At 41.9% G+C, this 57,671-nt stretch carries 53 protein-coding genes (2 of these 53 cut by a window edge); 37 read left to right on the top strand and 16 right to left on the bottom strand.

The features are described from left to right. From I6E83_RS08235 to I6E83_RS08260, 6 genes are all read right to left on the bottom strand, one after another. Positions 1 to 374 carry the 5' portion of a VIT family protein gene (locus I6E83_RS08235; RefSeq protein WP_197101058.1) on the bottom strand. It extends 325 nt beyond the left edge of the window, so only the first 374 of its 699 coding nucleotides appear in the window; its start codon is at positions 372 to 374; the stop codon falls past the left edge of the window. A gap of 194 nt (positions 375 to 568) precedes the next feature. Further along, the gene (ampC, locus tag I6E83_RS08240) at positions 569 to 1,732 is read right to left on the bottom strand and encodes a class C beta-lactamase (protein ID WP_320158387.1); all 1,164 of its coding nucleotides are present in this window, start codon (positions 1,730 to 1,732) and stop codon (positions 569 to 571) included. A 54-nt stretch (positions 1,733 to 1,786) separates the two neighbouring features. Then, positions 1,787 to 2,449 carry a DUF4377 domain-containing protein gene (locus tag I6E83_RS08245; RefSeq protein ID WP_197101060.1) on the bottom strand — a complete coding sequence of 221 codons (663 nt, stop codon included), beginning with the start codon at positions 2,447 to 2,449 and terminating at the stop codon, positions 1,787 to 1,789. A gap of 187 nt (positions 2,450 to 2,636) precedes the next feature. Then, complete coding sequence (locus I6E83_RS08250; protein ID WP_197101061.1) at positions 2,637 to 3,137, bottom strand: META domain-containing protein; 501 nt, start codon at positions 3,135 to 3,137, stop codon at positions 2,637 to 2,639. A gap of 343 nt (positions 3,138 to 3,480) precedes the next feature. Further along, the gene (locus tag I6E83_RS08255; RefSeq protein ID WP_197101063.1) at positions 3,481 to 4,608 is read right to left on the bottom strand and encodes a zinc-binding dehydrogenase; all 1,128 of its coding nucleotides are present in this window, start codon (positions 4,606 to 4,608) and stop codon (positions 3,481 to 3,483) included. A 142-nt stretch (positions 4,609 to 4,750) separates the two neighbouring features. Then, positions 4,751 to 5,428 (bottom strand): glutathione S-transferase family protein, encoded by a 678-nt coding sequence (locus I6E83_RS08260; protein ID WP_197101065.1) that lies wholly within the window; start codon positions 5,426 to 5,428, stop codon positions 4,751 to 4,753. A 184-nt stretch (positions 5,429 to 5,612) separates the two neighbouring features. Between I6E83_RS08260 and I6E83_RS08265 the strand changes: the two genes are divergently transcribed. Both I6E83_RS08265 and I6E83_RS08270 read left to right on the top strand, forming a co-directional pair. Next, the gene (locus I6E83_RS08265; protein ID WP_197101067.1) at positions 5,613 to 6,527 is read left to right on the top strand and encodes a LysR family transcriptional regulator; all 915 of its coding nucleotides are present in this window, start codon (positions 5,613 to 5,615) and stop codon (positions 6,525 to 6,527) included. Positions 6,528 to 6,685: 158 nt separating this feature from the next. Further along, complete coding sequence (locus I6E83_RS08270; RefSeq protein WP_197101069.1) at positions 6,686 to 8,188, top strand: caspase family protein; 1,503 nt, start codon at positions 6,686 to 6,688, stop codon at positions 8,186 to 8,188. Positions 8,189 to 8,556: 368 nt separating this feature from the next. Here the strand turns inward: I6E83_RS08270 and I6E83_RS08275 are convergent, their stop codons facing one another. Then, positions 8,557 to 9,426, bottom strand: coding sequence for a DMT family transporter (locus I6E83_RS08275; protein ID WP_197101071.1), 870 nt, complete (start codon positions 9,424 to 9,426; stop codon positions 8,557 to 8,559). 139 nt (positions 9,427 to 9,565) lie between these two features. Here I6E83_RS08275 and I6E83_RS08280 point away from each other — a divergent pair, with 139 nt between their 5' ends. Together I6E83_RS08280 and I6E83_RS08285 are read left to right on the top strand one after the other, a co-directional pair. Beyond that, positions 9,566 to 10,477, top strand: coding sequence for a LysR family transcriptional regulator (locus tag I6E83_RS08280; RefSeq protein WP_197101073.1), 912 nt, complete (start codon positions 9,566 to 9,568; stop codon positions 10,475 to 10,477). Continuing rightward, entirely contained in the window at positions 10,474 to 11,220 is a 747-nt protein-coding gene (locus I6E83_RS08285; RefSeq protein WP_197101075.1) for a carbon-nitrogen hydrolase family protein, read from the top strand. The genes I6E83_RS08280 and I6E83_RS08285 overlap by 4 nt, the downstream gene beginning before the upstream one ends. A 14-nt stretch (positions 11,221 to 11,234) precedes the next feature. On the opposite strand, the gene I6E83_RS08290 is transcribed toward I6E83_RS08285, so the two are convergent. Further along, positions 11,235 to 11,675 (bottom strand): PACE efflux transporter, encoded by a 441-nt coding sequence (locus tag I6E83_RS08290; RefSeq protein ID WP_197101077.1) that lies wholly within the window; start codon positions 11,673 to 11,675, stop codon positions 11,235 to 11,237. Positions 11,676 to 11,765: 90 nt separating this feature from the next. Here I6E83_RS08290 and I6E83_RS08295 point away from each other — a divergent pair, with 90 nt between their 5' ends. From I6E83_RS08295 to I6E83_RS08340, 10 genes are all read left to right on the top strand, one after another. Beyond that, positions 11,766 to 12,644, top strand: coding sequence for a LysR family transcriptional regulator (locus I6E83_RS08295; RefSeq protein ID WP_197101079.1), 879 nt, complete (start codon positions 11,766 to 11,768; stop codon positions 12,642 to 12,644). A 296-nt stretch (positions 12,645 to 12,940) separates the two neighbouring features. Next, the gene (locus tag I6E83_RS08300) at positions 12,941 to 13,732 is read left to right on the top strand and encodes a putative hydro-lyase (RefSeq protein WP_197101081.1); all 792 of its coding nucleotides are present in this window, start codon (positions 12,941 to 12,943) and stop codon (positions 13,730 to 13,732) included. A gap of 159 nt (positions 13,733 to 13,891) precedes the next feature. Then, the gene (accB, locus tag I6E83_RS08305) at positions 13,892 to 14,398 is read left to right on the top strand and encodes an acetyl-CoA carboxylase biotin carboxyl carrier protein (protein ID WP_197101083.1); all 507 of its coding nucleotides are present in this window, start codon (positions 13,892 to 13,894) and stop codon (positions 14,396 to 14,398) included. A 79-nt stretch (positions 14,399 to 14,477) separates the two neighbouring features. Continuing rightward, on the top strand, positions 14,478 to 15,824 hold the full coding sequence (accC, locus tag I6E83_RS08310; protein ID WP_197101085.1) for an acetyl-CoA carboxylase biotin carboxylase subunit: 1,347 nt from the start codon (positions 14,478 to 14,480) through the stop codon (positions 15,822 to 15,824). A 204-nt stretch (positions 15,825 to 16,028) separates the two neighbouring features. Then, positions 16,029 to 16,682 carry a 5-oxoprolinase subunit PxpB gene (pxpB, locus tag I6E83_RS08315; protein WP_197101088.1) on the top strand — a complete coding sequence of 218 codons (654 nt, stop codon included), beginning with the start codon at positions 16,029 to 16,031 and terminating at the stop codon, positions 16,680 to 16,682. 52 nt (positions 16,683 to 16,734) lie between these two features. Beyond that, positions 16,735 to 17,658 (top strand): biotin-dependent carboxyltransferase family protein, encoded by a 924-nt coding sequence (locus tag I6E83_RS08320; RefSeq protein WP_197101090.1) that lies wholly within the window; start codon positions 16,735 to 16,737, stop codon positions 17,656 to 17,658. Then, positions 17,648 to 18,385: a 5-oxoprolinase subunit PxpA gene (gene pxpA, locus I6E83_RS08325; protein WP_197101092.1), complete on the top strand. Its 738-nt coding sequence runs from the start codon at positions 17,648 to 17,650 to the stop codon at positions 18,383 to 18,385. Before I6E83_RS08320 ends, pxpA begins: the two co-directional genes overlap by 11 nt. Positions 18,386 to 18,611: 226 nt before the next feature. After that, complete coding sequence (locus I6E83_RS08330) at positions 18,612 to 19,799, top strand: NRAMP family divalent metal transporter (protein WP_110923445.1); 1,188 nt, start codon at positions 18,612 to 18,614, stop codon at positions 19,797 to 19,799. 23 nt (positions 19,800 to 19,822) lie between these two features. Next, complete coding sequence (locus I6E83_RS08335) at positions 19,823 to 20,245, top strand: acetyl-CoA carboxylase biotin carboxyl carrier protein (RefSeq protein WP_197101094.1); 423 nt, start codon at positions 19,823 to 19,825, stop codon at positions 20,243 to 20,245. Between the two features lie 338 nt (positions 20,246 to 20,583). Beyond that, positions 20,584 to 21,522: a HEPN domain-containing protein gene (locus I6E83_RS08340; protein WP_197101095.1), complete on the top strand. Its 939-nt coding sequence runs from the start codon at positions 20,584 to 20,586 to the stop codon at positions 21,520 to 21,522. A gap of 298 nt (positions 21,523 to 21,820) precedes the next feature. Here I6E83_RS08340 and cueR read toward each other — a convergent pair whose 3' ends face one another. Together cueR and I6E83_RS08350 are read right to left on the bottom strand one after the other, a co-directional pair. Continuing rightward, on the bottom strand, positions 21,821 to 22,213 hold the full coding sequence (gene cueR, locus I6E83_RS08345) for a Cu(I)-responsive transcriptional regulator (RefSeq protein ID WP_197101096.1): 393 nt from the start codon (positions 22,211 to 22,213) through the stop codon (positions 21,821 to 21,823). Positions 22,214 to 22,307: 94 nt separating this feature from the next. Beyond that, positions 22,308 to 24,785: a heavy metal translocating P-type ATPase gene (locus I6E83_RS08350; RefSeq protein WP_197101097.1), complete on the bottom strand. Its 2,478-nt coding sequence runs from the start codon at positions 24,783 to 24,785 to the stop codon at positions 22,308 to 22,310. A gap of 359 nt (positions 24,786 to 25,144) precedes the next feature. Here I6E83_RS08350 and I6E83_RS08355 point away from each other — a divergent pair, with 359 nt between their 5' ends. The 4 genes from I6E83_RS08355 to I6E83_RS08370 all read left to right on the top strand — a co-directional run bounded on the left by I6E83_RS08355 (position 25,145) and on the right by I6E83_RS08370 (position 27,473). Beyond that, the gene (locus tag I6E83_RS08355; RefSeq protein ID WP_197101098.1) at positions 25,145 to 25,456 is read left to right on the top strand and encodes a mobilization protein MobS; all 312 of its coding nucleotides are present in this window, start codon (positions 25,145 to 25,147) and stop codon (positions 25,454 to 25,456) included. 432 nt (positions 25,457 to 25,888) lie between these two features. After that, positions 25,889 to 26,251, top strand: coding sequence for a hypothetical protein (locus I6E83_RS08360; protein ID WP_110923362.1), 363 nt, complete (start codon positions 25,889 to 25,891; stop codon positions 26,249 to 26,251). A 195-nt stretch (positions 26,252 to 26,446) separates the two neighbouring features. Beyond that, complete coding sequence (locus I6E83_RS08365) at positions 26,447 to 26,887, top strand: hypothetical protein (RefSeq protein WP_194618466.1); 441 nt, start codon at positions 26,447 to 26,449, stop codon at positions 26,885 to 26,887. 214 nt (positions 26,888 to 27,101) lie between these two features. Further along, the gene (locus I6E83_RS08370; RefSeq protein ID WP_197101099.1) at positions 27,102 to 27,473 is read left to right on the top strand and encodes a hypothetical protein; all 372 of its coding nucleotides are present in this window, start codon (positions 27,102 to 27,104) and stop codon (positions 27,471 to 27,473) included. A 92-nt stretch (positions 27,474 to 27,565) separates the two neighbouring features. On the opposite strand, the gene I6E83_RS08375 is transcribed toward I6E83_RS08370, so the two are convergent. Then, positions 27,566 to 28,687, bottom strand: a complete 1,122-nt coding sequence (locus tag I6E83_RS08375) for a Fic family protein (RefSeq protein WP_197101100.1) — start codon at positions 28,685 to 28,687, stop codon at positions 27,566 to 27,568. Positions 28,688 to 29,091: 404 nt separating this feature from the next. Here I6E83_RS08375 and I6E83_RS08380 point away from each other — a divergent pair, with 404 nt between their 5' ends. The 11 genes from I6E83_RS08380 (at position 29,092) to I6E83_RS08430 (ending at position 46,086) form a co-directional block, all read left to right on the top strand. Continuing rightward, complete coding sequence (locus I6E83_RS08380) at positions 29,092 to 29,805, top strand: DUF6977 family protein (RefSeq protein ID WP_110923452.1); 714 nt, start codon at positions 29,092 to 29,094, stop codon at positions 29,803 to 29,805. A 374-nt stretch (positions 29,806 to 30,179) separates the two neighbouring features. Continuing rightward, positions 30,180 to 31,529 carry a diaminobutyrate--2-oxoglutarate transaminase family protein gene (locus tag I6E83_RS08385; RefSeq protein WP_110923453.1) on the top strand — a complete coding sequence of 450 codons (1,350 nt, stop codon included), beginning with the start codon at positions 30,180 to 30,182 and terminating at the stop codon, positions 31,527 to 31,529. A gap of 128 nt (positions 31,530 to 31,657) precedes the next feature. Continuing rightward, positions 31,658 to 33,163, top strand: coding sequence for a pyridoxal phosphate-dependent decarboxylase family protein (locus tag I6E83_RS08390; RefSeq protein ID WP_197101101.1), 1,506 nt, complete (start codon positions 31,658 to 31,660; stop codon positions 33,161 to 33,163). Position 33,164: 1 nt separating this feature from the next. Continuing rightward, on the top strand, positions 33,165 to 34,994 hold the full coding sequence (locus I6E83_RS08395; RefSeq protein WP_197101103.1) for an IucA/IucC family protein: 1,830 nt from the start codon (positions 33,165 to 33,167) through the stop codon (positions 34,992 to 34,994). Between the two features lie 103 nt (positions 34,995 to 35,097). Further along, a complete protein-coding gene (locus tag I6E83_RS08400; RefSeq protein ID WP_197101105.1) occupies positions 35,098 to 36,495 on the top strand; it encodes a lysine N(6)-hydroxylase/L-ornithine N(5)-oxygenase family protein in 1,398 nt (465 codons plus the stop codon). Positions 36,496 to 36,565: 70 nt separating this feature from the next. Next, positions 36,566 to 37,168 carry a GNAT family N-acetyltransferase gene (locus I6E83_RS08405; RefSeq protein WP_110923456.1) on the top strand — a complete coding sequence of 201 codons (603 nt, stop codon included), beginning with the start codon at positions 36,566 to 36,568 and terminating at the stop codon, positions 37,166 to 37,168. After that, complete coding sequence (locus I6E83_RS08410; protein ID WP_110923457.1) at positions 37,168 to 38,652, top strand: MFS transporter; 1,485 nt, start codon at positions 37,168 to 37,170, stop codon at positions 38,650 to 38,652. Before I6E83_RS08405 ends, I6E83_RS08410 begins: the two co-directional genes overlap by 1 nt. A 120-nt stretch (positions 38,653 to 38,772) precedes the next feature. Further along, positions 38,773 to 40,737 (top strand): IucA/IucC family protein, encoded by a 1,965-nt coding sequence (locus I6E83_RS08415; RefSeq protein ID WP_197101107.1) that lies wholly within the window; start codon positions 38,773 to 38,775, stop codon positions 40,735 to 40,737. Positions 40,738 to 40,741: 4 nt separating this feature from the next. After that, entirely contained in the window at positions 40,742 to 42,823 is a 2,082-nt protein-coding gene (locus tag I6E83_RS08420) for an IucA/IucC family protein (protein ID WP_197101109.1), read from the top strand. A 105-nt stretch (positions 42,824 to 42,928) separates the two neighbouring features. Next, positions 42,929 to 43,573 (top strand): RraA family protein, encoded by a 645-nt coding sequence (locus I6E83_RS08425; RefSeq protein ID WP_197101111.1) that lies wholly within the window; start codon positions 42,929 to 42,931, stop codon positions 43,571 to 43,573. Between the two features lie 191 nt (positions 43,574 to 43,764). After that, positions 43,765 to 46,086 carry a TonB-dependent receptor gene (locus tag I6E83_RS08430; protein WP_197101113.1) on the top strand — a complete coding sequence of 774 codons (2,322 nt, stop codon included), beginning with the start codon at positions 43,765 to 43,767 and terminating at the stop codon, positions 46,084 to 46,086. A 108-nt stretch (positions 46,087 to 46,194) separates the two neighbouring features. Here the strand turns inward: I6E83_RS08430 and I6E83_RS08435 are convergent, their stop codons facing one another. After that, the gene (locus I6E83_RS08435) at positions 46,195 to 47,469 is read right to left on the bottom strand and encodes a tyrosine-type recombinase/integrase (RefSeq protein WP_197101115.1); all 1,275 of its coding nucleotides are present in this window, start codon (positions 47,467 to 47,469) and stop codon (positions 46,195 to 46,197) included. Between the two features lie 712 nt (positions 47,470 to 48,181). Here I6E83_RS08435 and I6E83_RS08440 point away from each other — a divergent pair. Next, positions 48,182 to 48,415 carry a DUF2798 domain-containing protein gene (locus I6E83_RS08440; RefSeq protein WP_197101117.1) on the top strand — a complete coding sequence of 78 codons (234 nt, stop codon included), beginning with the start codon at positions 48,182 to 48,184 and terminating at the stop codon, positions 48,413 to 48,415. A 53-nt stretch (positions 48,416 to 48,468) separates the two neighbouring features. Here I6E83_RS08440 and I6E83_RS08445 read toward each other — a convergent pair whose 3' ends face one another. Continuing rightward, positions 48,469 to 49,374 carry a LysR family transcriptional regulator gene (locus I6E83_RS08445; RefSeq protein ID WP_197101119.1) on the bottom strand — a complete coding sequence of 302 codons (906 nt, stop codon included), beginning with the start codon at positions 49,372 to 49,374 and terminating at the stop codon, positions 48,469 to 48,471. A gap of 89 nt (positions 49,375 to 49,463) precedes the next feature. Between I6E83_RS08445 and I6E83_RS08450 the strand changes: the two genes are divergently transcribed. Beyond that, the gene (locus tag I6E83_RS08450) at positions 49,464 to 50,066 is read left to right on the top strand and encodes a short chain dehydrogenase (protein ID WP_197101121.1); all 603 of its coding nucleotides are present in this window, start codon (positions 49,464 to 49,466) and stop codon (positions 50,064 to 50,066) included. 414 nt (positions 50,067 to 50,480) lie between these two features. Next, complete coding sequence (locus I6E83_RS08455; RefSeq protein ID WP_197101123.1) at positions 50,481 to 51,116, top strand: hypothetical protein; 636 nt, start codon at positions 50,481 to 50,483, stop codon at positions 51,114 to 51,116. Positions 51,117 to 51,138: 22 nt separating this feature from the next. Here the strand turns inward: I6E83_RS08455 and I6E83_RS08460 are convergent, their stop codons facing one another. Beyond that, on the bottom strand, positions 51,139 to 52,602 hold the full coding sequence (locus I6E83_RS08460) for a PLP-dependent aminotransferase family protein (protein ID WP_197101124.1): 1,464 nt from the start codon (positions 52,600 to 52,602) through the stop codon (positions 51,139 to 51,141). Positions 52,603 to 52,755: 153 nt separating this feature from the next. Between I6E83_RS08460 and I6E83_RS08465 the strand changes: the two genes are divergently transcribed. From I6E83_RS08465 to I6E83_RS08480, 5 genes are all read left to right on the top strand, one after another. Beyond that, a complete protein-coding gene (locus I6E83_RS08465; RefSeq protein ID WP_197101126.1) occupies positions 52,756 to 53,532 on the top strand; it encodes an aldolase in 777 nt (258 codons plus the stop codon). Positions 53,533 to 53,542: 10 nt separating this feature from the next. Then, complete coding sequence (locus I6E83_RS08470) at positions 53,543 to 54,427, top strand: dihydrodipicolinate synthase family protein (RefSeq protein WP_197101128.1); 885 nt, start codon at positions 53,543 to 53,545, stop codon at positions 54,425 to 54,427. Positions 54,428 to 54,582: 155 nt separating this feature from the next. Then, entirely contained in the window at positions 54,583 to 54,825 is a 243-nt protein-coding gene (locus I6E83_RS14835) for a hypothetical protein (RefSeq protein WP_265091213.1), read from the top strand. Further along, entirely contained in the window at positions 54,801 to 55,280 is a 480-nt protein-coding gene (locus I6E83_RS08475) for a glutamine amidotransferase-related protein (protein ID WP_265091214.1), read from the top strand. Before I6E83_RS14835 ends, I6E83_RS08475 begins: the two co-directional genes overlap by 25 nt. A gap of 291 nt (positions 55,281 to 55,571) precedes the next feature. Then, on the top strand, positions 55,572 to 56,216 hold the full coding sequence (locus tag I6E83_RS08480; RefSeq protein ID WP_197101130.1) for a hypothetical protein: 645 nt from the start codon (positions 55,572 to 55,574) through the stop codon (positions 56,214 to 56,216). 158 nt (positions 56,217 to 56,374) lie between these two features. Here the strand turns inward: I6E83_RS08480 and rhuM are convergent, their stop codons facing one another. Together rhuM and I6E83_RS08490 are read right to left on the bottom strand one after the other, a co-directional pair. Beyond that, on the bottom strand, positions 56,375 to 57,367 hold the full coding sequence (gene rhuM / locus I6E83_RS08485) for a virulence protein RhuM/Fic/DOC family protein (protein ID WP_197101132.1): 993 nt from the start codon (positions 57,365 to 57,367) through the stop codon (positions 56,375 to 56,377). A gap of 68 nt (positions 57,368 to 57,435) precedes the next feature. Then, positions 57,436 to 57,671, bottom strand: partial view of a zinc-dependent peptidase gene (locus I6E83_RS08490; RefSeq protein WP_197101133.1) — the 3' end only. It continues 508 nt past the right edge of the window; 236 of the gene's 744 nt are visible here — the last part of the coding sequence; the start codon falls outside the window, past its right edge; the stop codon is at positions 57,436 to 57,438.

Below are 57,671 nucleotides of genomic sequence, written 5' to 3' on the forward strand. Positions count from 1 at the left end.
TGTTCCGTTAAAGCTACCGCGACTTGATGAGCCAACGTGTGATCAAGTCCGCGCATCTCATAAATTTTCGTTAATTCAAAGAGCTCGCGATCAGCATTATGTGTCAGCTCATATTGCTCCTTGGTCAAATCAGCCTTTTCGGTATCTGCTTGCGAAGATACCGAAATATACTCGCCAGCCGCCATTGATAATGCACCTGCTGTCAATGCTGCCAGTCCGGTCAATAGCATGGTTTGGCTACTAGGATTTGCCGCTGCCACGCCGACCAGTAAACTGGCAGTTGAAATCAACCCATCATTCGCACCTAATACGGCTGCTCTTAACCAATGATTGCGGTTACTAAGATGAGGCTCGTCATGAATAGAGTGATGCATAGATACCCTTAGAGAGTCGTTAAACACTTGAGACTTAATTATCTACTATTACTCAGTTTTTTATACAGTAAGATTTCCTTAGCTTGATGACTAAATATATAAATGTGCTAATTAATGACAAGCTCTAGCTACTCATAACGCGAGCTTTCATCTCATCCAATCATTTTGTGGCTCATATTAAATGAATGAAAAAATCAGTGAGTCATTGCACTTTCCAAAATCGTATAGGCTGCTTTGACTCTATCCGCATTAGGATAGTTTTTATTCGCTAAAATGACGATGCCTGATTTTTTGGAAGGGATATAAGCGATATACCCACCAAACCCATTGGTAGCACCTGTCTTATTGACCCATACGTTGTTTAAAACGGGTGTAGGGTACTTGTCTGTGGTAATGGTCTGGGGGTTCAGTACTACGTCCATCGAATTGCCTTCAAGCAAGGTATCCAGTGAAGTAGGGAATGGATACATCTCCCACGCTAATCCTTGTGTAAAGGTGCTCACCTGATAGTAACCCTTTCTATTATTCTTCAATGATTGCTGAATCTCTTTATCAAGAGATACTAATCCCATATTCGCAGCCATATATCGAGTCATATCTGCACTGGTTGATTTGATCCCGTAGGCTTCTGCGTCTAACATACCGGGATTGACTCTGATGGCATCGCCAGCAGCATTATAACCAAACGCATAATCAGCCATTCTATCACTAGGCACATTGACAAAAGTATTTGGCATGTTGAGTGCTGGTAGGATTTTACCTTCCATTAGCTGTGTGTAGTCAGAGCCCATACTTAGGGCGGATATGTAGCCAAACAGCCCGATACTGGCATTCGAGTATAGACGTTTTGAGTTGACAGGGAATACAGGCTGCCAAGACTTATAATAGCGGAACAATGCCGGATTGTCGGTGACATCATCAGGTACTTGAAGCGGTAGACCACCTGCCGAATAGGTGGCTAGATTAATCAGTTTGGTATCACCAATAGCGCTGTTTTTTAGATAAGGGATATATTTATCAGCGGTATCTTCTAATGATAGTGTGCCATTCAGCTCAGAATAACTGGCTAGAGTAGCGGCAAATGTCTTGCTGATAGAGCCTAATTCAAAAATCGTGTTTTCTGAGACAGGTATGCGGGCTTGTTTGTCCGCTAGGCCATAATTATAGAGATAAGACTTGCCATCGATAATAATGCCAAAGGACATGCCGGGGATGTCATGCTTTTCCATTAATAATTTGGCTTGCTTATCAACCTCAATTTTCAAAGTCTCATTATTGCCCGCTGCTTGTGCTGCTCCAGACATTAATGAGGCTGCAACTAAAATGGTAAGTCCGACTCGATTTAAGGTGTTTTGCACTGATTTTTTCATTATGTGGTTGTTTGTCCGCTTTGGTGATTTATGTTTTACCAATTAAGGCTTGGTTCTTTTTTTCTCAAGTACTTGTATCAGGGTGCTCTGAATTGACGATGCATCAGCAGGTGGTCTGTCAATGGCCGTATTCTTGATAAGCAAGGTATACTCATAGTTAGGTTCGTAGTCAAATCCTTCTATGCCGCTATATCTATACTCCCAATCCGCCTGACTATCGGCGGTGATTCCAGCAGGCTTCGTCAACCAGCAAGACTGCGGAGCAACGCCCACACAATCTACTTGATGGTCAGCGATAATGATTTTGCGTAATACGTATGGCATCGCACGTACAGTAAGCTGGTGCTCGTCATCTAGTTGTGACTGCTCGCCCATTACCTCTACATAGTCACCTATGACCAGCTTTTGCATTTGATAGGTATTCTGCTGATCAAAATCAGACTTGCTAATGGATGCTATATAAGAATTACCATCTTGAGCCACTATGGTGACTTTTTGCTGCGTTCGGTCTTGTGAGGTAATGCCAGTCACTTGACCAATTATCGCCTGAGCGCTGCTTGGTTTTATCGTATTCATAAATGAGTTGCCGTCTGTGATTTGACTGACACTCGTTTTATTGCTCAAGTCTGTCTGATTATAACTGCTACACGCCGCTAAAGACGAGGCGGTAACTAATGCCAATGTGCATATTTTGATAAACGACATAACATATCCTTATTAATAGTGATTTAAGTATTTACTTATTTTTAATGTTTTAAAGAGCAGATTAAAGCGATTTTTTATATCTAGCTATTGCTAGCCAAGTGATCTTTTCATTTATATAAATAATGCCTCGCTGTTTAATAGTGAGGCATTATTTGTCATTCTAAGAAAAAAGCTGAGTACCCTATAATTACGGTGTGTTTGTTTTAGGCACAGCTTTAAAGTGAGAGACTTGGTTGTCATTAGCGATAATCAATACAGGCATGTTATCGCCATTTTTACCAAAACTGTATTTGCCTTCGACCGTTACAGCGGCAGCACTATCAAATTTGGCTAATGGTTCAGGGCAAGCCATCATTGTACTTCTTATCAAGGTTAGCTGCACCTCACCATCTACCACACTATATCCAGCACCTATATTGTTACAAGTATTCATAAGACTAACAAGATTGCTGCCTTCAGCAGCCATAAAGTTAAGCGTTAATGGTTTCGATGGATTAAAGAATAGCTCGTTGACGATATCTCCATTGTTGTTTTTCGCCTCAATCAAACGCCAGTTGTTCGCTTCTAATACTTCTTCGGTTATTGGTTGTGCGGCTGGCTTGGTAACGCTAGTCGTCGTTTGGCAGCCAGTAGCGAAAGCACTCATAACCAGTGTAGATGCCATCATTATCTTGGTTGTATTTTTCATAGTCATCTCTATAGAAATAAATAATAAGAGTATTTTTGAAATACTAGCCTCAAAAAATAGACTAAAACGTTTAATGGTTTTTAATAAAAAATCAGCCTGTCTTAATTTTTTATTATCACAAAGAAGTTATATAACCACAAGGACGACTGAGAATGCAAACATATAAAACTAACGTCCACTAATAACCTAGTACGGTAATAGTCATATAGAAGAAATAGTAGTATAGCGATGATAAAACACAAAAAAAGCAGATACTGATAATAGCATCTGCTTTTTTCTACATTAAAAATCAGTCTGTTAAACAGTCGCTATATTTTTAAGATATAACAACTTTTAGACATTATTAAGCTTGAGGTGTGATTAAGTATTTCTCACCTGTTGCTTGTTTGCCATAAGCAGCGATTGACTGTAAGTGCAACACTTCTGCCAATGACACTTCATGCGTATAGCTGCTTGCAAACGTGGTGGTGATTTCTTCTGCTACACGTTGGCGCATTTTTACGACTGTTTTGGTGCCCAGTTTGCCTAGCGCATTGAACAGTAGGAAACCATTTACACCCCAAGAAAAACCAAAGTTACGGTTCAGGGTGATAGGGCCACGGTTTAGTGCGCCATAGATGTACGCTTGCTTGAATGTGTTAGAGCCATAAACGCTGTATTCTTCTACATCAACATTGATAGCCGCTTCCATACAGTTAAGAATATCACTGCTTAACTGACCGCCGCCGATTGGATCAAATGAAATGGTAGCACCTGTTTCAGTAATGGCAGCTGTTAAATCAGCAATAAACGTATCGCTGCTTGAGTTGACCACATATTTTGCGCCCATATCGCGCAATAGCTTTTCTTGCGTATCTTTACGAACGATATTCACTAAATCAACACCGTCTGCCATACAGATACGGTTTAGCATTTGACCCAAGCTAGATGCCGCTGCGGCATGTACGATGGCTTTGTGGCCTTCAGCGCGCATGGTTTCGACCATGGCTAAGGCTGTCAGTGGGTTCACAAAAGAAGATGCGCCTTCTTTAGCTGTAGTGCCTTCTTTTAGCTCTAAGCAGCTCTGTACATTGGCGCGAAGATACTGACGGTACGTACCACCACCGATCACAGCAACGGTTTTCCCCATCAATGCTTGTGCCGCATCTGATGATCCTGCGGCGACTACGGTACCTGCGCCTTCATTACCGACTGGCGTGTTTTTACCCACACGAGTTTTGACAGATGGCATGAATTTAGCTGGCACGTCAGCCGTAATGACTGGGTTTTCGTCTGTGCCTGATTGCGCGGCAGTCGACATGTCAGCGACGCTAAATAGAACGGCTAAATCAGATGGGTTCAACGGTGCGGCTTCAATACGAACGACAACTTCGTCGGCACCCGGTTGTGGCATATCAATTTCTTGCAAAGCCAAGGTTAGTTTATTGTCTTCGCTAATGGTTGAGGTCAGTTGGATATTTTTATCAGTCATAAGGTTTGCTCCTGCAAATAGTTATTTTTTTGGCCAATCACGTGATGGCATTGGCCCTATTTTTTGGTCGTTTAGTTGTGAGTAAGAATAACGATTGTTTTATCGTTAAATGCTTTTTAGAATTGAACGGGTCAGCATCGAACTAGCCAGCATTTGCGGCTTTAATTTGGGCAGTCACATGCTGCATGAACTCAGGCATATTCGCTTGGCTATCTGCCTGAACGCTTTGTGCAATGTCGGTTTTACTCATGGCCTTGTTCCATTCTTTCATGCCTTCCACTTCTGCCAGTACATCCCACTCAAGCTGAGTAGATCCAAAAGCGTTGACAATGGTGTTGACGTGATGCACATAGATGTCGGCCATGGTGAATTGTTCGCCTGCAATCCAAGGAGAAAATTTACATAGGCGATTCATGGCAATAATACCGCGGCCCAATACTTGACGTACTTCATCTTTGATTGCGTTAGGTGCTTGAGTACCAGAAAACACATAAGGAATCAGTCGGCGGCATGGTAGCTCAAAGTAAAGCTCTGCTATTTTCATAATCTGACGTACAGCCGCGCGTTCTGCTGCATTGGTAGGGTATAGCGGCTTTTCAGGATAGGTTTCTTCAAGGAAATCACAAATCACGCTAGATTCCGACAGATTAAAACCGTCAGGCATGGTGATTGCAGGGACTTTACCCACTGGACTAACGGTTAGTAGATCATCACTACCAGCGTATAAAAGGTCCTCTTGGAACGGAATACCCTTATATAAAAGAGCGTGTTTTACGATGTTGTAATAGTTGCTTGCAGCAAAGCCGTGCAAAGTAATCATAAGTCATTCTTCCATTGTTGACGTAAAGGTTATTTTTAATCGTGTTTTCATTGCGACGTTTAAGTTAACCACATTATTACTGGTTTTAATGTGGTTATATATAAGGAATAACGTGAATCACTATTGCTATTAAGACAATAATAAGGCGAGAATACTCAAATATTCATTTAAATGGAGAGGTCAATTGGATCAATTACGTGCGATACGGTATTTCAGCAAAGTCGTAGAAACAGGCAGTTTCACTAAAGCAGCAAGTGCGTTTAATGTGCCGCCATCCTCATTATCTAGACGGGTATCTGATTTAGAAAAAATTTTGGGTGCGACATTACTAAAGCGCTCGACCCGAATCGTTAAACTGACCGAAGTAGGGCAAGTTTATTACAATGATATGCAGCACATATTGAACCAGTTAGAACAAAGTAAAGAAACGGTTCGTAGTTATCAGACCACGCCAATGGGGCGCTTACGCATCAGCTCGATGGTGGGTTTTGGTGAAAGAATACTACTGCCATTATTAGATGAACTTGGCAAGTTATACCCAGAGATTATATTGGATGTCAGTCTCAGCGATGAGCTATCAGCACTAGGTCGTGATGATGTCGACATTGCGATTCGCGGTGGTTACGCACCCAATGAGCGCGTGATTGCCATTAGGCTAATGGACAATAATTTTATTCCAGTTGCGTCTCCTAGCTACTTAGAGATGCACGGTACACCCAATCATGTGATGGCATTAAAAGAGCATAAAGGCCTGTATTTCAAGGCACCAAATGGTCCAACCCCTTGGTTATGCTATGTCGATGATCAGTGGCATGATGTCTCGGGCCCAGCAGTTGCGATCTCAAATAACGGGCCATGGCTTGCCAAAAAGGCTTGCGATGGTGAAGGTGTTTTAATGTCTACCCACTGGGCATTGTCATCACATCTTGAGTCAGGCGCGCTACAGGAGATTCAGTTTGAGCATCCGTTAGCGATTACGCAACATGCTGATATGGCTGTGTATTTGCTGTATCAAAAGCAGCGCTATCTTGTACCAAAAGTGAAAGCCGCCGTCGATTTCTTGGTTGAGAGGATAAAAGTTGCTAAAGTGAAAATGTAGTGGCCCATTCGTTTAAGACATCTGATAAGATATAGTTATGAGCCCAAATTTATTTGATGACAAATAAATTTGGTTTTTTTATACAAAACCATGAAAGCCAATGCAAACAGTGTGGTAGTCAGTATATAAAAACTTACAAATGGAGTTTAGTGATATTTATGGGCAAAAAAATTGCATTACTACTTGGCGTCTCTGTTTACGAAAATGAGAATGACTTACTCCCTTGTGAGAAAGACCTTCAACTAATGACATCTATAATCTCAGGTTCAGACAAGTATGATGATTTCTTAATTTTAGATGGAAGTCCGAAATCTGTAATTGCTAAAGATAAAATATCAGCATTTATTAGAAAATACCAAGATCAAGAAGTTGATGAGATTTTTATATATTACACAGGTCATGGTACTCGTCATGGAGACGATTTTCTTTATTTGTTTTCTGATTTCGACAGTTCTAAAATAGAACAAACCGCATTGAGAAATAGTGAGTTTGACTCAATGTTAAAGTCATTACAACCTAAGCTGACTGTAAAGGTTGTAGATGCATGTCAGGCGGGAACTGAATATATAAAATCAAAAAATGATCTTGAAGTTATTTTTGAAAAATCTTCAGAGGATAGTTTTAATAAGACATACTTTTTCTTTTCATCTTCCAACTCTGAATCCTCTACTGCGTTGCAAGACTATAGCGTCTTCACTAAAAGCTTCGCGTTAGCCCTATTAGATTTTGAAGGGCAAGATATAAGATATCGAGACGTAATGGCTTACATTTCAGATGATCAAAGTGTTAAAAAGTACCAAACACCGCTATTTATTCAACAAGCTGATAATACTGAGATATTTTGTTACGTCACACCTAACTTAGCGAAAGAATTAAAAGCTAGTATTTTAACTGAAACAAACTTACCTTCCCCTGATAAAGCTAATATTGAAAACAGCTCAGAAACTATAGATGAAAGAAGTAGTGAGCAAAAGCTTATAGATGTTATCCGTGAAAAAAGTAAGAAGTATTGTAGTGAGGATGAAGCCCAAAAATCACTAGAAGTTTTAGTAAATAGCATAGAAGATTACGATTGGCAAAACCCCATGAATAGTCTGTATACAAGTCAAGTTGAAACTCTTCAATATGTAATAAAGCTTAACTCAAACCGGAGTATTGCGAAGTGGATAAAGGAAAGTAAAGAGCATTACTTTGCAAACATTGAATACGATAATGAAGAATATCAAACTAAAGAAAAGGTTGAAATAGAAGAGTCTCAATCACGTTATATAAGCTCAATATTCGGAAATACAAAGCGTACTGAATATAAGCCTGTTACTAAATACCGAAATATTATAAGTAGTTTTGACATTACAGCGACCTCCCCAGCTAAGTCCTTAGTTATAACTTTAGAGCCAAAAGAAGAAATACTACCATGGGTTAAAGTATTTTTTATGTTTGTATTTTCTAAATCTAAATTAACATTGTTTTTTAAGTATGAAGTAGAATATGAGACGAGTTGGGAGCACAGGGTCTTAGAAGAAAAAAATGAATGGAGAACAAGTCATTGTGATTTAAAAGATATAGATAGTATACGTAAGCTTGTAAGTGATGCCTTCTATAGTATAGAAAAGTCAATCCTAGAATTTATTTTTTCTAGTGTAGCTATTGATCAAGACTAATAAGAATTGAGAGTGGGACTGCTAATATCCTGCTTTACTATGTATTGCATTATACATACTAGTGACACAAATTTGAGGTATTGCCTCAAGCGCTCAGCATGTAAAAATAGAATGATAAAATCTGGAGCCCAATTTTTACTATCCTAGCCTTTGCTGTTATGCCACCAATGAAACTGATAGAAATTGGCATATATCAAGGTGTCCATCCCTACATATTATCTTTATATCTCGTACCAAAAGTGAAAGCCGCCGTCGATTTCTTGGTTGAGAGGATAAAGGTGAAAAATGCGTAGTAAGGTTTCATTGATTAAAAATCACATCAACTCGATGTGATTTTTTATGCAGGAAACGATTGCCAATATCTCCACTTACTCTATCGGGACCGATCTTTTATATTTGACAGACTCTCGTGTGGCTAGCCAAATGAGAGGGATGATAATCAATGCTGAACCTATCAATAAGCTGATATCTGGTATCTCATGGAACCACACGATGCCGATGAACACGGCACCTAACAGGCCCGTATATTCTGCACTAGATATTTTATGGGCTTCCACTGCACGGTAGACCAATACACAGATACCCGCATAGATCAAAATAAACAAATTTGAACCGGCTGCTATCCATAGCGCATACCAACTCAAAGGGGCATTTTCCCAAATAGCCAAACCAAGCCCAAATGGTATGCCGACTAAATTGGTCAAAAACAGTGTTTGTGCAACGGTGTGATTCGAAGGCAGTTTACGCACTAGTAGGTTGTTCGTCGCCATGGTTAAGGCAACTATCAGTGCAAAGATAGCGCCCATATTAATTTGCGTTGGCTTTACAATGATAAGAATACCGACAAAACCCAATATTGCCGCAATGATGCTTGGCGCGGTGAGTCTGTCTTTATAAAACAAAAATCCTAACGGCAACATCATCAAAGGAGCGGTATAAAAAATAGCATTCACCGTTGCCAGCGGCAGCGCTTGAATAGACAACACCATAAATACTGCACCAAATAACCAAATATGGCCCCGTACAAAATGCCATTTTATATTACTAATCAACTTGGTTTTTTTATTCAAAAAGCAAAAGGGCAGTAGCATCAAAACAGCTGTCAGCTGACGTAGTAGGACAAATTGATAGACCGCTGCGCCATCTGGCAATTCTTTGATCAACGCATCTGATAGGACGGCAATCATATTCCCCACAACCAATAGAATCATGGCAAACCCAACACTCATCTTTGGCATAATAACCCTCAGCGTTACTCTAAAAATAAATAGAAATTGACATCAAATGACGTTCATTTAATATTTGAGTAAGCAGTATATCCATATATTTACATGACGTATAATGATATAAAGCCCTTTAGTATTAGCTGAGATAATAATGAAACTACCGCCATTGCGCGCGATACAATGCTTTGAATCCGTTGCAAGACTGAATAGCTTTTCAAAGGCAGCAGAAAGCCTCAACGTGACGCAAAGCGCCGTGAGTCATCAGGTTCGAACGCTTGAGGAGTACCTTGGAGAAGCGTTGTTTTATAGGCAGGGTCGGACACTTTCATTGACGGAGATAGGCGGGCGTTATTTCACAGAAGTAAATCAATCGCTGACGGCTCTGTCCAATACCAGTCAGGCCATTCGAAATGACCAACCTGGGCATATTCGCCTAGCACTGTATAGCTCGGTGGCTGTTAATTGGCTGATTCCTCGATTAGAAGACTTCCATACACAACACCCAGAAATTGAGCTCACCTTAAACATGGTGACAGACCAAGATGATTATAATGAGCAATGTTCTGACTGTTTTATTACCGTCCATCCGCCAAAGCGTAACGTGGTCAGTACGTTTTTATTCGCTGAAAAACTATTCCCTGTCTGTGGTCAAAGGCTGTGGGATGAAATAAAAGACCAACCGTTGCCTGAAGCATTATGGCAACATCCCATACTGTCCGTAAAATACGCTGGCAAAAGCGAAAATGCGGCCAATGATTGGCTAAAGTGGTGCAAAGCAGGTGGGTTCGAGTTACCAAGCAATGTAAAAATCAATCAGTTTAGCCATGTACTGCTTGCCGCACAGGCCGCGCGTTATAATTTAGGTATTACTCTTATCGATAACTATATGATGCTGGAACAAACACATCAGCAAAATCTCGTTAGAATCCCAATGCATGAATTACTCACTGGCGACAGTTTCTATTTCTTTTATAATGATTTAAAGTCAAATCAAGCTGACATTCTTAAATTAAGCCGTTGGTTGGAATCCCAGTGCTATATTAATGAGAATAAAATTCTATGAAAATCGTCATCAACCAGATTGATATCACCGATTATCAAGTGTCGGTAAATGCCGCCTTGATATTGAAATCCATCAATGAGCACAAAGACTGTCAAGGCTTTATGATTTTTCCAGAGCTCGCTTTTACAGGATTTCCGACAGCAGATAATATTGACTCTTTATGCAGCCAATCACAATCGCATTTTGAAGACTTACTAATAGCCAGCAAAAATACCGATTCAACCATCATTGTTGGGCATATTGACAAACAGGATCAACTTTTCTATAACGCATGTTCTTTTATAAAAAAGGGCAAAATCATTCATAAACACCGAAAGTCAAAGCTTTGGCTTGATGATGTTGGCGTATTTACCAGCGGAAAAGACTTGTCAGTGGTTAGCATTAATGATGTGGTTTGCGGTGCTCAGATTTGTTTTGAGCTAGAGTTTCCAGAAGGTTCTAGAGCACTGGCAAAGAAAGGCGCAAAAATCATTTTTATGCCAAACGGCAACATGTCTCCCTATGCGAATGTCCATTATGTATTGACTCAAGCGCGTGCCATTGAAAACCAATGTTTTGTGATTACCTGCAATGGTGTCGGCATCGGTCATGGCGGTAAGTTTGTAGGAGAGAGTTTAATCGTTTCTCCTACGGGACGAATTATCAAAAAACTTGGTTCGACGCAAGAAATAGCAGTGGTGGATATCGATTTAACAGACATAAAACAATCTGAGAAAAACTACCGTTATATAGACCTAGTTTGATTCAACCATAGAGTTTAACGATTAAATTGAGTGGCAAGGTGGTTTTCTGGAATAGGGAATACCTTGTCGTAACTTAAGTTATAGAAGAAGGCATAGACCACATAGAAAGTAGCCATCGTAATATCCATCATAAAGGCCTGCCATAGGCTGATACCCAAATACCATGCAATCATCGGTAAGAATAATAACAGTAGGCCCCCTTCAAATAAAAAGGCGTGTAGCAATCGTATTGGCACCGTCTTATGCACATTCCCACGCAGCTTCACCATAGAGTGATCAAACAGTAGGTTATAAAAATAGTTCCAACCTGTTGCAATGATGGATCCAACCACCGCAATCAGACCTATCGCATGAATATCAAAGCCAAATAACCAGCTTGCCAGCGGTATAAATATGATTAAGCCAACTATCTCAAAACCTAGCGTATGGCGAATACGATCTTTAGTAGTACGCATCGAACTTCCCGATTGAATTATTGATTTATCGGGCTATTGTATCTGTTAAAATCGGATAACCAAGTTGGGACCTATAGGATATACAGATAGATGAGCTTTTCATTAGAGCAACTAAAAGCCTTTGTAGCGACCGTAGAAACAGGGTCATTCTCAGCGGCAGCGCGGCAATTGGGCAAGGCGCAGTCAGTCATCAGCACGGCTGTCTCAAATTTAGAAGTCGACGTAGACAGTAGTTTATTTGTACGCAGTGGCCGTTATCCAACGCTAACGCCCGTTGGAGAGCGGTTACTGGTCGAAGCTCGAGTGATACTTGAGCGTTGTGAGCATTTTCGCGGGGTTGCACAGAGTTTGGGTGAAGGGGTCGAGAGCAGGCTAGTATTAGCGGTTGATGAGCTGTATCCGGAATCGAAACTGGGTACACTAATGGAAGATTTCTCTCGTCGCTTCCCCAGTGTAGAGCTAGAGCTACTGTTTCCACTGATGGAGGATGTCAGCCGTTTGGTATTAGAAGATCGCGCGGATTTGGGCATTATGTGGCGTCAAGAAATCCTTCCTTCAGCCTTGAATTTTCATACGCTTGGCTGGGTATCATTGACATTGGTATGCGCGCCAGAACATGAGCTGGCACATCAGCCAGTCGCATGGGAAGAGCTAAAACGCTATAGGCAGTTAATGGTAGCCACACGCAATCACAGCGATGAAAAAGCCCGATTACGAGTCGCTTCTGATGTTTGGTGGGTGGAGAGTCAGTGGGTAATCGTTGAGTTGGTACAGCGCAATCTAGGCTGGGCGTTTGTGCCTGAGCACGTGGTTGCTAGTGCCTTAGATAATGGCTATCTGGTCGCACCGATATTGGATTTTGACGATCATGATTGGCCAGTCGCATTAGAGCTGATTTGGCACAAGCAGCGCTCTTTAGGCAAAGCGGCGACTTGGCTAAAATCAGCAGCGATTGCTTTAAATAAGTAGCGTCAATAAATGCCAGTAAGTACCAATAAAAAACAGTTGTTGGTCAATGCCTACAATAAAAACTGCACAAGTGCTCATAATTATAACCACCCCCTCCTTGTCTATTCTCATTTATGTATCACATGCGTTTATTTACAACGCTTACGTCTTGTCATTTTAAAAATGTTCTGCTAGGTTACATAACGATAATATAGTTATCTATATATAAAATACTGTTACAAAGCGCCAACTTCATACAGTTTTTATTAGATGATTTTTTATCTGCCAGAAATGTCAAAACGTAAGAGGTTGTAATCATGTTAGATTTAGCAAATATGACGCCACAAGAGGTCAGAGCACTAATTGGTAAGAACGAAATCAACAAGCCGACTTCTGGCATGTGCAAAGGTCACATACAAGCAAACCTAGTCATAGTACCCAAGAAATTGGCCTATGATTTTTTATTGTTTGCACAAAGAAACCCAAAATCTTGTCCTATTTTAGACGTAACAGATGTTGGTATTTCGGAACCAAGGCTGATGGCGAAGGGCGCAGACTTAAAGTCTGATGTCCCAAAGTATCGAATATACGAGTTCGGCGAGCTAGTAGCGGAGGTGTCAGACTTAACAGACTATTGGAGAGAGGACTTGGTCTGCTTTCTTTTAGGATGTAGTTTTTCCTTTGAGTCTGCCATGCTCAATGCGTCTATTCCTGTCAGACACATCGAAGACAATCACAATGTGCCGATGTATATCACGAATATAGAAACTGAGCCTGCAGGACAGTTTTATGGAAAAATGGTGGTCAGCATGCGACCGATACCTTATCCATTAATCACCAGAGCCGTACAAGCCACCTCTCGGTTTCCGCAAGTACATGGCGCGCCTATCCATATTGGAGACCCTAGTGTCATCGGTATAACAGACATCCATTCTCCCGATTTTGGTGACGCATCACTCATAAAGGAAGGTGAAGTGCCTGTGTTTTGGGCTTGTGGTGTAACGCCTCAAAGCATCGCAATGACCAGCAAACCTGAACTGATGATAACGCACGCGCCGGGACATATGTTTATCTGCGACCCAAAAGATGAAGACTTGGCAGTTCTATAATGTTGGATGACAACGCCATTTTAAAAAGCCCTTTTAAAATGTAATGGCATCCAATCTTGTTTGTCCACGAAGCTTTCAATAAATAAAAACGTATCGCATCGCACAAATTTTTTATAAAAAACAATTATTCACTTTTACTCTAATGGAATAGCTAATAATATGAATATTAACTTTACAGATCTAGAAAAGCTGATCAAAATCGCAGAAAGCGCTGACATACAATCATTAGAAGTAACCGATGGTGATGCACGTATCTCTATCGTTTGTCAGGCTAATGGCAATACCTCTCACTCAAAAACTGCTCATTCAGAACCACATACATTAACCTCCCACAATAACACTCCTAATAGTACCAGTGCAGACAACGGCTCTATGGATGAAACGGTGACGACAGAGGTCACTAATTCATCTAGTTCTTCATCTTCATCTCAAGTATTGGCACCTATGCTCGGTACTTTTTATCTTCGCTCTGAGCCGACCGCTGAGGCGTTCTTTAAGGTGGGCGATCAGGTAGTAACAGGGCAGACCCTATGTATCATTGAAGCCATGAAAATGATGCATGAAGTAAAAGCAGAAGCTGACGGTACGATTCAAGAGATTCTGATTGAGGAAGGTGATGTCGTAGAATATGCACAGCCTTTATTTATTATAGCGCCAGACAGTTAAAGTCACTCAATAGCCACTCAATATTGCATAGACGCTGCACAAACACTGTATTTGACACTATATTTTTAAGGGAATAAATATGTTCACAAAAATCTTAATTGCCAATCGTGGTGAGATTGCTCTACGTATTATCCGAGCTTGTAAGCAGCTGGGTATTAAATCCGTCATTGCGCATTCTGAATCAGACAAAGACTCGTTACCCGTACGCCTAGCCGATGAAAAAATCTGTATCGGGCCTGCCAATGCCACACACAGCTACCTCAATCAAAGAGCGCTGGTTTCTGCTGCAAAAATCACCAACGCACAAGCCATCCATCCAGGCTATGGCTTTTTGTCTGAAAACGCAGACTTTGCTGCCTTGATTGAAGACTCAGGTCTCACGTTTATTGGCCCAACGGCTGACAATATCAGAAACATGGGCGACAAGGTTGAAGCCAAAAAACAAATGACAATGGCTGGCGTGCCCTGTGTGCCTGGTTCTGATGGCGCATTGCCTGCTGATTCAGAGCAAGTTATCAAGATTGCCAGTGAGGTCGGTTATCCAGTCATTATTAAGGCAGCAAGCGGCGGCGGCGGTCGTGGGATGCGCGTGGTCGAAAAAGAAGCCGACTTACTCTCTGCGATTTCTATGACGCAAACAGAAGCCAAAGCCAATTTTGGTAGCGCTATCGTCTATCTTGAAAAATACTTACAAGCACCTCGTCATATCGAAGTGCAAGTCATGTCTGATACTCACGGCAATGCTATTTATTTAGGCGAGCGTGATTGCTCTATGCAGCGTCGTCATCAAAAAGTCATTGAAGAAGCGCCAGCACCCGGTATCACCGAAGAGCAGCGTCAGAAAATCGGTCAAGCCTGTGTCACAGCTTGCGAGCAAATGCAGTATAGAGGCGCAGGCACGTTTGAATTTTTATATGAAAACGGCGAGTTCTTCTTTATCGAGATGAATACTCGTGTACAAGTTGAGCACACCATTACTGAGATGGTGACGGGCGTGGATATTGTGCAAGAACAGATCAGAGTGGCTGCAGGGCTTCCACTGGCATACAAACAGAATGATATCGCCATTACCGGACACGCTTTTGAGTGCCGTATCAATGCCGAAAACGCGCAGACATTTTTACCAAATGCTGGGCGCATAGACTACTGCCACATGCCAGCAGGGTTTGGTATCAGAGTGGATAGCCATGCTGAGTCGAACTACACCGTGCCACCATCTTATGACAGTTTGATTGCCAAGATATGTGTACAAGATCGTTCAAGAGAAAAAGCGATAGAAAAAATGCGAGCGGCCTTATCGGAGGCGCAAATTACGGGCATTGATACCAATATTGGGCTGCATCAACGACTGTTTGAAGATGAGATATTTTGTGAAGGTCAAATGAGCATTCATTATCTAGAAGAGTGGATACAAGACAATATATAAATCAGTTCTTGCCCGCAAAAGTAAAAACCAAATCTGGCATTATCTTCAGAAGCGTCAGAATCAAGATGTAGTCAGTTCAATATAATTTGGATACCAGGAAGGCGAGTGAAAGTACTACAAGTCGTAGACTAAGCGAGCCTGACACCGTATCCAATTTATAGGGGATTTGACTATAGCAGATAAAAAATAATGGAGTACGTGCTAATGGAACTACAATGGCAACTATGCAGTGAAACCAATCTAGCGTTGTTTTTCCCTAAACCAACCACCTTAGAAAAACAACAAAAATGCTGGGCTTTATCAGACAGTATCCAGAAAATGCCAGAAGTCATCGAAGTGGTAATTGGCATGAATACGCTCAGTGTGTTCATCGTGCCATTAACTTGGGCTGAGCTGAATACTGTTAAAGATAAGCTATCAGATCTACTCAATGACATCCCTTCAAAAACCATCCAAGGTAAGCACGTCGAGATACCAGTGCATTACGGTGGAAAATATGGCCCCGATCTAGCGGCCATGGCGAATGACCTAAATCTCTCAGTTGAAGCCGTTGTTGAGCTACATACTAAAGCCACTTATACCGTTTACTTTATCGGTTTTCAGCCAGGGTTTCCTTATCTTGGCGGCTTGTCTGAGTCGCTGTATTTCCCAAGGCATGCCATCCCTAGAACTCAAGTGCCGGCAGGCTCAGTGGGTATCGGCGGTGAGCAGACAGGGGTGTACCCTTTTGAGTCTCCAGGTGGCTGGCAGTTACTCGGTCAGACGGATACTGCCTTATTTGATTTAACCAAGACCTCTCCGACGTTGCTTAACGCAGGCGATACTTTGACATTTAAAGCGATTGATATTCATCAATAAGCGATAAATAAAAGATGCATGAATCAAAAAGACAAATAAACAGGTGGTATCAATGAAAGTTTTAACCGCAAGTGCCCTTGCCAGTATTCAAGATTCGGGACGACTGGGTTACCGAAGCATGGGTGTGGGTAGAAACGGTGTAATGGACAGCTGGGCGCTACAAGCCGGCAATGCTTTGATGAAAAACGAAGCCAACGAACCTGCTATTGAAATAGCGCTCGGTGAGCTAACCATACAGTTTGAAGAAAGCGTCAGTTTTTGCTTAACAGGTGCTCTATACGAAGCCTATCTAGACGACAAACGCGTTCCTTGCTATTGGCGTGTCAATGCAACAGTGGGGCAAACGCTTAAGCTTTTGCGTCCGCTACAAGGCATGTATACCTATTTATGTGTGCATGGCGGCTTTGATATTGAGCCAGTATTGCAGTCAGTTAGCACCAATCTCAAAGCAGGATTTGGCGGATTTGAAGGCAGATACCTAAAAGCCGATGACAGCTTAACGGTAAAAACCGAATCAAACCTGCCTGTGATTGGGGTAGCCCGTCTTGTGCCAACCGAGGTTATTCGAGTGATAAAAAGCAGCGAATACGACTGCTTCACTGAGTCGTCTAAACAAGCGTTTGAGACCCAGCCATGGAAACTACAAAGCAGTAGCAACCGTATGGGTTACCGTTTGGAGGGAGCTACAGCGCTTGAATTTAGTAAGCCAGTAGAAATGAGCTCACATGGCGTTGATATTGGGATGATCCAAGTACCACCACAAGGACAACCGATTGTCCTAATGGCAGACGGGCAAACGACGGGTGGCTACCCCAAAATTGCCACCGTTATTAACGCAGACATAGGTCTGATGGCACAGATTAGATTTGGCAAAGCCTGTCAGTTCGTCGTTGTGTCGTTAGAGCAGGCGCTGCATGAACAACAGAAAAGACAACATTACATCGATCAAATAAAGGAGTATGCCAATGAAAATTGATTTAAATGCTGATGTGGCTGAAGGCTGCGGGCAAGACGATAAGTTATTGACGATAGTCAGCTCAGCGAATGTCTGCTGCGGCTTGCACGCTGGGTCTTATAGCGAGATGCTAGCCACCTTGCAATTGGCAAAAGCAAACAACGTCAGCGTAGGCGCACACCCTGGTCTAAACGATAGAGAAAACTTTGGTCGTATTCATCAGCCGTTAAGTGAAGCCGATTATCGTGCTTTATTGGTGTATCAGTTGGGTGCAACCAAAGCGCTCTGTGACTTAGTTGGTGTGTCATTAGACTACGTAAAACCGCATGGTGCATTGTACAACCAAGCTGCAATCGATGAAAATTTATCAGATATTTTGACGAGTGAAATCAAACGATTTGATCCAAGACTAAAGGTCATGGGTTTGTCCGGCGGCTATTTGGTTAAATCAGCTAAGAAGCATGGTTTAGAAGCCATATCAGAAGTGTTTGCCGATAGAAACTATGAAAAAGACGGCTCGCTGGTCTCTCGTAGCAAAGACAATGCGCTAATAACCGATACGGATGATGCGATTAAGCATGTATTGCAGATGATAACTGAAGGGACTGTCACCAGTGTCTGCGGTCAAACCGTACCAGTAGAGGCGCAAAGTATCTGCCTACATGGTGATGGCGAACACGCTATTTTATTTGCACAAGAAATAAAGAAACAACTAGAGCTAAAAGGTATCACTATATCTGCCCACTAAATATCCGCCCGCTAGGGCATGTCCTCAATTCAATCGATGGTCATCTAAATGGGTTAAAAATGGCTAAATCTTGCCAAACAGCGTCAAATAGCTGACTAATATCTCGATATTATCTGCGCTATTTTCCTTGTTTGACTGCAATTTATCTCATTTTTACCACCATTTTTAAAATGAGGACACGCCCTAATCATTTGATTAAATAATCCCATATAGCACAAGGATGTTTATGAGCACTATAAAAAAACACAATACCGCCATTTTAGGCGCGGCCTTCCTGATGGCTACATCAGCAGTAGGGCCAGGGTTTTTGACCCAAACGGCCACATTTACCGAAAGCCTAATGGCAAGTTTCGGCTTTGTTATCTTAATATCTATTGTTATGGACATCGGCGTCCAGCTTAACGTTTGGCGAGTAGTCGCTGTCTCCAAAAAACGTGCACAGGAAATCGCCAACTTGGTGTTTCCTGGTGTCGGTTACTTGCTCGCGTTCTTAATCATTGCGGGTGGTCTGGCTTTTAATATTGGTAATATTGGCGGTGCCGGACTTGGCATGCAGTCCATGTTTAATATGTCGCCCATCACAGGCGCCCTGATCAGTGGTGTGATTGCCGTCGCCATATTTTTAGGCCGAGAAACTGGGCCTATGATGGATAAGTTCGCTCAGTTAATGGGCTTTATCCTGATTGTATTGGTCATTTATGTGGTCTTTAAATCTGATCCGCCATTAGCAGAAGCCGTCAGCAAAACTATCATGCCTGACAAAATTGATGCAGTGGCTATCGTGACGCTAGTCGGCGGTACGGTTGGTGGTTATATTACCTTTTCAGGGGCGCATCGCTTATTAGAAGCAGGCGTCAGTGGAGAAGAGAATTTAAAATCAGTGACCAGAAGCTCGGTCTCTGGTATTTTGATTGCCTCTGTGATTCGCGTATTTTTATTCCTTGCAGTATTAGGCGTGGTATCTCAAGGCTTTGCATTGGATCCCGCCAACCCAGCCATGTCGCCGTTTCAGTACATTTTAGGAAATGCGGGTAAAGTTATTTTTGGTATGGTGATTTGGGCGGCTTCTGTGACCTCGGTGATTGGTGCTGCTTATACCTCTGTGTCTTTTATGACCAACTTCCATCCATTCATTGAGAAGCACAAACGCTACTTCATTATTGGTTTCATCGTGATCTCGACAATGGTGTTTGCCACTATCGGTAAACCAGCCCAAGTACTGGTATTGGTCGGTACGTTAAATGGTTTGGTATTGCCTATCGCCATGGTCATCATCTTGATTGCCGCCTACAGAAAAAATATCGTTGGCAATTATAAGCATCCTATTTGGATTGCGGTATTTGGTTGGTTAATCGCCATCGTGATGAGTATCCTAAGTGTCATGACCATTGCTAAATATCTGGGCATGAGTTAAAAAATTAAGATAAGGAATGTATTATGGATATAGAGCAAATAGCACGTGTGGTCAAACTGGTTGAAAGCAGTCAGCTGCACGAAGTCACGATTGCAGACAATGGGCAGTCTATTACGGTGGTTAACAATCTAGGTGCGCAGGATAATGTGAGCGCTAATCCTATAGAGGCCACGCCTACTCATGAGCCTGAACAGACGGGTAGTGATGTCTTGCAAGTAGGTGCCACTTATGTAGGGCAGGTATACTTAAGTGAAGACGATGCAACAGACAACTTGATCAAAGAAGGCGACCACATTCAAAAAGGTCAAACCGTTTGCTTCATTGATGAATTGACCCGTTTGCAGCCAGTGATTAGTAATAAAGAAGGTGTGGTCACGGCTGTCTTGGTTGAAAGTGGCCAGAACGTTGAATACGGACAGCCTATTTTTGAGTTAGCCCGTCGTTAAAGACAGTTAACGTAGTTTTGGTTAAATCAAAATCTAAACCCTTTAAGCGTCATCTGTCGCTTAAAGGGTTTTTTATGTGCTGTGTATTATCATCGCTTGCGCAATGTTGTATCGCTAACTCTGTGAAAACTGAATTTTTTACGAAAATCGTGGTTTAATAAGGTGTTAAATACGTATTTAATTACTTGTTTACAAAGGTAATTATTGATGGAATTGTTGAGCCATGTGATATACGCTGTTTTGGAGTGTTATAAACTATGAAAATTGTACAGAACAAGCTGTTAAGCGGCTTCGAACTCTTCCAAGCTGAACCATAAATAAATTGACTGAGGTTAACGATGGGCCATAACGACCACCTTGAAGATCATTATCCGGAATTGCCAGAAGAAGCGGGCGTAAATACAAGGTCAGGTTTCGAGCCTAATGATGAATGGCTTTCATCAGCACCGTCCGACCTACGTCATGAGGCAATGCGGCAATGGTTCCTGAGTCGTTTTTGGGATCCAGCGAATGATACACCTTATAATGGTCGCGAAGGAGGATACCTCTATATTCACGGCGGGCCTTATGAAGCAGGGGATGAGTTGTACGGTAGGTTCGGAGATCTATTCAATGATGAGATAGTGCGTAATGTAATTGATGATGTGGAGTCCGATGGGATATATGAATGGGCACCAATACATACTGAGACCGATTATGATGAATACTTTTCTTTTGAAGTAGAGTCAGAAGGCTTACCATATCAACAATTTCTTCAATGTTTATCAGAAATTGATTCATTAAACACAGCGGCTCTAGGTGCAGAGCATAAAGTACTATTGCGTCAACTACTTTATTCACATCTGATTGCTGCTTTAGAGACATACTTGTCAGACACTATGTCGTATTGGATCAAAACTGATGAGAATGTTTTTAAAAGATTCGTTTCAAACTGCTCCGAGTTCAAGAAAGAAAAATTATCGTTATCAACTATATTTGATCGTCTTGAGGCGCTAAGAGCTCAGGTTGAGCAACACATACAGAAAACTGTCTGGCATCGTCTTGATAGAGTTATGCCACTTTTTTCGAGTTCGTTGGATATCGAAAGGCCAGAAATTCAACAGCTAATGAGTTACATCGTAATTCGCCATGACATAGTCCACCGAGGCGGAAAAACAAAGGAAGGTAGTCACGTGGAAATAACATTAGATAAGCTGTCTGAGTTACGTCAATGTATTGCAACCTTTGTTGAGAAAATTGAAGGAGAGCTAACATCGAAAGGTGATGTGAAGTTTTAATATTTTCAAAATCTACTTAAAAAGTTGCTATATTCGGAAAAATTACTCGCTGAGCTCCTAACTTTTCTGTGAACAAGGCGTTATATGCCTTTATTATTTTATATATTTAAACAAGCGCTTTAAACTGAAATACATAGGTGTTAGGTTGCCGATGAGGATAATAATATGATTGAAATTGATGAACCTTATAAAGAGATTGACCGTTTTATGAATAACTGAGGAGACATTGTAGTACCTCTATATGGTCAAGTAAATTCGAAAATAAATTTAGACAGGTGACATATCTAATATATCTACTTTATTTAGCTTGCCCAAGATCATCCAGAATAGCGCAGTCTGCATTATCATCGCCTGCACAATGATCAAAAGAATTCTGTAGCGAATTGACCATCTCCTGCAATTGTGCAATTTTTTGATTCAGCGTCTCGATATGCTCTTGTGTCAGTTGCTTAACATCTGCACTCTGACGGTTGGCATTTTTGCGCAAATACAGTAACTCTTTCATTTGCTTGGATGAAAACCCCAAGTCACGAGAATGTCTTAAAAAGCATAAGTCGTCTATATCGTCTTTAGAGTACAAGCGATAACCTGAGTTCGAGCGATTTACTGTTTCTAGCAAGCCAATCTGCTCATAGTAGCGAATCATTTTGGTAGAGATGCCGGATTGCTTTGATGCTTGACCAATATTCATAATTGTCTTCCTAACTTAAAAAGGGGTTCAGTCATACTTATACTGAAACCCTATATTGATATCGTTCACGATTCTATATTTACTCTGTAGCGGTTTAGTAGTTCGCTGACGATACTTGAAAATACTTGAGGCGTAGTGCATTACCCAATACGAAAACAGAGGATAACGCCATTGCCGCTGCTGCAAAAATGGGTGAGAGTAAAATACCAAAGGCGGGATACAACACACCTGCGGCAATCGGAATCAAGGCGACGTTATAGACAAACGCCCAAGCCAGATTTTGTCTGATATTACTAATGGTGGCTTTGCTTAAGGCAATCGCAGTAGGCACACCTTGTAAGCTACCTGACATGAGCACGACTTCAGCTGCTTCAATCGCTACATCTGTGCCTGTGCCAATGGCTAACCCAACATCGGATTGAGCCAATGCAGGGGCATCATTGATACCGTCACCAACAAATGCCACTCGGCCATATTGTTCTTGCAACTGGCGTACCGCATCTACCTTGCCTTCGGGTAATACTTCTGCCACTACCTGATCGATATTTAATGTTGCGGCAATCGCTTGGGCGGTATGACGATTATCACCTGTAATCATTGCCACTTTTAAGCCTAACTGATGTAGTGCGGCAATGGCGGCATGAGTCGTCTCTTTAATAGGATCTGCAACGGCGATGATAGCGGCTAATTGCTGGTCAATAGAGACATAGAGTGGGGTTTTACCTTCTTGCCCCAAACGTAGCGCATCTTGTTCAAAAGGCGCGACATCAAGCCCCAATTGTTGCATATAACGATCCGCGCCAATATGAACCACTTGGCCTGCCACGTTTGCTTGAATACCCAAACCTGTCATCGCTTCAAAGTCAGCGATAGGTAGCAGCTGAATATTCTGTTGTTCTGCAGCTTGAACAATAGCTAAGGCAATGGGATGCTCAGACTTTGCTTCAACCGATGCCACCACACGTAAGACCTGTTCTTTCTCAAATCCTTGTTGGACTTGAAAATCCGTTAACGTAGGTTTGCCTTCAGTCAAGGTGCCCGTTTTATCAACGGCAACCACGCTCACATCCTGAAGCATTTGTAGCGCTTCACCTTTACGAAATAGCACACCCAATTCTGCACCGCGACCCGTGCCAACCATAATGGAGGTGGGAGTGGCCAATCCCATTGCACAGGGGCAGGCTACGATGAGTACGGCAACCGCATTGATTAAACCAAAGGTTAAGGCAGGGTCAGGGCCAAAAATCAACCAAACTATGAAGGTCAATGCTGATAAAAACATCACCGCTGGTACAAACCACATGGTGACTTTATCCACCAATGCTTGAATCGGTAATTTAGAGCCTTGGGCTTGTTCTACCATACGAATGATTTGCGCTAATACAGAATCTTCACCGATGGCCGTTGCCCGAATATTCACGGTGCCGTTTTGATTAATAGTACCGCCGACCACTTGATCGCCGGCTTGTTTTTTCACAGGAACAGGTTCACCCGTAATCATAGATTCGTCAATATAACTGTGACCGTCAACGACTTCGCCATCGATAGGCACACGCTCGCCTGGACGAATCTCAACTATCATTTGTGCAGTGACGTTTTCTACAGGGACTTCAATGACCTTGCCATCTTGCTGTACACGGGCAGTCTTTGCCTGCATACCCACTAAATGCTGAATGGCCCCAGAAGTACGACCTTTGGCTTTTGCTTCAAAATAACGACCTAATAAAATCAAGCTCACAATCATGGCAGCGGCTTCGTAATAAACGTGCACCGTGCCTTCAGGTAACGCTTGCGGGATAAAGGTCGCTATGAGGGAAAAGCCATACGCTGCGACAGTACCAATCGCCACTAGCGAATTCATATCTGGCGCAAAACGCAATAAGGCTGGCACGCCTTTTTGATAAAAGCGTCGGCCTGGAAAGAGTAATACCAATGTGGTCAAAACAAACTGTATCAGCCAACTTTGCTGAGTGCCGAGGTTATTCACTACCCACATATGAAAGGCGGGAATCATATGCGAGCCCATTGCTAAAATGAATACGGGCAGTGACAACAGCGCAGAAAGCCCTAAATCTCGTTTAAGCTGATTTTGCTCCGAGGCTTTCTTATCTTGTCGATCACTTTGATCTTGTTCTACCAGTTTGGCCTCGTAGCCCGCTTTTTTGACCGCCTCAATCAATTTACTCGTTTGTATTTGAGCACCACCTTTAATCCAAGCGCGTTCAGTCGCAAGGTTTACAGTAGCTTGTTGCACGCCAGCGACTTTGGCCAAGGATTTTTCTACTCGTCCAACACACGATGCACAGCTCATGCCTTCTATGGATAGCTCGATAGGCTGGGTTTTAGTCACCTTATAGCCTGCGCGCTCTACCGCTTTGTTTAACTGGGCAACATCTACAGGTTGAGATGAGTAAACAGTCGCCTGTTCAGTGGCAAGGTTTACCTCGGCATTTTCAACATGCTCAATATTTTTTAATTGTTTTTCGATACGCCCGACGCAAGATGCGCAACTCATGCCTTCAATGCTCAGCACTTCATGATAAGTAGGGGCTTTAGTATTTTTTGTTTTCATAACAACCTCTGTCGTTTTTAATTCTGTTTTTAATTCTGTTTTTAATTCTGTTTTTAATTCTGTTTTTAATTCTGTTTTTAATCTATAGTGACAGCATATAGGTTGACATCATGGTAAGGTCAAGCGTATTTCTATAATACTTTCAAAACATTACTCTTGAACCGTGTTGTGATTATGAAGTAAGGGTGCGGAAGGTTAAAATGAGAGGAGTGGTAGATAACAAAGAAGGGTATTGCCGATAACTTATCTCATGGAAACAAAGGCGGTAACCTAGAACCTCCGGCTGTGAGCTTTTGGATTATTATTTACCATAAGCCCCGTTATAAGAATAAATAGATTTGCTAATTTAAGGAAAAAATATGACCTTACTTGATAGTAATGATTTAAAAAAGGAACAGAAGATTAATGAGCTGGAGCTTAAAATAAACAGAGAGAAACAGAAGTTAGATAAGAAGCTGATACGGCAAAAAATACTACTGGGTGCTTTTCTTGTGGACGCTTTAGAGAAGGATATGGTAGATGGTTTGAAAGAATACACAGCTGATAATCTATTGGATTTTTTGAGCAGACAGACGGATAAAGAATTGATGGCAGACTTAGTAAGGGAGCTTGGTAGTACGGTCAAGAATAAAGCAGATTCTGATAGCAGTCAGGGCAACCAATCGGGGTAAGGACATAACAGCGAGTAAGACAATCACAATCACCTTACCTAGAAATAAAGTAAGAGGCAAATAGAGGAAGGATTGGAGTGAAAAATACTAGAAAGCAAAGGATTATAAAAGACAAAGTTAATATTTGAGTTAAATTCATATAAAGTTAAACCTCATGGATTACATAGAGTGTTGGAAGCAGGTCTTAATGTGAAACCGCTTTTATTGGTTCGGTACCCTAGTGAGGACTTGAATCTCCGGCTGTAGGCTATATACGATAATTAATCAAACTATTTAGAGAGACATAGTGTACTTAGTAATGTACATCATGTGAGCTTTTCGAAAAAAAATTATCTCTAAGGTTTATTATAACGAACCTAATTTCCACTTGAGCTATCCATAAAATTATGAAATTTTACTAATGAACTAGCTCTAAAAGAGAGGAGAAGAGAAATGAATTTAAATAATCGCGAAAAATTAGCACTACTGAATAATTTTGAAATCGACTTCGAGTATGGTGATGTTACGCTTTTGGATAATTTCGATTACTTTTTGATTTTTAATAAAGAAACATTCTCTAGAAATACAGACTTTGTAGCAAAGGTATATGATAAAGCAGGTAATTATGTATTAACTATCCCATTTCCCGAGGTTGAAATGCATTATCAAAAGCTTAAGCTTATATTTAGCTGGTGTTGGGAAGTTGAACGTGGAGTTAGGATAGTATTCAATGCAGATGACAGATACATGTGGGATTTCTGGTATGAATTTGATTTAATAAGTCGTAAATATACTAATTGTAATAGAGCTTATTAATGTTAAAACCTATTCGGTGCGCTATACAGGCATCGAACCGTCGGCTATGTTCTCAACAATTATAGAATCCACTGCACAGGATGATTTTATCAAGCTACATGCCTAAGATATCCAAAGTTAATTCCTATGGAATTGACAGCAGTGTTCATTCCAAATAATTATTTTGATAAACAACCTAAATAGGGAGTAACTTCGATGAATAAGCATAATCTTAATTATGAGAATTTTAAAAAAATCAATGCAGCATTGCCAGTTATTCGGCTTGAAGAGAATTATGGTGAATCCCTTATAAATTGCATATATCGTAGCACTAGTCTTGATATCGATGATTTTTTTCTATCATGTTTAAAGGAGTGGATTGTAAATAATTTTTATCATGAAGATACTTTTGAAGAAGACGTAAATGAGTACTTATCGTCGATAAATATTGTACAGGAAGTTGATATCGACTTTTCGAAAAGAGTGTCTAATGTCTCTATGCAGCGCTCTGATTACTTTATAAAAGATTTAAAGTCTATTGAAATAGATTTTTCTACTGCGAAGCAGTACATCACTTATATAGACGGTCCTTATGAGCACTTAGGCATACTTCAAACTGCTGGAGGTTTTTATGCATTTTTCATGTATATGGGTTAAATTTATAGGTAATTTGAAGAGCTATTTTAGCTTTCATATGAGTGTTTATTCTAAGTGTCTTCTCCTGTCTGATAAAAAATAATACAATAGTTTTTTCGAGTATACACCTAGGGAACCAGCTGCTTCAGTTTTCAAACCTATTAACAGACTACTCAAAACAGACTGGTATAATGGAACCACTTAAAAAATTCTAATAGACGTAGGAGTTTTCTCGATGCAAAACATTAAAAAGCAGACAACAATATCGAGCCTAGACTTTAATAATCTACGCAAACTCATGGATGTTTTAATTAATCTAAAAAAAATTGATGATCTAGATTCTCTTGATGCAGATTACAGTTTTGAATGGCAAGAAGATGCCAATGAGATGATTGATGGCATCAATAAGTATGTAGAGCAAACATTAGCTAGCCTAGAGGCAGAGAGCTACCAAAATACTCACTGTAGTCTGACTTCCTTGAGAATACGCCTACAGAATTTAAATGGCACAATAGATGGAATCACTAACGATACTATCTTACTGCACTGTGATGATAAAGAATTCACTTGGCCACCATTGAATGAAGATTGTCGCCTTCTTGAGTGATGGCGCGAGCACTAATACTCTAAACAATCCTTAATTGGACGTTTCTCAAATTGTAAAGCGTCTTTAGAGAATTATTTATTAGTATTCTAAATTCACAGCATGAGTTCATAACTCGTACTACGTCCTGAGGCATCAGATTTTTTTAACATGCCTTTTTCTACCAAATCATTAATGTCTCTTAATGCAGTATCAGCTGAACACTTGGTTATCGTTGCCCATTTTTTGGTGGTCAGCTTGCCATAAAAATTCGTTAGTAAGGTATTGAGCATAGTGACTTGTCTTGTGTTTAAGGCTTGTTGACGGTGCGTCTGCCAAAACTTTGCTTTGCTGATAATCTTATTGGTTGTTGTTTGGGCAGATAGCAGTGCTTGCTCTAGCGTCTGTAGAAACCAAATTAGCCACTCAGTCACATCCGAGTCGCCTTTTTGCGTGCGCTCTAGTATTTTATAGTAGTCATTACGCTGCTGGAGTATCTGAGCCGACATACTATAGAATCGCTGCTGACTATGATCACTTTGCGCTAGCACTCGCTCAGTGATGGCACGAGTTAAACGGCCATTGCTATCATCAAAAGGATGCAAAGTGACAAACCATAAATGAGCGATACCGGCTTTGATAACCAGATCTAAGTCATCTTGAGCATCTGCTGCTGTATTGAACCATAACAGGAAACGCTCTAACTCTATAGGCAGTCTATCCGCACTTGGCGCTACAAAATGAACCTGTTCGCGCCCATAGCCACCAGATACTACTTGCATAGGGCCTTTACTGTCATCACGGATTTCTCCCGTGTTAATACGGTACAGACCGCTATATCCTGTTGGAAACAAAGCGTGATGCCATCCCAACAAGTCAGTCAGGGTCAACGGCGATTGATAGCCATAGGTAGCGGCAAGCATCATCTCAACGATAGCATCAATCTCACGCGTCGCCGCTGGCATGTCGCTAGTATCTATGCCCAAGTGACGCGCAACAGAGGAGCGTACCTGCTCATTATTCAGCGTTTCACCTTCAATCTCAGACGTTTTAACCACTTCAAGCGTCACCGCATCCAACTGTGCTTCAACGTTTAAATCAAACCCTAGTGTTGATAGCTGCCCGAGTAAATAACCTTGTAATATACGCACACGGCTAACCAATGGCAGCAATTGTTTATCTGACCAGTGCCACTGTGTCCAATCTGATCGCTCATGGTTGTATGTCACATATTTCATAACTTTCTCATAGATGCGGTGATTAATAATGCTATTCAATGCATATTATGCGGAGATTGTCACGGTTATTCAATGCATTTAGGATAAAGTAAGACGAATATAGGTCAAATACACTGCTTATGTTTACACCATGCAAAGCATTGATGCAAAAAACTCAGTAAGGTTATCAATAACCTTGAAATAGGGTAGGATAAATGACTAAGAATAAGATAAACTGCCTCCGCGAGCGTTGACTCGGTTCAGCGCATTTCAGATTGAGCAGCGATATTTTATTACTAGAAAGTAAAACCCCAATAATAAAGAACGTTGATAGCAGTGACAGAATCAGCTGTCATAAGTATTTTTGCTAGATTAATGATGAAAGCACACTTTATACAAGACCATTGATATTAAGGCACATCACTATGGAAGACGCACCAAACACGATAGAACAAAGACCCGTATTCATGCCCAAAGTCAACAGTGACAATTTGGTAAAAACAGACATGGTTATGTTTGAGCGACATGTGGGATTTGCAACCAGACAAAAGAAAAAATCCATCAATGACCTACAACAAGTCATTCGCAAAAAGTATGGATTTAAGCAAGTACTTGAGCTCTCTAGCAAGTCTGGCAATAAGCTGAGTTTTCCGCTAAGCCCGTTCAGCTTACAGATTACGGATGAGCATGATGGCAATCCATATAGTGTCGAAAATGCCTTTCAAGCCAGCATGATTTTTGAAGATGGTGGTCCTTATCTTGATCTGCTAACAGTAGCGCCAAGACAAGCCCGCAAAGATGAGCGACTCACCACCTCAGGCGAGCTCATTGGCTATAATTACTTTGGTATGGAGTGGGGCGTAGAGCCATTGACCACGTTTTATGACTGGCTGTACGTGAATGCTCTAAAGCAAAACCCTCAGCTGCATGAGGAGGTCATTCAATATCAAGGGTTCACTGATATCACTTTTAATCCTAAAAAGTCCATCCATAGTGCGGCATATGCGTTAGCGTTATTTGTGGCGCTGCATAAACGAGAGTTGCTCGATAATGTTGAAGATCCAATGACGTTTTATGACTTATGCAACGGTTTTAAGATCAGTAATACTGAGCACCTGTTGGAAGATGGTTGGGTCTAATAGTTAGACTACTGCATCCGTTAGTAGTTAGTAGGCATTAGATAGCAGGCAGATATAACAAAAGAGCACAGAATATCTTCTGTGCTCTTTTTCGTTTATCAAATCAACATTCGCGCTAATTTTTTCTCGTTTGATGGCCATCTATCTTATTTTTATCTCCATTTTTGAAATGAGGATACACCCTAACATATCGAAAAAACCAATAAGTAGGGGTTGACAGAAAATCATCAGAGGTAGATACTACGCGTCATTGATAATAATGATTATCATTTACATTATTATTCAATAAAAATAAGCAGTATTTTAAGAAGTAAGCGTCAACACTTACTTTTGAATGTTTATCCAAGACGACTGACAATAACAAGGCTAAAGCTATGGACACGATCCTTTTAGACAAACCACTTGATAACGAATGCTACTTACACCGTCAAGAACAATTTGAATCGAAGGTTCGCAGTTATCCACGTAAGCTACCTTTTGCGATTCAATCAGCCAAAGGGGCGTGGATTACTGATGTGGAAGGTAATGAGTATATCGACTGCCTATCAGGTGCTGGCACGCTGGCACTTGGACACAATCATCCCGTAGTCATAGAAAGCATCAAAGCGCTATTAGACAGCAACCTACCGATGCATACATTGGACATTACTACACCTTTAAAAGACAAATTCAGCGAGTTCATGTACAAACTACTCGCCACCAATAGCGATGAGTATTGCTTGCAGTTTTGTGGCCCGACGGGTGCTGATGCGGTAGAAGCGGCTATTAAACTGGCCAAACAAGTCACGGGTCGTTCAGGTGTTGTTAGCTTCAGCGGTGGCTATCATGGCATGACACATGGCGCGCTGGCGGTGACAGGGAACTTGGCACCTAAACAAGGTATCGAAGGTCTGATGAGCTCGGTACAGTTCTTACCTTATCCCAATATGTATCGCTGCGCGTTTGGCTTGCCTTTTGAGCAAAGCATTCATGCCCATATGAGCTACTTTGAAAACTTCCTAAAAGATGTAGAGAGTGGCGTGGTGAAACCAGCCGCGGTCATTTTGGAAGTTATACAAGGGGAAGGCGGTGTCAACCCTGCGCCCATAGAATGGCTGAAGCATGTGCGCCGAGTGACAAAAGAGCTAGGAATCATGCTGATCATCGATGAAGTACAAACAGGGTTTTGCCGTACAGGACGTTGGTTCGCTTATCAATATGCCGATATTGACCCTGATATGATTGTGATGTCAAAAGCAATCGGTGGTGGTCTGCCACTTGCAGTATTGGGTATCAAAAAACAATACGATGTATGGCAGGCAGGCAATCATTCTGGCACGTTTAGAGGCAATCAATTAGCCATGGCGACTGGCCTTGCCACTCTCAATTACTTAAAAGACAATAACGTTGCTGACTATGTTTTAGAAATAGGCGCATGGTTCATGTCGCAGCTAAAAATACGCCAACAGCGCTATCAAAAAATGGGCCAAGTCAGAGGACGTGGTCTCATGATTGGTATAGAGATTATCAATCCCAGCCTACCTAAGCAAAATGATGGTAGCTATCCAGCAGACAGCGATGTGGCTGCCAAAATCCAACAAGCGTGTTTCAAACATGGATTGGTGATTGAAAAGGGCGGGCGCGGTGGCACAGTACTGCGATTATTGCCGCCCCTCAATATAACCAAAGATGAGCTGCAGCAAGTCTTGCAAAGGCTTGATATGGCGCTAGAGGACAATCAATAGTCTTGCCAGCGCTTTAGCATGATTCACACATTTATAAAAAAGCTCTGATAACAACTCTAATAACGACTCTAATAATAAGTCACTTATTTGCGATTTATACCATCGTGGAATAAACAAGTGAGGATATTTTGCATTTATTAAATCAGCAAACCAGTGAGCAATATGTCACGCATATGCAAAAAACCAGCGCTGTCATCAAACAATGGCTAGACGACAATAACGTCTATTTGGGCGGCACGCCGCAACAAGTGCAAGCGAACAATACCTTTAGCATCCGTGAGCAAGGGCGAGATATCGACACGATACTCGCTGATATTCAAAACAAGTTTTTACCCAGTTGTGTGTCGACGGCCAATGCGAATTGCTTAGCTCATTTGCATCCACCCACACTAGTTATTGGTCAGATTGCTGAGATGATTATCGCGGCTACTAACCAAAGTATGGACTCGTGGAATCAAAGTCCAGCAGCGACCTATATCGAAAAAGATTTGATCCATTGGCTGTGTCAACGTTGTGGGTTTGATGATATCTCTGGTGCCCTCTTTGATGAACAAACAGGCCCTAACGCTGGTGGCGTCTTTACCAGTGGTGGTACGCAAAGTAATCTGATGGGTCTACTCCTAGCACGCAATCAATTCTATAAAGCTAAGGGCGTTGATGTGCAAAAGGATGGCCTGATGGGTCAGTCTGTTGGCAAAATCCTGTGCTCAGACCAAGCGCACTTTTCTATCGAAAAAAACGCGGCGCTACTAGGTCTAGGTCAACAATCTGTCATTAAAATAGCGACCGATGCATCAGGCGCCATGCTGATGTCTGATTTACAACATCAGATAGATAAGCTGGGTGCTGACAATGTGATAGCCATCATCGCAACTGCTGGCACTACCGATTTGGGTGCTATTGATCCTCTAATGGCTATTGGCAAGATCTGCCGTGATGCACAGATATGGCTACATGTCGATGCGGCATGGGGTGGGGCATTGCTATTGTCACAGCGCTATCGACACTTGATTGACGGCCTGAACCAAGCTGACTCTATTACTCTAGATTTTCACAAGCATTTCTTCTTACCGATTAGCTGCGGTGCTTTTCTCTTACGAGACAATCAAAATTTCGAGAGCATTCGCCATCACAGCGAGTATTTAAACTCTGCTGATGACGAACAGGACAATATCCCAAACTTGGTGACGTACTCTTTACAGACCACACGCCGTTTCGATGCTTTAAAGCTGTGGATGGCGCTGGACTTACTGGGAACGGATGGCTATGCATCCTTGATTGATAACTGTCTAGATACCGCCAAGCAAGCGGCACAGCTGATTGATGCAAATGAAAATTTTGTACTGGTACATGAGCCTATTATCAGCAGTGTTTTGTTTTACTTTACACCTAAAGATACCACTCTATCTGACGAGCAACTCGCACAGCTTAATCGTCACATTGCTCAAGCACTATTGGTCAATAACATTGCCAATGTGGCCACCACCCAGTTTGAGCAACGCCTTTGCCTTAAATTCACCATTCTAAATCCAAATACCCAAATCAATGATATTGCAGACATCATTGAGCAAATGGCTATTGCTGGTTTTAACCAACTTAATTCTGACAACCTGAACGTTGATGGGAAAAAATAACATGATGCAGCACAAAACGCTTGATCGACTTACACTACAAAATCTAATCAATGCTTACTGTTTTGAGACTGGGAACGGCGATATTATTGCCGTAGAGCAGCAAGATGATATACAGAAGCAGGCCTCACAAAACAAGCCTCTATTAGTGCTAATGCTATTGCCTTCGAACACGGTAATGGTCGTACCTGTCGACAGAGTGAGCCAATTGGGTCAGCATCGTTTGGCGGGCACGCCGCTTATATTGAATAAGCAGGTAAGCATACGCTCAGACTCAACATTAGACACGCAACTGGACGACCCTTTGCAAAACAGCCGATGGATAAAATCCTCTGCTATGAGCCTAGCATCTTTGATTATTGAAGACATTGTGCATCGTTATAAAGATAAAGCGACGCTAGATGCCAATGGCGTATTAAAGCGCTGGATTGAAAGTTATGAGGGGCTACAGATTATCTTAGAGCATCGCAATGATGAGATTGATGACATCATTGACTATCAGCAAGATTTTATTCAAACCGAACAAAACCTTATTTACGGTCATGCTATGCACCCTACACCCAAAGGCCGTGCTGGTTTTTATGGTGCCGAGTGGGCGAAGTATGCGCCCGAGACCAATAGCAAAACCCAGCTGCATTATTGGCTAGTGCACCCCAGCTGCATTACAGAAGAATTCGTAGATGGCGACAGCATTACCACAGCGCTCAAATCAAAGTTACAAGCTGATATGAGTGGCTATCAGCAGCAACTTGTGGATGAGTATCCAGACTATAAGCTGTTGCCATTGCACCCTTGGCAAGCAAGGTTTTTGCAGCAGCAGCCATGGTATCAAAAGCTGCTAGAACAAGGTCAATTGTTTGATTTGGGCGAGCTCGGGTGGCATTTGCATCCAACGACATCAGTACGCACACTGGCTGCCTTTGATGCGCCTTGGATGTTTAAACTGTCGTTGTCTGTGGCGATTACCAATTCGGTGCGGATTAACCTGCCCAAAGAATGTAAACGCGGTATGCATGCCTGCCGAATCTGGCGTAGCGACTATGGTACTCAGCTCAAGACCGAGTATCCTACGATTGCCGTATTGAATGACCCTGCTTGGATTGCCTTAAGTGTGGATGGAAAAATTATTGATGAGACCATTTGTATCTTACGTGACAACCCTTTTACAGAGGATACGCAAGTCACCAATCTTGCCAGCTTAAGCCAAGACCATCCAACCCGTCTTACCAATCGCTTAGAGACACTGTTTAAGTCTATCCATAAACAGACAGATGAACCTTTAGAACAGGTGGCTGTCCAGTGGTTTGACACTTATTTGCAAGTTGGTTTTATACCGCTGGTTCATATGTATTATCAGCATGGTATTGGTTTTGAGGTACATCAGCAAAACAGTCTCATCGAGCTAAAAGACGGCTATCCTACTAAGTTTTGGGCCAGAGACAATCAAGGCTTTGGCTATATTGCAGAGTATGCCACGCCGCTCATTGACACTTATCCCGAGCTGATTAGCGAAGGAGAGTGTGTCATTCCAGAAGACTTTGCTGACTCACGCTTTGCCTACTATCTAGTTGGCAACAGTATATTTGGTCTTATTACTGCTATTGCTCGTACTCAGCTTGTGAGTGAGGAGACATTAATCACGACGTTTAAAGAATGTCTAATGGCGTTAGAGCAACAATACCCGCATCGTTCGTTATTTGACTTGTTATTGCGTAGTCCTACATTACCGTTTAAGGGCAATCTACTCACCAGACTCTATGCACTCGATGAGCTGACCGCACCTGTTGAAACCCAGTCTATTTATGTCGATATCCCAAACCCCATGATGACGTAGCAAGTCATATTGAGACGGCAAAGATTAGCACACGATAAAAGTTAGGGTTCGACAAGAACTAGCAGCAGAATTAACGTGACCACCAAATCACTAAGGGGCGACCGTGTTAGATATTATTGGTATTGGCGTAGGGCCGTTTAATTTAAGTTTGGCGGCATTACTGACAAAGACCGACGTAACCGCCAAGTTTTTTGAGCAAAAAGCTGAGTTTAACTGGCATAAAGGCATGATATTGCCAAACACCACACTGCAAGTGCCTTTTATGGCAGACTTGGTGACGATGATAGACCCAACCAGTCCGTATTCTTTTTTGAATTATTTGCATACTCAGCACCGATTGCTCAAGTTTTACTTTTTAGAAGAGTTTAAAATTTATCGTAAAGAATACAATCACTATTGCCAATGGGTAGCAGGGCAACTGGATAGTCTGAATTTTGATGCGGCAGTGATAGACGTGGCGTTTGACGATAGCAATGATGGATTTGTGGTGACCGTCTGTGAGCAGGGCATGCAAAACACCTATCATGCTAAAAATTTAGTTATAGGGACGGGCACACAGGCCACGCTACCACCATCATTGCAGGACATTGCCAAACAAGCGCCTAACCGCTGTATGCACACCGCCCATTTTGCAGATAATTTTGACTTGGACAGCCTCAATAATGTTAGTAGCCTTGATCTGAATAGCACCAAGACAGACAACAAGCTGACTAAAGTATTGGTACTGGGATCTGGGCAGTCCTCAGCAGAGGTCTATCGAACGCTGTTTGATCAGCAGTTTGATGGCGATGATAGTACTAATGACAACCCTAAGTTTCAGCTAGATTGGATGACTCGCTCGGCAGGATTTTTCCCCATGGAATACTCCCCATTAGGTTTAGAGCATTTTAGCCCGGCGTATACAGATTACTTTTATGATTTAGACTCAGCAACCAAGCCACAAGTTATTGCCAAGCAAGACCTGCTCTATAAAGGCACGGGCTTTGAGACCATACGCGATATTTATCACCGTCTCTATGAGCGTAGTATTACCAATCAAGATTTGTATTCGACGTTGCTATCCAACTGTGAAGTGGTTGAGGCTACTCTGACAACAATGCTAGAAGTGCCAGAGCCGACAGACACCATAAAACTGGTAGGTAGACAGCGTGAACAGAATCAAGATTTTACTGCTGAGTATGACTGTGTGATTGCTGGTACAGGCTATCGTTACGGTCTGCCTGAGTGTTTAAACACGATACTGCCTAGCATCGCGCACGATGAGTTTGATCAGCCAGTCATTGATAGAGACTATGCACTGAAATATGTGCTGACGGATCAAAAAGACATCGCGACTGATGGCAATATTTTTGTACAAAACCAAGAGGTCCATACTCATGGCGTTGGCGCACCAGACTTGGGGCTGGGTGCTTATCGAGCAGGATGTATCATCAATCAGTTAACAGGTGAGCAGACCTACGACACTGACGCCTTAAAAGTATTTCAAAAATTTGGCGCGTAGTGTTTTATAAGACTCGTATTTCATAAAAATCCTATTAATCACATAACTGTATAACAATCAGGAGTCAGTCATGCCGACCATCACCCAAAACCTACCCGATACGTTTAGCATTGAGGCTTATCAAAAGACGTTTGCGTTGAGACCTGTCAGCTACCCAGATGATATGCCATTGCTGTATAAATGGATGCATGCTGAGCATGTGGTCGATCAGTGGCAGCTACATCTCCCGATGCCGCAGCTAAAAACCCATTTTGAAAAAATGCTGGCCGATGACCATCAGCGTCTCTACCTCATACTTTGTGATGGTAAGCCGATTGGCTATACAGAGATTTATGAGACGGCTCGTGACCGGTTATCTCATTATTACAAAGCTAAAGAGACGGACATGGGCTGGCATATTTTGCTTGGCGATCCAGCGGTGGTTGGCAAAGGCTACCTAAAACCAACAGGCCTGATGATCAGCAAGTTTATATTTGAGCATACTGAGGCCAAAAAAATCGTGGGTGAGCCTGATAGCAAGGTTGAGGTGTATCAGTGGGTGGCCGATAGCTTTGCCTATAGAGTACAACGCCTGATTGAGATGCCAGAAAAGACCGCCGCCTTGTATTTTTGCAATCGCGATGAGTTTTTAGAATCTAGAGGTTATCTCAGCTTTTATGGTGCCACTGCTTAATGAGCAAAGCACTTATAAATAAGACATCTACCAATGAGTCGCCTATAAACGAAGCCTCGAATAGTAGTGGTAATGGCTTGAGCAACAAACAGATACAGCAGGTGTTACTGACACTACTGCTCGGCGGTACGGTGGTCAGCTTTAGTAATAGCGCGCTCAATCCAGCGATTCCTGTCTTTATGTCGGTGTTTGATGTCGATATCGTGATGGGCGGCTGGGTGCTAAATGCTTATGTATTGGCCATGAGTGTGGGGCTGATGCTAAGCGGCTATTTAAACAAAAAATTTCCTTTTAAGCATGTTTATTTGTCGGCAATTTTTGGATTTATGTTGGGCTCAGTCATTGGCATGCTAGCCTATAGTATGAGCTTTGTCATCATTGCCAGAGCCATACAAGGACTGAGTGGCGGTCTGATCATTCCATTGTCTATTGGTATGCTGTATCAGATTTATCCGCAGCAGCAGCACGGCAGAGTAATGGCGCTATGGGGCATTGTTATTATGATGTCATTAGCGTTTGGCCCTTTGGTCGGTGCTTATTTGGTTGAGCAGTTTGCGTGGTGGACACTGTTTGCCATTACGTTACCACTCAGTGTGGCGGTCATGGCGATGGTATGGCGACTAATACCTGATATGCGCTCATATGACAAAAAGAGCCCTTTCGATATCATCGGGTTTGTCAGCTTACTAACTTGGCTGCTCGCGATGATGGTTTGGCTGAGCACGCTGAAGATAGACTTCACTGGTGGATTGTTCAGCAGTGAGGGCTTATTAAAGATAGCCACGTTGGGTTTACTGTCTGTCGGATTTTTACTGTCCGCAATGGTTTGGTGGGCATATGAGCGGCGGCAGCGTCATCCGTTATTGAACGTGCGCTTGTTCCGTAATAAAACCTATTTGCACAGTAATATCATTAGTATTAGCCAAACAGTTGGTTTGATGCTGTGTCTCTTACTATTGCCCGTATTGATACAAGACGTGATGGGCGAGAGTGCTTTATGGACAGGCGTTGTCCTAATGGTCGCGACCCTCGTGGCCAGTATCACCACGCATTACGCTGGCAAGATGGTAGATAAGCAAGGTGCCAGAGGGATTGGCATCGTAGGAATTGCGATTAGTGCGCTGTCTACCTTGATGCTGGCATGGTGCTTGTATCAGCCCACGCTTTGGCTATTAATGTTGATTATGAGTATGCGAGGTGTCGGAGTGGGTCTAGCATACCTACCAACCACGACCGTTGGGTTTAGCAGCTTACCCAAAGACTCGGTCACTGAGGGAGCTGCCCTTAATAACATCAGTCGCCGCATCATCTCTACCATATTTATCACGCTGTCCACCCTTTATATAGGCAGTCGAAGTGCGCAGTTATTAGCAGCAGGTAGTAGTGACGGCATGGCAAGCGCCATCCAAGAAATACTGGTAGTCATCGCGGTGATTTTATTATTCACGATTCCTTCAGCGTGCAAATTACCACGATCCCCATAAACAAATACCCCGTATCGGGGTTTACTTTAACTTATTAAAGTAAATAATTATCATTCGCTTTAAATGCATCTAAATTCATACTTTTATTTGATTCAATTTCCAGACAGGAAGCTTATATCTATGTCCAATAATCTAGCAAACTCTACCAAAAACAATAATAGCAATCACAGTACTGACGTCACTTATGCGACTAAACCGTGGCAAGCACCTGTCGATTCTAAAATCATGGCACGCGCTGAGCAACGAGTGATTAAGCAATTGCTACAAGCATTGTTATATGAAAATATCATTGATTTTGAATCTGAAAGTGCGAACACCGCTAATGACAGTGCTGATAGTGAGACTCTGCTGAATTTTATTATCAAAGTAGATGGTGATGTCTGTTATACCGCGCAAGGCTATATTCATTACAGTTTTGACATCATTCGTTTGAATGAGTTAAATGTGCAGCGAGTGGTTAATGGTGTTGCCCAAGACGCCATTCTTGAGCATGTGATCAGTGACATCTTGCTCAACATTGAAGGTGCAGAACTCAAAGACAGCTTTATCAAAGAGCTGCGTCATACCTTAGTGAACGAAACACAGTCTCAGATACTGGCTTCTAATGTGCCTGTAGCTATTAATAAACTCACTTATGAGCAACTCGAAGGTTATTTGACGGCAGGGCATCCTTATCATCCGTGCTTTAAATCTCGTATCGGTTTTGATTTACAAGATAACTATGACTATGGCCCAGAGTTTGATCAAAACATCGATGTGGTGTGGTTAGCGGTCAAAAAACAGCTACTGGTGAGTAATACCACTACTGGTATCGATATAAATGAATGGGTGAAAGATTATGTAGGTGCTGATGAATTTGATGCACTCAATACTAAACTCACAGAAGTACTTACAATCACAAATAAGCAAGACGAAGGTACAGCTAGTCATGAAGTAGACGAGACGGCTAATAATTATTGCCTGATACCTGCGCATCCTTGGCAATGGCAAAACACCTTGATTCAAGCGTTACAGCCATTGCTTGCCACGCAAGAAGTTATCTACTTAGGTAGTGCAGGTCATCAGTACCGCGCTCAGCAGTCTATTCGCTCATTGACGATGCTTGGTAATGCTGATGGCAATGTTAACGGTGATAATGACGTCAGTAATAATAAAGCTTACTTAAAGCTGAGTATGCACCTGATTAATACCTCAAGCACGCGAATATTGGCAAAGCATACCGTGATGAATGCGGCTGTTGTCACCACTTGGTTAAATCAACTGATTGCAGAAGATAAGACAGCCCAAGCATTACCCATTGCGTTTTTAGGTGAGACCGTTGGCGTCAGTTTAGACCATGAGGCGTTACGCACACGTGGCTATCAGCATCCAAATATGTATGGCGGGCTAGCTGCTATTTGGCGGGAAAACGTGAACCAGTATCTATCAAAAGGTCAAACCGCATTTCCGCTCAATGGTGTCAGTTATATCAATGCTGATGGCTCGCATCTGATAGCACCTTGGCTTGATAAATATGGCGTAGAGACATGGATTGCGCAGTTGATTAAGGTCGCTGTCACCCCTTTATTGCATATCTTATTTGGTTATGGTGTGGCACTAGAATGCCATGCACAAAACATCGTCTTGGTACATGAAAATGGCTATCCCGTAAAAATATTATTAAAAGATTTGCATGATGGGGTTCGCTACTCACCTGAGCACTTAACCCAACAATACTTGCGTCCAGATTTCTATAGCTTGCCACCTGCACATGCAGCCTTAAATAGAGGCTCGTTCATCGAGACCGAAGATACAGATGGCATTCGTGATATGACGGTTGCTTGCTTATTCTTTGTGGCGTTGTCAGACATCGCAATTTTTATGCAGACGCATTATCACTATTCTGAAGTGGCGTTTTGGCAACAGGTCGCTGACTGCGTGACCGACTATCAAACCTCTCATCCAGAGCATCAAGTACGGTTCGACTTGTTTGATGTATTCGCTGAACAAACGCGCATTGAGTCATTGGCTAAGCGCCGATTATTCGGAGATAAAGCATTCCCGATTAAATACATCAATAACCCATTGTTTAAAAGTCAGGGGTAAGACGATGCATACATTATTTCCTGTACAAAATTCTGCGCAAAACAGCCACCTTGATGCAAACCCTGAGCTAGATATCGAGGCCATTCAATGGTCGCTGATTAATCATTTGGTAGAGTGCTTCCTATTAGAGCAGTGGGTGGATGAGCACCTTATTCAAGTGACAACCACCGCTGAGTATTTAGAAAATCATAAAACGTCTCAAGCTCAAGATGCGCATCAATTTTTAGCGTCGCTACCACAGCAGTATCAAGGCTTCTTTAACCAAGATAACCCATTAATGGTGATGCAAGTTGACCAAAATAGACAATTATTACTACTGGTCGAGCCTGCTTATTCTTCACCATGGCGACTATCTAAATCTTGTCTGCCTGTCATACACAACGTCAATGCCAGTCTGAACAACAACTTGAATAGCAGTCTTGATAGTAATCTTAATAATAGCCATCATGTGGACAGTGCTTTGCTAGAGCCAATAAGCTCAGCAAAGCAATTGTTAGATATCTTTTTATTAATGATGGATAGTGCCAGCTTATCTGATATCGGTATCTTAAAGCTAAAAGAGAGCTTAGAGGCTTCTTTTATAGCTCAGCAACAGTCAGCAGCAGCAAATATCACAACGTCAGTTTGTCAGTATGCGCATTGGCATCAAACCTTGATTGCAGCGGAACAGTGGGCTTCACTGATGGATCGTCCTTTTCATCCACTGGCAAAAGGTAAATTGGGCTTTACGGCAACAGAATACAAATGTTATATGGCAGAGTTTAACCAGCCCATTACGCTGGTATGGGCCGCCATTGCCAAAAGCCATATCATGGTGGCAGAGCATATTCAAGACACAACAACGCAAAATCCAGCGAAATATCTTTTGGATACTACGCAGCAGCAGAAATTGATGCGAGAGCTAGACGATAAAGGTATTACGCAGACGCACATTGCGATGCCCGTACACCCTTGGCAAATGACTCATGTGGTTGATGACATATATGCCGACGATCTTGCCAATGGCACAGTTGTCGCCCTGACTTTTGATGCACTCATCACTTATGCCAGCTCATCCATGCGCAGTATGTTAATTGATGCTGATACGCCAAATAGCATTAAGCTGCCTATAGGTGTGTACGCACTAAACTCAAAACGCTACTTGCCAGCCCTCAAGCTGATCAATGGTGAAAAAAACCAAGCAATATTGATGCAGGCAAGAACGTTAGACCCTGTACTATCAGCACAGTTACGGTTATGGGATGAGCGCCTATGGTGGGGCTATATGTCTCCGTCTCATTTGCATGATAAAAGCGCTATCAATCCGCAATTTTATCAAGAAAAACCCACGCATTTAGGCGCGATGCTACGTCAACTGCCAGCAGATCTTTGTGACGATACGATTCGACTATTACCGATGGCAAGCTTGGGTATGTTGATATATCAGCAAGGTGTTAGTTATCATGTTTTTGACGATATTATTCATAACAGCGTTCAAGAAGGCTCAGCACAGAATAAAAAACTCGCTGTGATAGCGTGCTTTAAGAATCTTTGTGATGTGTTTTTGGGGACTATGCTGCGCTGTTTACGCCTAGGGTTCGCCCCTGAGATGCACGGGCAAAATATTGTTATAGTATTAAAAGACAATCGTTTTACCAGTCTGTTATTGCGTGACCATGACTCCGTACGCATTCATCTACCATGGCTGGCACGCCATAAAATATCAGATCCTGAATATCTAAGCCCACCAGATTTTAAAAACCGTCTATATCGCGAGACGCCGCAAGCGCTAATATTTTATCTACAGTCGCTAGGGTTACTGGTTAATCTTCGGGCGATTATCGAGTCATTGGTTGAGCACTATCATATTAATGAAGATACGCTGTGGCACGAGGCAATGACCAGCATCGAGGAATCCTTGGTGACTATCGATTTTGATGACGATCAACGTCAGATACTTCATGACGAGTTATTAAGCAGTTCACACTATCCGCATAAAACATTGCTGTTGCCTGTGATTGCACGTGGCGCTGATCCTCATGGCAGTATGCCAGCTGGAGAAGGTAAAACAACAAATCCGTTCAAGCGTGTTAAGAAAAGCCGCTAGCCCATTTAACTAACTAATAGCTGCTTAGTAATGCGATAAAAGTTATCGAGACAATAGTGATTGAGACAATAACCACAAGCTAAAAAGTACAATAGTGAGAATATAATGAATGACATCGATATTAACGATCTTATGGATGCTTATAAAGAGATAGGCACCTCAACCATTGGTCATCTGACGGGAGAGGGGTATTTACCAGATATTAAAGCGCTGAATCCCTGCACGGCTACCATAGTAGGCCGAGTGTTAACAGTCCAGCTAGCCTCTGACAACACGAATGTGATCAATCAGGCACTCATTCAAGCAGCGCCTAATGATGTGTTATGTATTGATGCTCAGGTATTGGGCGTCACCGCGTGTTGGGGAGCACTGCGAACTTGCGCGGCTATCTATGAGAAGCTGTCCGCCGTCATTGTCATTGGACAGGCAACGGACTCAGTACAGATTCAACAATTGGGATTTCCTGTCTTTGCACAAGGTATCAGTGCTGTGACCACATTTAAAAGCGATCACATACAAGGCACGCTAGCATCCGATATTGCCTATCGCTTTGGTGAGCAGACAACGATTATCCGTTCAGGTGATATCGCTATGATGGATAACGATGGTGTGTTTATATTGCCTGTTGATGTCGCGCAGCAGCTATTACCAGATTGTCAAAAAAAGCACAAAGAAGATGAGGTGAAGTTTCAGATATTTTTTGAGGCGTATCGTAATAATCAGTTGGATAAGTTGTTTGAAAGCCAGTGAAGTTATTAATAATAGAACGACTCAAGCGCACCTAAAATTGGCATATATTACTACTTACAACAAGGTAAAAATTCATCTGGAAATAAAAACAATTATCATTTACAATGCTATTCACAAAGTTAGTACACACAGTATTATTAGCTAAATATAACTGATACCACTATTTGACGACCCAACTAAGTGAAGTAAATATGAAAAGCCATCATCAAGTTGCTCTATCCGTTCTTACCCTCTGTATTAGCCAGCAGTTATATGCACAAACCAATGATAATACGGCATCTGTGGCCGAAGAGACTTCAGCAGAGCTGGCGTCGAGTGCAGCATCAACTGAGACGCCTAATGTGACTTTAGATACCATTAAAGTCACTGCTAGTGCCAGAACAGGTACTGCACTGGCTCAGAAGATTAGTGAGATGCCAGCCGTCACGCAAGTGATTACTGAAAGCGAGATTCAGATGCAGGCGACGGGCAACCGTACCACTGGTGACGTATTGGCACAGCTGATTCCGAGCTTGGGTACCAGTAGTGGTTCGACCAGTAACTATGGCACCACCATGCATGGCCGCCCAGTACAGTTTTTGCTAAATGGTGTACCGTTAAGCGGTTCACGCAGTCTTTCACGTGAGCTTAACAGTATTGATACGTCACAGCTTGAGCGGGTAGAGGTGCTTTCGGGTGCCACCAGTATCTATGGTGCTGGCGCGTCAGGTGGTCTGATTAACCTTGTGACTAAATCTCTGGTGGGTTATGGCCCTATTAGACAAACAAGAGTGGGCATTAGTAGCAGTCGTGACTTTGATTCAGATTCATTTGGCTATAACGTAGGGCAATCCTTAGGATATGGCGGTGAGCGGGTTTATGGGCGCTTAGATGTTGATTATGAGACCAAAGGTGGTAAGTTTGATAGCAAAGGCGACCGAGTTAGCCCTGATGTCAACCAAACGGATCAACAAGATACCGAATCACTAAGTGTGAACGGCAGCTTAGGTGTAGAGCTAACGGACACCCAACGTCTTGATCTCGCAGTGACTTATTATAAAGATAAGCAAGATACTGACTACGGCCCAGACTACGGTGATGGTTTAGCAGTGTTATATGGTGCCAGCCCATCTTTAGTAGCCATTGATGGCGCCAACGTAGAAAACCAGCCTTATACCGAAAAAAGCTCGGTAAATTTAAATTATAGTGATGATGATTTTGTAGGCTCAGGTTCTAGCTTAAGCTTGACTGGTTACTACAGAAACGAAAAAGGTCGTTTTTACCCTTCCGTTAAAGCTGTAACAGAGCAAGATGATTATGTTTATTATGCAAATGGTAATCCATATTTTATCACTCAGTCAGAAGCAGAAATTGGTGTCATGGGTCTGCGTGCCGCTATGCAAACAGAAACTGAACTTGCTGGTAAAAAGACATTATTTAGCTACGGCGCTGATTTTGAACGTGAAAACAGCGAGCAAACCTACGATGGACAAGACTTTACGGCATTTTATGTTAGCAATGGCTTAACGGCTAAAACAAACGGTCTCACCTATAATGCTGGACCAGATACCACCATTGATAAACTGGGTGCTTTTGTCAATGCAGATGTGGATTTGACCGATAAGTGGCATACCAGTGCTGGCGTGCGTTATCAAAAGCTGTCATCGGATACTGATGCCTTTGTACCGGTCTACGAACAAATGATGGAAGAGTATTACGCTAACGATCCTACAAATAATTATGAAGCAGGAACGGTAGAAGCAGGCAGTACCGACCATGACAAAGTACTCTTTAATCTTGGTACCAGCTATCAGATAACACCGAAAGATCAATTGTTTGCCAATTTTTCACAAGGTCTTGATACCGCAGATATACAGCGAGCTTTACGTGATGTGCGTGCCGGCTTCGTGGTTAATTCAGACAATGTTCAACCGATTGCAACCAATAACTACGAGTTTGGTTGGCAGGGAAAACACGGTGATACAGCGGCACGCTTGAGCGGTTTTTATAACGAATCAGATAAAGTAGTACGCTTTACAGACAGCTATACTGTCGAGGTTGTGGATACTGACGAGCGAGTTTATGGTGTAGAAGGTTCACTTACTCATGACCTTAGCGATCAGTGGCAAGTAGGTGGTAGTGTGGCATATACTCGTGGTCAATATGACTATAATGGCGATTGGTTGGAGTTAGATGCTGTGCGCCTAACACCACTAAAAGGCACCGCATTTGCTCAGTATAACTTTGATGAAGGCAGTAATATACGTCTGCAAGCATTGGCCGTTGGCGGTGATGACAGAGCTTCTAAAGATCAACAAAAAGACCCTGATTCTAGTGCATTGCCAGTTACGGGTTACATGACATTGGATGTGTTGGGACAAGTAGAAATGCCAGTAGGCCGAGTAGGTTATGGTATTTATAACCTACTTAATAAAGACTATTTAACGGTTTACCATCAAACCACTTACGGAGACCTGAACCGCTTACCAGCAGCAGGCACCACTTATGGTTTAAGCTATACCGTCGATTACTAAAAGCAGAACGTATAAAACCCCTTCACGCTATGAAAATTTAGCGTGAAGGGGTTTTTATGTTTTGATTGTCAGTAATATGGCTACCTACACGTCGTAGAAACGACATCATTACTTTTTAGAGTTATTTCGGAGCTCATCTATATAATTTGCCCAATCCTGCATCATCTCTATTCTAATATCTATCTCATCGAGTCTATTGTAAGCACCACCATGCGTGTCTTTAATTCGATGACCCAGCTGCAATTCTGTGACGATATCCGAATAACGTAACTCAGGCTGTTCCATCAGCAATGTTTTAGCCGATGCCCGAAATCCATGCGCACATTGCACATCTTTGTATCCCAGCCGATGAAATATCTGCACTAGCGTCGCTTTACTAATATAAGCATTGCTTGAACCGCGTATCGAAGCAAATACATATTCTTTATGGCCTGTGATGGACTGCATGTTTCTTAGACGTGCAATCACTTGTGTCACCAATGGTACGACCAAATGTGAGACCATATCATCACGACCTTCACCTTTAATGGGGGAGAATGACCACAAATTATTATCCCAATCTATATCATCCCAACGCATAGACCGTAAATCGATACTACGTACAAACACATAAGGTAATAAGTTCATCGCCTCTAATGTAATCTTACTTGCACCTTTAAAGTTAGACATATCTTTTAAGAGAGTCGCAAATTGATCTGGCTTGGTAATAGCTGGCAAATGATTGCCTGAGTTGGCAGGTGCAAGCTCACCACGTGTATCAATTGCCACATTTCTATTACACAATCCTCGTGCGACAGCGAATGAAAACACCTTTTCAGTATATAGGCGAGTGCTTGCACCAACGAAAGTCGCTTGGTTTTCATTGTTTTGAATCGACTCACACACGCTTAGTATCATCTCACTGGTGATATCGTTCATTCTCAAGTCGCCAATTTCACGACACATGTATCCGAGACATAAATCCCAAAACTTAAGCGTTGACTCACTAAATGATGGTTTTTTAGATTTGCCTTGTTGGCGACCTGATGTTTTGTGATCTCGCCACGCTTTTGCAATCTCAGAAAATGGTGCGTTTTTTAGATGAGCGTATTTATTGGTTTGCTCTTTTTGCTGAATGGCTTTGGGGTCAGAGCCTTTTGCGACCGTATTAAGGATGGTCTCTGCTTTATACTTAACCTCATACAGACTGATATCTTCAACTTTACCCAACATCATCCTAGGGCGTTTGCCATCGATGTGCGGATGAGAATAACGCAGGTAGTATTCCTTTTTGCCATTTGGATAAATACGAAGACTTAAACCAGACACACCTGAGATGCTGACCGAATAGTCTTTATCTCGGCATTCAAGTTTGTTGATGTCATTTGCATTGTCGACAGCCATGATGTGTATCCGTAAATATGATAAGTAAGGCGAATAATAGATTTAGGGTTTATAACTTATGAAAAGCGTCCTATCTATAAACATAAAGGACTATTGGACACTGGTATGGACACCAGTATTTAGAATAATAATTAAAAAATCCTTTATTAATAACACTTACGATACTAAATCATCCCCAAGGTTCACTTGGGGATAATTATAGCATAATGGCCAAAATAAGGAGTAGGTCATGTCACTGTTGGCCTACACACCATTTTTGCTAGTTATTTTGATAGATAATTAAACGCCATTTTGGTGTAGACAGTCCATTTGGTAAGCAGTTGAGAGGGTTTTCTATAAAACATATGCTCCTGTACTCGCACAGAATATAAAAATCGCGGTCATAGTACTGTTCTGTGTAAATCTGAAGCATGGCTGCAGATAGCTAAATAGCTAGTGAGTGAGTGAGAGTAATATTGCAGAATGAATTAATTTTCGATGTTTAAATTCTCCATGCATTTAAGTAACGTTTGAGTCGCTTACCTTCATCAAAGATAAAAAGTATTGGCGTTATCCATTTCGACGCGGATTATTTGAAGTACAAGAGGCTGACTTTATAGTTATTGCCAATGCTATGAATATACATATTGACAGGGCATAAACCCGATTTATTAATTGCGCTATTGAGTAGGCGTTTCATTTTATTTTTTGGGATACAAGTGGAGCATAAAAAGTGATCATTAACCCCAAGTATGCCGGCCTCTTAATGGGCCTTATTATTTCTTTAGGGATGAGTTTTGTGATGTCCTTTGTTATGGTTTCTATGAATGTAGGATTCACCGCAAATTTTTTAAATAAGTGGATGCATGCTTCGGCAGCGGGGTTTTTAATTGGCTTTCCTGCTTCTGCTGTATTTGTTCCTATTGTTAGAAAGTATGTGTTTAAGATTACTGGCGTTGTGACGTAAACCACATTTTATACTTAAAAAGAAGTAATAAAGTAATAGCCCGTTGTACTGCTTTACATAATACGTTTAGGTTTGTTGTTAAGTAAATGTTGTACCATTTCACGCAGTACGGGGTTTTGCATGCGATTGGCTGGATAGACCAATGAAACTGGTGTTGCAGGCATATGAAATGGTTCAAGAATAGACACGAGTTGGCCACTATTAATATAGTCCTGCACTAAAAAATCTGGCAAAAACGCGATACCATGACCTGCGGCTGAGTATTCAGCCGTAATATTTCCGTAATTAACTTCAATCGTTCCTGTAACATTAACATGTCGCTCATTGTTACCTTCAAAGTAGCGCCAGCGACAGGGGGTACGAATTGAGGAATCAAGTATACAGTTGTGTTTTGTAAGTTCTTTAGGATGTTGGGGTGTACCGTATTTTGCTAAGTAATCAGGACTTGCGACATACAACACATTTAATTCAGTAAAATTTCGCGCGATAAGCCGAGAATCCGACAATTCATGTACTCGAATAGCAAGATCAATACCTTCCTCAACCAGGTTAATATAACGATTTAGTAATATAAGCGTGATTTTTACAGCAGGGTGTTGATGCAAAAACTCCCCAATTAAACGAGTGATACCAAGTTGTTCAGCATTAGGGGGAGCACTAATTCGAAGGTGCCCAGCAATAATGCGCTGATTGATATCAGCTCGACCCTCAAGGTTTTCCAAAGCATCAACAATCAGATTGAACTGCTCTAAATAATGCTCACCTTCTGCAGTGAGGTTCATCGCACGCGTTGTGCGATGAAGCAATTGACAACCAAAGTGCTTTTCTAGCTCAGATACCTGCTTGCTAACCGCAGAAACAACAATACCCAGTTGGTCCGCTGCCTTGCTAAAACTGCCCAAATCGAGAACAACTTGAAAAGTTGTTATGGCACGAACAATATCTATTTTTCTCTTCATATGAATAGTGTTTTTGTTTTTAGATTGTTTTTCAATTATAAGTCTATTGTTATACTTTACTCAACCTTAAAGAGACTGGAATAAACAATATGAAAATTTTATTAATAGGTGCCTCTGGCACTATCGGAAAAGCAGTCACTAAACGCCTAGCAAATAACGATGAGATTATAGCTGCAGGATACTCAAACGCAGATGTGATTGTTGATTTAGGTAGCGCAGAGTCAATTAAAAAAATGTTTGAACAAGTCGGGCAAGTTGATGCGGTTATCTCAACCGCTGGGGTCGCAAACTTTGGATCTTTTGATCAACTTTCTGATGATGAGTATCAACTAGCACTTAACAACAAGCTAATGGGGCAAGTTAACTTAGTACGCTTGGGACGTGCTTATATTAGCAACGGTGGTTCAATAACGTTAACCTCGGGTGTATTGTCACGAGAGCCTATGATTGGTAGCACAGCCGTTAGTATGGTTAATGGCGCATTGGAAAGCTTTGTTAAAGCAGCGGCGCTTGAAATTGACAGCTTTCGACTTAATGTTGTGTCTCCAATTTTTGTAAAGGAAACAATGGCTATGATGGGCATGGACACCGAAGGCGGCCTGTCGGCAGATGACACAGCTAAGGCATATGTTGCTGCTGTAACGGGTTCAATGCATGGTGCAACACTTGATGCCCCTGATCACGTTAATTAACCTGAACGCTAGTTAAGATATGTACTAAGCAACTGAACTATCTGATATTTAAAACTTTATGTAGCCAGAGATTTTAGGGTCTATTGAACAGAGCTAATTTACGTGTCAATAGCTGCTTGAGATGGATTTATTATCCAGAATTCAGGTTACTTAATTTTATTTAGAGGGAATAACGAATTGCTCCTATGCCATTGGACATGAGTAATTCGTTATTCCCTCCACAACAAAGTATTAATCAAGGGTACCAACGAATATTTGCAGTCTATTTTTAATTGCCTTTATGTAAACTTGGTCAGTTATCTATTGTTAGATGGTATGATGCCACTGGTTTTTCGCGGCTCAATGCTGTTAACTGATGGCGTATGGACGTAATCAGCCAAGCAGCTGTCATAACATTATCTAAGGTGATTAATTTTGATTTCTTATAATAAAAACATACTATTACTAACATTATGTGCAGGATTTATCGTATCGGGATGTACTGAGCAGAAGGCCAATAGTGCAGCTGTGTCAGCCAAGGTCGATAGCGCGCCTACACAACTCATCAGTAATCATGAACAACCAAAGCAAGAGTTACTTCAAGCTCTGCGATTCTTTGAAGACAGCTGTGGTTTTGTAGATGGCGCAAAAAATAATGGCTTTGATGCTAGCCCGAGTGAAAAAGACTTTGATGCGTTCAAATCTTCTTTTATTGGTCATGATTCTAATGCCGCATTTGAAGACCAATACTATCTAAAACCATTGTCTAGCATACCCAAGCAGTACCGTAAGGCCATTGATGATATTCAGGTAGAGCAGGATGAAGAAGGCAGTATGCGTTATAGTGTTTACTTCAAAAATGCGACCTACCGCGACCATGACCTCGACAAGCTTGTGATTTTCTTTAAGCCTGAAACTGATTACGCTTACGATACGTTGTATTTTAAAAATAAGAACTTTGTCGATTTAAAGCCTTCATTCAAACAAGTCTATGTAGATTGGTTAGGTGGTTATAGCGGCGCTGTTTTTAACTTGGAAAATAACTCAGTGACCTGTGATTACAGCCGTTAGATTAGGGCGTGTCTCACAAGATTTACGGTTCAACATCGCTTAGTGTTTGAAAAAGCTTGTCAATAGATTGGGTGATTTCATATTCATTGAGACTCCCAAACCCAAAGCGTATATGTGATGGCTCTTTTTGTGTTTTGTTAAAAAAAACATTTAACGTCGAGTCATCATTGTCAAAATTTGCCAGATTTTTCCCTTTAGAAAGTTTCGATATATCTACCCATATGGCCAATCCTCCCGTAGGTAAGATAAAGGATATTTGATCACCAAATATCCTTTGAAACTCTTTAGCAGCATGATTTCTCCTTTCCTTGTATTGTTGCCTCAATTTTCTAATATGCCTTTTTACTTCTCCAGATTCCATCAAGTCAGATAAAACATGCTCTGTAATCGTATTGCCTTGTCTGTCGATAAGCACAATCTCTTGAGCGGCTCTTTTTATAAAATGCTGATCGGCCACGACATACCCCAATCTTAGCCCTGGTGCAAACACCTTTGACATCGAACCAATGTGAACCACATTTTCGGAGTTGTGCAGGCTTGCTAATGGCGGAATAGGGTTGGTGTCATAGTGAAACTCATGATCATAATCATCTTCAATGACCGCAAAATTATAGAGTTTCGATAACTCTAACAAAGCGAGTCTGCGATGCATCGGTAGGCAAACGGTGGTGGGATATTGATGATGGGGCGTCACAAAAACCCCTGCCACGTCATTATTTGACAGGATGTGGCGCAAGTGGGTGATATCCAAACCTTGCTCGTCCAGCTGACATTTTAAGACTTTAAACCCGCTTGCTTCGAATGCCGCCTGTGCTGGCAAGTAACACGATTCTTCCATGACGATAGCACCCTCTTGCGGGTTAAGTATCCTTGATGCTAAATAAATCCCCATTTGACTGCCTCTGACAATGCAGATTTCTTGTTCAGAGCAATTCATAAATCTTTCGCTCGTCAACATCTTTTGGACAGAACAGCGCAGTTCAATCGCTCCTCTAGGGTCGCCATAGCCAAGCTTGGAGTGCCGACTGAGGCTAATACATACTCGGCGATAGGTTCTTGCTAACAGCTCGTAAGGAATCAATCGAGCATCGGGTATGCCGTCATTTTTTATGGATAAATAATCAGACAACACTATCGCATTTTCATATAGCGTTTCCGTCAGTTTAGACGATGATTTGGTTCTCTTTAAAGGGCTGATTAATTTTTTATCTGATTCTAGTAAGTGATGCTCTGGTAGCACATGAGAGACAAAAGTCCCTTGTCTCAACTTGCTTTCAAGCCAGCCTTGCACCTCAAGTTCTTCGTATACTTGCTGGACCGTTTTACGGTTTATGCCTAATTGCTTTGCTAAAGAACGGGAGCCTGGCAGCTTTCGCCCTGCATTCAGACGGCCACTTTGAATGCCTTGCGTTATATAGTTTAGTAGCTTCAAGTGCAAGGTCTTACCCGACGCATCTTCTAAGGTAAATTGAGTATCCCAAAGCATAAACGTTGTCGCTCCTTTTTCTGGAATATGTTGTCAGAACCATACGGTAGATTATATCTGGACCAGTGAGTTTTTAATATCTGGCTCTTTGTTTTAGTCCAGATTATCGCTAATCTGTGTTCATTGTCAACGCATCACTTAAAGGAGATATCCATGACGACAATGAATATGACTAAAGACACACTCATGAAAAAAGCCCAGCACGATATGGAAACGCTTATCCAAGACATTGGTTTGACCGATCGTCAAAAGCTGGCAGCGACATGCCGTATTTTGTTTGATAAGGGCCATGATGCTGGATTGGCAGGACAAATCACTTGCCGTTCTGAGGCTCAGGGAACGTTTTTGACTCAGCGCTTTGGACTAGGGTTTGATGAAATCAGTGCTGATAATCTGATAGAAGTAGATCAAGACCTCAATCCTTTAGATGGACAGGGCATGGCCAATCCTGCCAACCGTTTTCACACATGGATATATAAAGAACATCCAAAAGTGAACTGTATTATCCATACACATCCTACTTATATCGCTGCACTGTCTATGTTGAAAGTGCCGTTAATCATCTCTCACATGGATACGAGCGCGCTATACAACGATTGCTCTTTTGTCGCTGAGTGGCCAGGGGTGCCTGTGGGAAATGAAGAAGGGCAGCTCATATCGAATGCGCTGGGCAACAATCGTGCCGTGTTTCTTGCTCATCATGGACAGCTGGTCGCTGGCGAAACGATAGAAGAGGCTTGCAACCTAGCAATACTCATTGAGCGGGCAGCTAAGTTACAACTACTGGCAATGGCCAGTGGCCAGATTCAACCAATATCTCCTGAGTTGGCACAAGAAGCGCACGATTGGGTTTCTACAGACAGAAGAAACAAAGTGAACTTCGCCTATTATGTAAGACAAGCACTCAAAAACCATACTGACTTTATGTAAGGATTAACCAATGAATTTAACAGGCATTATAGGTTATACGATAACCCCGTTTACAGAAAATAATAACGTCGATTTTGAGCAACTCGAAACAGTGATTGACACGTTACTTGATGCAAAAGTCGATGCAATCGCGGCTTTGGGAAGTGCAGGAGAAGCCGCTTATTTGAGTGAAGACGAGTGGGAGAGTGTGGCCAACCATACTGTCAGCTATGTCGCAGGCAAAGTACCCGTGGTGGTTGGTATCGCTGAACTGACGACTGCACAAGCCGTGAAGCGTGCTAAATATGCTCACAAAATTGGCGCTGACGTCGTCATGTTGTCTCCTTTCTCTTATTATAAATTGAATGAAGATGAGATATTTTTACACTATAAAAGTGTGTCAGATGCCACACCGCTTCCTATCATGATATACAACAACCCAGCGACTTGCGGTGTGGATATGTCTCCTCAGTTTATGCTAAAAATGGTAGATGGCATCGAAAATGCGCGCTGGATTAAAGAAAGCACCGGTGACATACAGCGCATGCATAAGATTTATAAATTATCAAAGGGGAGCGTGCCTTTCTTTAACGGCTGTAACCATATGGCTTTAGAGGCACTCAATGCAGGCGCAGTAGGCTGGTGTACTATCGCTCCGTGCCTGATTGGCGATCAACCAAAGCAATTGTTTGACGCGATCAAAAATAGCAATAATGAAAAAGCTAGAGAACTGTTTTATCAACAGTACGAGTTTTTAGAGTTTATTGTCCAATCAGGTTTGGCTGCTGCAGTGAAGGCTGGCATGTCTGCACAGGGTATCCAAGTTGGTCATCCTAGAAAGCCTTTGCTGCCTTTAACGCCTTTGAAACAAGAAAAGCTGAAAAGCATGCTAATCGATTTAGGCTGTTTTTCTTAGGTTATTTACCGTTTAGGGTTCAGATGGGAAATATGCCCTAGTACTCGAAAAATCAGATCTTTTGTGTCAGTTATTTATGCTTTAACAGTCCGTAAATTTTGATGCATTAGGTCTGCTTATTCGAACTCACTCAATCATTTGACAAAGGATTGAACATGAAAAATGTCTTGGCTATTAGACATGTGCATTTTGAAGACCTTGGCGTGTTTGAGGAAGTACTCATAAACTCAAACTTCCACATCGAATATATCGATGCTGCTACTGTCGATTTCGATACGATAGACCCTCTATCTGCAGATTTATTGGTGGTTCTTGGTGCGCCAATTGGTGCTTTCGATGAGGATATTTACCCACTCCTCATCGAAAGCACCAATTGGCATTTATTGACAAGCGCTTAAAAGCAAACAAGCCTTTATTGGGTATTTGTTTAGGCGCACAGCTCATTGCTCGTTTACTGGGCGCTAACGTCGCCTCTATGGGTCGCAAAGAGATTGGGTTTGGTGCTATGCAAATTCATCACTCAACTGGCAATCCTCTTATAGGACTGTCAGACATTCCTGTATTGCACTGGCATGGTGATCAGTTTGAGATTCCTCAAGGCTGTCGCTCTTTGGCAGCAACGGATATCTGCCCAAATCAAGATTTTGCACGTGGGAGTAATATATTGGCGCTACAGTTTCATATAGAAGCACGGCCAGATAATATTGAACAATGGCTCGTCGGCCATGCTCACGAGTTGAATAGCACGAATATCGATGTTAAACAGATTCGCTATGAGGCTAAAAAATATGGAGCGGCGATCACTTCAGCAGCACAAAAAATATTTTTGAATTGGCTTAACGCCACTGAGTAGGTTGATGAAAAGATTGGTTGAGCGGTTGTGATTGTGATGATGTAATACGGTATATTTTTTATCACGACCATACAACACAACGCCATGCAATATTTTGTAGTGAATGATTCATCAATCTAATGCTCAATAGACATCATTTAACATAATATACATTATGCGAAAACAAACCAACGGTTTGAGGTGGTTTTGAATAAATATTCTGAACAGCATTAAAATTCTCTTTACTAACTTGTTCCAGTATTTTTATGCTAACGTTTAATCATACTTGATCACATATTTAAGGATATTTTTATGACAAGAGCATCTTTTTCAAAACTGTCCACTATTGGGATTTTAGCGCCAGTATTATTTATCACTGGTTGCCAATCTTTGGCGACAACATCTGATATTTATAACAGCGGTCATTCATCTAAAAGCCACGCTACACTGGAAAACAACCAACAGACGCTGATACAGCAAGCCACACATATTCAGCAAGCATTAGCGAATCAAAACTATGCTGCTATCATTGATGATATTCATCCAACACGCGGCGTTCGGTTTTCGATGTACGCTTATGTGCGTCCAGAGACTGACAAAGTCTTTAGTCGTGAACAATATGCGCAGTATCTACAACAGTCCAAAATTCGCTTCACTTGGGGCGAAAAAGACGGCACTGGCGATCTATTAATCACGCCGCTACCAACATATTTAGATGCTTGGGTTGCAGCCAACAAGTTTAATAGTGTTACGCCTAGCAGCAATGACCTTAAGTCTCATGGCAATATGATTAATAACATAGACAACATATATCAAAAATCAGATGTTGTAGAGTTCTATCATAAAGGTACAGAAAAATACGCTGGAATGGACTGGCGCGCTCTACGCCTAGTATTTGATGAATATCAAGGCAAGCGTTATCTGGTGGCGATTATTAATGACCAATGGACGGTTTAGAGTTTATAGAAACGATTGAATGACCACTTTTGTAAGGCGCGTTTAAAATGGAAGCCTACGCCATCTGATTATAAATACCATATATTCAAATATTGATATATATTTTGCAACTTATGTTACTTTGTTTTTGGTATAGTTTTTAATGACAAGCTTTTTTACTAGCCCTCTAACGACAGCATATTCATAATCAATTTAATCAAAGTCTCTTTTTGATTAGGGTCAGATTCAGCGACCAATAAGGTTAATGCCGCAAGCCCAGTATTATTGATGACCATGTCACCTTTATCATTCAGCAGTCGGTGATTACGGTGTAAAAAATCCACGAATAAAAAAGCGCCGCTGCGTTTATTACCATCAGTAAAAGGATGGTTTTTTACCATAAAGTACAGTAGATGTGCCGCTTTACTCTCGATAGTCAGATACGCAGGCTCACCAAAAACCGTTTGTTGTAAATTACCCAATACACTATCCAAACCATCACCACGAGGCTTGGCAAATAATTCAGTCGCCTCACCTCTATCTATCAGCTGTGTTTTCAAATCAGTTAGCGCTGCCAGGGCCTCAGCCGTACTGGGTAAGATACCACCATCTTGTCCTGTAGGACTATCCAGTAGACCTTCATCATAGCGCTGCAACCATAAAAACGTCTGCGTATAGCGGCTTATAATCTCAACCAGTCCGCGTCCTTCGTCGGTTTTAAGCTCGGGGCTTTGTGCGGTTTTTTTGATTAGTTTTAGCGCTTGTTGCAATTCAATAGAGTTTTTATCGAAGCGCTGTTGATTGAGCGTATAGCCTTGTACCAAGTATTCACGTAAGCGCTGCGTTGCCCAACGCCTAAATTGCACACCCTGAGGAGATTTTATGCGATAACCGACTGAGATAACCACATCTAGGTCATAAAAAGTCACCGGACGGTCTGAATTTGCAATATGCATTTTTTGCATATTGCTTTTTTCATCGATTTCTTCATCTCTTATGGCATTGGCGATATGACGAGAAACCACTGATTGGTCACGACCAAATAATTCGGTCATTTGTGCTTGTGACAACCAGACGGTTTCTTGCTCAAAACGTACATCTACTTGCGCCTTTCCATCAGCACTTTCATAGATTTCTACTTTTGCCATATCGTCATTTATAGCGTTACTCATCTCAGCTTCCCCAATTCCAATATGCTGTTTTGAATACAGTTTACTGTCACAACCTCTATAAATATCACTCATAACGGCGTCTGACGAAAGAATTTCACCATAATCTCATAAATATCAGGATAAGCATCTATCAGTTTTTGCGGTGTTTCAAAAAACACTTCACTCAAAACTGCAAAAAACTCAGCAGGATTCGTCGCTCCATAACGATCTAGACCTGACTTACGATGTATCTGAAAGTCCTCAAAATCGCGGCTCATAATCTGTGTCCAGTTTGCAGGATCCATATCAGGCTGCATCGGTGGAA

Source organism: Psychrobacter sp. SZ93C1 (assembly GCF_015864635.1).
Taxonomy (GTDB): domain Bacteria; phylum Pseudomonadota; class Gammaproteobacteria; order Pseudomonadales; family Moraxellaceae; genus Psychrobacter; species Psychrobacter fozii.

Coding starts and splice junctions, on each gene's coding strand:
- I6E83_RS08245 (WP_197101060.1), bottom strand. CDS start 2,449: ATGTCGTTTATCAAAATATGCACATTGGCATTAGTTACCGCCTCGTCT.
- I6E83_RS08250 (WP_197101061.1), bottom strand. CDS start 3,137: ATGAAAAATACAACCAAGATAATGATGGCATCTACACTGGTTATGAGT.
- I6E83_RS08255 (WP_197101063.1), bottom strand. CDS start 4,608: ATGACTGATAAAAATATCCAACTGACCTCAACCATTAGCGAAGACAAT.
- I6E83_RS08260 (WP_197101065.1), bottom strand. CDS start 5,428: ATGATTACTTTGCACGGCTTTGCTGCAAGCAACTATTACAACATCGTA.
- I6E83_RS08270 (WP_197101069.1), top strand. CDS start 6,686: ATGGGCAAAAAAATTGCATTACTACTTGGCGTCTCTGTTTACGAAAAT.
- I6E83_RS08275 (WP_197101071.1), bottom strand. CDS start 9,426: ATGCCAAAGATGAGTGTTGGGTTTGCCATGATTCTATTGGTTGTGGGG.
- I6E83_RS08280 (WP_197101073.1), top strand. CDS start 9,566: ATGAAACTACCGCCATTGCGCGCGATACAATGCTTTGAATCCGTTGCA.
- I6E83_RS08285 (WP_197101075.1), top strand. CDS start 10,474: ATGAAAATCGTCATCAACCAGATTGATATCACCGATTATCAAGTGTCG.
- I6E83_RS08290 (WP_197101077.1), bottom strand. CDS start 11,675: ATGCGTACTACTAAAGATCGTATTCGCCATACGCTAGGTTTTGAGATA.
- I6E83_RS08295 (WP_197101079.1), top strand. CDS start 11,766: ATGAGCTTTTCATTAGAGCAACTAAAAGCCTTTGTAGCGACCGTAGAA.
- I6E83_RS08300 (WP_197101081.1), top strand. CDS start 12,941: ATGTTAGATTTAGCAAATATGACGCCACAAGAGGTCAGAGCACTAATT.
- accB (WP_197101083.1), top strand. CDS start 13,892: ATGAATATTAACTTTACAGATCTAGAAAAGCTGATCAAAATCGCAGAA.
- accC (WP_197101085.1), top strand. CDS start 14,478: ATGTTCACAAAAATCTTAATTGCCAATCGTGGTGAGATTGCTCTACGT.
- pxpB (WP_197101088.1), top strand. CDS start 16,029: ATGGAACTACAATGGCAACTATGCAGTGAAACCAATCTAGCGTTGTTT.
- I6E83_RS08320 (WP_197101090.1), top strand. CDS start 16,735: ATGAAAGTTTTAACCGCAAGTGCCCTTGCCAGTATTCAAGATTCGGGA.
- pxpA (WP_197101092.1), top strand. CDS start 17,648: ATGAAAATTGATTTAAATGCTGATGTGGCTGAAGGCTGCGGGCAAGAC.
- I6E83_RS08330 (WP_110923445.1), top strand. CDS start 18,612: ATGAGCACTATAAAAAAACACAATACCGCCATTTTAGGCGCGGCCTTC.
- I6E83_RS08335 (WP_197101094.1), top strand. CDS start 19,823: ATGGATATAGAGCAAATAGCACGTGTGGTCAAACTGGTTGAAAGCAGT.
- I6E83_RS08340 (WP_197101095.1), top strand. CDS start 20,584: ATGGGCCATAACGACCACCTTGAAGATCATTATCCGGAATTGCCAGAA.
- cueR (WP_197101096.1), bottom strand. CDS start 22,213: ATGAATATTGGTCAAGCATCAAAGCAATCCGGCATCTCTACCAAAATG.
- I6E83_RS08350 (WP_197101097.1), bottom strand. CDS start 24,785: ATGAAAACAAAAAATACTAAAGCCCCTACTTATCATGAAGTGCTGAGC.
- I6E83_RS08355 (WP_197101098.1), top strand. CDS start 25,145: ATGACCTTACTTGATAGTAATGATTTAAAAAAGGAACAGAAGATTAAT.
- I6E83_RS08360 (WP_110923362.1), top strand. CDS start 25,889: ATGAATTTAAATAATCGCGAAAAATTAGCACTACTGAATAATTTTGAA.
- I6E83_RS08365 (WP_194618466.1), top strand. CDS start 26,447: ATGAATAAGCATAATCTTAATTATGAGAATTTTAAAAAAATCAATGCA.
- I6E83_RS08370 (WP_197101099.1), top strand. CDS start 27,102: ATGCAAAACATTAAAAAGCAGACAACAATATCGAGCCTAGACTTTAAT.
- I6E83_RS08375 (WP_197101100.1), bottom strand. CDS start 28,687: ATGAAATATGTGACATACAACCATGAGCGATCAGATTGGACACAGTGG.
- I6E83_RS08380 (WP_110923452.1), top strand. CDS start 29,092: ATGGAAGACGCACCAAACACGATAGAACAAAGACCCGTATTCATGCCC.
- I6E83_RS08385 (WP_110923453.1), top strand. CDS start 30,180: ATGGACACGATCCTTTTAGACAAACCACTTGATAACGAATGCTACTTA.
- I6E83_RS08395 (WP_197101103.1), top strand. CDS start 33,165: ATGATGCAGCACAAAACGCTTGATCGACTTACACTACAAAATCTAATC.
- I6E83_RS08405 (WP_110923456.1), top strand. CDS start 36,566: ATGCCGACCATCACCCAAAACCTACCCGATACGTTTAGCATTGAGGCT.
- I6E83_RS08410 (WP_110923457.1), top strand. CDS start 37,168: ATGAGCAAAGCACTTATAAATAAGACATCTACCAATGAGTCGCCTATA.
- I6E83_RS08415 (WP_197101107.1), top strand. CDS start 38,773: ATGTCCAATAATCTAGCAAACTCTACCAAAAACAATAATAGCAATCAC.
- I6E83_RS08420 (WP_197101109.1), top strand. CDS start 40,742: ATGCATACATTATTTCCTGTACAAAATTCTGCGCAAAACAGCCACCTT.
- I6E83_RS08425 (WP_197101111.1), top strand. CDS start 42,929: ATGAATGACATCGATATTAACGATCTTATGGATGCTTATAAAGAGATA.
- I6E83_RS08430 (WP_197101113.1), top strand. CDS start 43,765: ATGAAAAGCCATCATCAAGTTGCTCTATCCGTTCTTACCCTCTGTATT.
- I6E83_RS08435 (WP_197101115.1), bottom strand. CDS start 47,469: ATGGCTGTCGACAATGCAAATGACATCAACAAACTTGAATGCCGAGAT.
- I6E83_RS08445 (WP_197101119.1), bottom strand. CDS start 49,374: ATGAAGAGAAAAATAGATATTGTTCGTGCCATAACAACTTTTCAAGTT.
- I6E83_RS08450 (WP_197101121.1), top strand. CDS start 49,464: ATGAAAATTTTATTAATAGGTGCCTCTGGCACTATCGGAAAAGCAGTC.
- I6E83_RS08460 (WP_197101124.1), bottom strand. CDS start 52,602: ATGCTTTGGGATACTCAATTTACCTTAGAAGATGCGTCGGGTAAGACC.
- I6E83_RS08465 (WP_197101126.1), top strand. CDS start 52,756: ATGACGACAATGAATATGACTAAAGACACACTCATGAAAAAAGCCCAG.
- I6E83_RS08470 (WP_197101128.1), top strand. CDS start 53,543: ATGAATTTAACAGGCATTATAGGTTATACGATAACCCCGTTTACAGAA.
- I6E83_RS14835 (WP_265091213.1), top strand. CDS start 54,583: ATGAAAAATGTCTTGGCTATTAGACATGTGCATTTTGAAGACCTTGGC.
- I6E83_RS08480 (WP_197101130.1), top strand. CDS start 55,572: ATGACAAGAGCATCTTTTTCAAAACTGTCCACTATTGGGATTTTAGCG.
- rhuM (WP_197101132.1), bottom strand. CDS start 57,367: ATGAGTAACGCTATAAATGACGATATGGCAAAAGTAGAAATCTATGAA.